58 protein-coding genes are annotated in these 57,314 nt (G+C 60.5%); 10 read left to right on the forward strand and 48 right to left on the reverse strand.

Going from position 1 to position 57,314, the window contains the following annotated elements; translation table 11 throughout:
• The first annotated feature begins 269 nt into the window (after positions 1-269).
• On the forward strand, positions 270-680 hold the full coding sequence (locus tag I2D41_RS09200; RefSeq protein WP_117629499.1) for a hypothetical protein: 411 nt from the start codon (positions 270-272) through the stop codon (positions 678-680).
• A gap of 72 nt (positions 681-752) precedes the next feature.
• On the opposite strand, the gene I2D41_RS09205 is transcribed toward I2D41_RS09200, so the two are convergent.
• The 10 genes from I2D41_RS09205 to ftsE all read right to left on the reverse strand — a co-directional run bounded on the left by I2D41_RS09205 (position 753) and on the right by ftsE (position 11,719).
• Positions 753-1,112 (reverse strand): arsenate reductase family protein, encoded by a 360-nt coding sequence (locus I2D41_RS09205; RefSeq protein WP_195364304.1) that lies wholly within the window; start codon positions 1,110-1,112, stop codon positions 753-755.
• 92 nt (positions 1,113-1,204) lie between these two features.
• Positions 1,205-2,257, reverse strand: coding sequence for a MupG family TIM beta-alpha barrel fold protein (locus tag I2D41_RS10185; protein WP_195364305.1), 1,053 nt, complete (start codon positions 2,255-2,257; stop codon positions 1,205-1,207).
• 116 nt (positions 2,258-2,373) lie between these two features.
• Positions 2,374-3,804 carry a PTS transporter subunit EIIC gene (locus I2D41_RS09215; RefSeq protein WP_117634809.1) on the reverse strand — a complete coding sequence of 477 codons (1,431 nt, stop codon included), beginning with the start codon at positions 3,802-3,804 and terminating at the stop codon, positions 2,374-2,376.
• Positions 3,805-3,861: 57 nt separating this feature from the next.
• Entirely contained in the window at positions 3,862-4,785 is a 924-nt protein-coding gene (murQ, locus tag I2D41_RS09220) for an N-acetylmuramic acid 6-phosphate etherase (protein ID WP_195364306.1), read from the reverse strand.
• A gap of 10 nt (positions 4,786-4,795) precedes the next feature.
• Positions 4,796-5,647 (reverse strand): MurR/RpiR family transcriptional regulator, encoded by an 852-nt coding sequence (locus I2D41_RS09225; protein ID WP_195364307.1) that lies wholly within the window; start codon positions 5,645-5,647, stop codon positions 4,796-4,798.
• A gap of 204 nt (positions 5,648-5,851) precedes the next feature.
• The gene (locus I2D41_RS09230; RefSeq protein ID WP_195364308.1) at positions 5,852-6,433 is read right to left on the reverse strand and encodes a VanZ family protein; all 582 of its coding nucleotides are present in this window, start codon (positions 6,431-6,433) and stop codon (positions 5,852-5,854) included.
• 104 nt (positions 6,434-6,537) lie between these two features.
• Complete coding sequence (locus I2D41_RS09235) at positions 6,538-7,143, reverse strand: recombinase family protein (protein WP_035137411.1); 606 nt, start codon at positions 7,141-7,143, stop codon at positions 6,538-6,540.
• Between the two features lie 177 nt (positions 7,144-7,320).
• A complete protein-coding gene (locus tag I2D41_RS09240) occupies positions 7,321-9,456 on the reverse strand; it encodes a ribonuclease R family protein (RefSeq protein WP_195364309.1) in 2,136 nt (711 codons plus the stop codon).
• A gap of 135 nt (positions 9,457-9,591) precedes the next feature.
• Complete coding sequence (gene ftsX, locus I2D41_RS09245) at positions 9,592-10,512, reverse strand: permease-like cell division protein FtsX (RefSeq protein ID WP_006235311.1); 921 nt, start codon at positions 10,510-10,512, stop codon at positions 9,592-9,594.
• On the reverse strand, positions 10,499-11,719 hold the full coding sequence (gene ftsE, locus I2D41_RS09250; protein ID WP_271741691.1) for a cell division ATP-binding protein FtsE: 1,221 nt from the start codon (positions 11,717-11,719) through the stop codon (positions 10,499-10,501). Before ftsE ends, ftsX begins: the two co-directional genes overlap by 14 nt.
• 748 nt (positions 11,720-12,467) lie before the next feature.
• On the opposite strand from ftsE, the gene I2D41_RS09255 reads away from it, so the two are divergent.
• Positions 12,468-13,004, forward strand: a complete 537-nt coding sequence (locus tag I2D41_RS09255) for a hypothetical protein (protein WP_195364310.1) — start codon at positions 12,468-12,470, stop codon at positions 13,002-13,004.
• Between the two features lie 101 nt (positions 13,005-13,105).
• On the opposite strand, the gene I2D41_RS09260 is transcribed toward I2D41_RS09255, so the two are convergent.
• From I2D41_RS09260 to I2D41_RS09300, 9 genes are all read right to left on the reverse strand, one after another.
• Positions 13,106-14,047, reverse strand: a complete 942-nt coding sequence (locus tag I2D41_RS09260; RefSeq protein WP_006235309.1) for a transketolase family protein — start codon at positions 14,045-14,047, stop codon at positions 13,106-13,108.
• A 1-nt stretch (position 14,048) separates the two neighbouring features.
• Positions 14,049-14,879, reverse strand: coding sequence for a transketolase (locus I2D41_RS09265; protein ID WP_006235308.1), 831 nt, complete (start codon positions 14,877-14,879; stop codon positions 14,049-14,051).
• Between the two features lie 208 nt (positions 14,880-15,087).
• A complete protein-coding gene (locus tag I2D41_RS09270; protein ID WP_035137417.1) occupies positions 15,088-15,978 on the reverse strand; it encodes a YitT family protein in 891 nt (296 codons plus the stop codon).
• A gap of 165 nt (positions 15,979-16,143) precedes the next feature.
• Positions 16,144-17,292, reverse strand: coding sequence for a peptide chain release factor 2 (gene prfB, locus I2D41_RS09275; RefSeq protein ID WP_138113004.1), 1,149 nt, complete (start codon positions 17,290-17,292; stop codon positions 16,144-16,146).
• Positions 17,292-20,099: a preprotein translocase subunit SecA gene (gene secA, locus I2D41_RS09280; protein WP_195364311.1), complete on the reverse strand. Its 2,808-nt coding sequence runs from the start codon at positions 20,097-20,099 to the stop codon at positions 17,292-17,294. The genes prfB and secA overlap by 1 nt, the downstream gene beginning before the upstream one ends.
• Positions 20,100-20,359: 260 nt before the next feature.
• Positions 20,360-20,785: a 50S ribosomal protein L31 gene (gene rpmE, locus I2D41_RS09285; protein ID WP_195364312.1), complete on the reverse strand. Its 426-nt coding sequence runs from the start codon at positions 20,783-20,785 to the stop codon at positions 20,360-20,362.
• 186 nt (positions 20,786-20,971) lie between these two features.
• The gene (locus I2D41_RS09290; RefSeq protein ID WP_195364313.1) at positions 20,972-22,780 is read right to left on the reverse strand and encodes an ABC transporter ATP-binding protein; all 1,809 of its coding nucleotides are present in this window, start codon (positions 22,778-22,780) and stop codon (positions 20,972-20,974) included.
• 153 nt (positions 22,781-22,933) lie between these two features.
• Positions 22,934-23,674, reverse strand: coding sequence for an ABC transporter ATP-binding protein (locus I2D41_RS09295; RefSeq protein WP_195364314.1), 741 nt, complete (start codon positions 23,672-23,674; stop codon positions 22,934-22,936).
• A gap of 5 nt (positions 23,675-23,679) precedes the next feature.
• A complete protein-coding gene (locus I2D41_RS09300) occupies positions 23,680-25,902 on the reverse strand; it encodes a hypothetical protein (RefSeq protein WP_195364315.1) in 2,223 nt (740 codons plus the stop codon).
• A gap of 135 nt (positions 25,903-26,037) precedes the next feature.
• Here I2D41_RS09300 and I2D41_RS09305 point away from each other — a divergent pair, with 135 nt between their 5' ends.
• The 6 genes from I2D41_RS09305 (at position 26,038) to I2D41_RS09330 (ending at position 30,647) form a co-directional block, all read left to right on the forward strand.
• Positions 26,038-26,550, forward strand: a complete 513-nt coding sequence (locus I2D41_RS09305) for a hypothetical protein (RefSeq protein WP_195364316.1) — start codon at positions 26,038-26,040, stop codon at positions 26,548-26,550.
• Positions 26,551-26,559: 9 nt separating this feature from the next.
• A complete protein-coding gene (locus I2D41_RS09310; protein WP_006235292.1) occupies positions 26,560-26,811 on the forward strand; it encodes a helix-turn-helix domain-containing protein in 252 nt (83 codons plus the stop codon).
• An 18-nt stretch (positions 26,812-26,829) separates the two neighbouring features.
• Positions 26,830-27,537 carry a site-specific integrase gene (locus I2D41_RS09315; protein ID WP_267471613.1) on the forward strand — a complete coding sequence of 236 codons (708 nt, stop codon included), beginning with the start codon at positions 26,830-26,832 and terminating at the stop codon, positions 27,535-27,537.
• A gap of 396 nt (positions 27,538-27,933) precedes the next feature.
• Positions 27,934-28,221 carry an ACT domain-containing protein gene (locus tag I2D41_RS09320; protein WP_006235289.1) on the forward strand — a complete coding sequence of 96 codons (288 nt, stop codon included), beginning with the start codon at positions 27,934-27,936 and terminating at the stop codon, positions 28,219-28,221.
• Between the two features lie 77 nt (positions 28,222-28,298).
• A complete protein-coding gene (locus I2D41_RS09325) occupies positions 28,299-29,717 on the forward strand; it encodes a citrate synthase (protein WP_195364318.1) in 1,419 nt (472 codons plus the stop codon).
• 87 nt (positions 29,718-29,804) lie between these two features.
• Entirely contained in the window at positions 29,805-30,647 is an 843-nt protein-coding gene (locus I2D41_RS09330; RefSeq protein WP_195364319.1) for a Cof-type HAD-IIB family hydrolase, read from the forward strand.
• Positions 30,648-30,754: 107 nt separating this feature from the next.
• On the opposite strand, the gene I2D41_RS09335 is transcribed toward I2D41_RS09330, so the two are convergent.
• From I2D41_RS09335 to I2D41_RS09350, 4 genes are all read right to left on the reverse strand, one after another.
• On the reverse strand, positions 30,755-31,549 hold the full coding sequence (locus I2D41_RS09335; RefSeq protein ID WP_006235286.1) for a Cof-type HAD-IIB family hydrolase: 795 nt from the start codon (positions 31,547-31,549) through the stop codon (positions 30,755-30,757).
• Between the two features lie 198 nt (positions 31,550-31,747).
• Positions 31,748-33,568 (reverse strand): adenine deaminase, encoded by a 1,821-nt coding sequence (locus I2D41_RS09340; protein ID WP_195364320.1) that lies wholly within the window; start codon positions 33,566-33,568, stop codon positions 31,748-31,750.
• Positions 33,569-33,837: 269 nt separating this feature from the next.
• A complete protein-coding gene (gene tyrS / locus I2D41_RS09345) occupies positions 33,838-35,049 on the reverse strand; it encodes a tyrosine--tRNA ligase (RefSeq protein ID WP_195364321.1) in 1,212 nt (403 codons plus the stop codon).
• 96 nt (positions 35,050-35,145) lie between these two features.
• Positions 35,146-37,080: a U32 family peptidase gene (locus I2D41_RS09350; protein WP_195364322.1), complete on the reverse strand. Its 1,935-nt coding sequence runs from the start codon at positions 37,078-37,080 to the stop codon at positions 35,146-35,148.
• Positions 37,081-37,278: 198 nt separating this feature from the next.
• On the opposite strand from I2D41_RS09350, the gene I2D41_RS09355 reads away from it, so the two are divergent.
• Positions 37,279-39,477 (forward strand): transglycosylase domain-containing protein, encoded by a 2,199-nt coding sequence (locus I2D41_RS09355; RefSeq protein WP_195364323.1) that lies wholly within the window; start codon positions 37,279-37,281, stop codon positions 39,475-39,477.
• Positions 39,478-39,666: 189 nt separating this feature from the next.
• On the opposite strand, the gene I2D41_RS09360 is transcribed toward I2D41_RS09355, so the two are convergent.
• The 23 genes from I2D41_RS09360 to yqeB all read right to left on the reverse strand — a co-directional run bounded on the left by I2D41_RS09360 (position 39,667) and on the right by yqeB (position 54,262).
• Entirely contained in the window at positions 39,667-40,104 is a 438-nt protein-coding gene (locus tag I2D41_RS09360; protein WP_006235280.1) for an arginine repressor, read from the reverse strand.
• A 132-nt stretch (positions 40,105-40,236) separates the two neighbouring features.
• Positions 40,237-41,235, reverse strand: a complete 999-nt coding sequence (locus I2D41_RS09365; protein ID WP_195364324.1) for a glycosyltransferase family 2 protein — start codon at positions 41,233-41,235, stop codon at positions 40,237-40,239.
• Positions 41,236-41,438: 203 nt separating this feature from the next.
• Positions 41,439-42,263, reverse strand: a complete 825-nt coding sequence (gene truA / locus I2D41_RS09370; RefSeq protein ID WP_195364325.1) for a tRNA pseudouridine(38-40) synthase TruA — start codon at positions 42,261-42,263, stop codon at positions 41,439-41,441.
• Between the two features lie 92 nt (positions 42,264-42,355).
• Complete coding sequence (gene rplQ / locus I2D41_RS09375; protein ID WP_055287451.1) at positions 42,356-42,823, reverse strand: 50S ribosomal protein L17; 468 nt, start codon at positions 42,821-42,823, stop codon at positions 42,356-42,358.
• A gap of 30 nt (positions 42,824-42,853) precedes the next feature.
• Positions 42,854-43,795: a DNA-directed RNA polymerase subunit alpha gene (locus I2D41_RS09380; protein WP_006235276.1), complete on the reverse strand. Its 942-nt coding sequence runs from the start codon at positions 43,793-43,795 to the stop codon at positions 42,854-42,856.
• 32 nt (positions 43,796-43,827) lie between these two features.
• Positions 43,828-44,424, reverse strand: a complete 597-nt coding sequence (gene rpsD, locus I2D41_RS09385; protein WP_006235275.1) for a 30S ribosomal protein S4 — start codon at positions 44,422-44,424, stop codon at positions 43,828-43,830.
• Between the two features lie 19 nt (positions 44,425-44,443).
• Positions 44,444-44,848 (reverse strand): 30S ribosomal protein S11, encoded by a 405-nt coding sequence (gene rpsK, locus I2D41_RS09390; protein ID WP_006235274.1) that lies wholly within the window; start codon positions 44,846-44,848, stop codon positions 44,444-44,446.
• Between the two features lie 14 nt (positions 44,849-44,862).
• Positions 44,863-45,237 (reverse strand): 30S ribosomal protein S13, encoded by a 375-nt coding sequence (gene rpsM / locus I2D41_RS09395; protein WP_022094275.1) that lies wholly within the window; start codon positions 45,235-45,237, stop codon positions 44,863-44,865.
• 14 nt (positions 45,238-45,251) lie between these two features.
• Positions 45,252-45,365, reverse strand: coding sequence for a 50S ribosomal protein L36 (gene rpmJ / locus I2D41_RS09400; protein WP_006363204.1), 114 nt, complete (start codon positions 45,363-45,365; stop codon positions 45,252-45,254).
• Positions 45,366-45,515: 150 nt separating this feature from the next.
• The gene (gene infA, locus I2D41_RS09405) at positions 45,516-45,734 is read right to left on the reverse strand and encodes a translation initiation factor IF-1 (RefSeq protein WP_035137443.1); all 219 of its coding nucleotides are present in this window, start codon (positions 45,732-45,734) and stop codon (positions 45,516-45,518) included.
• Positions 45,735-45,838: 104 nt separating this feature from the next.
• The gene (gene map / locus I2D41_RS09410; RefSeq protein ID WP_195364326.1) at positions 45,839-46,627 is read right to left on the reverse strand and encodes a type I methionyl aminopeptidase; all 789 of its coding nucleotides are present in this window, start codon (positions 46,625-46,627) and stop codon (positions 45,839-45,841) included.
• Complete coding sequence (locus tag I2D41_RS09415; protein ID WP_006235269.1) at positions 46,624-47,250, reverse strand: adenylate kinase; 627 nt, start codon at positions 47,248-47,250, stop codon at positions 46,624-46,626. Before I2D41_RS09415 ends, map begins: the two co-directional genes overlap by 4 nt.
• 18 nt (positions 47,251-47,268) lie before the next feature.
• Positions 47,269-48,555 (reverse strand): preprotein translocase subunit SecY, encoded by a 1,287-nt coding sequence (gene secY / locus I2D41_RS09420; RefSeq protein ID WP_195364327.1) that lies wholly within the window; start codon positions 48,553-48,555, stop codon positions 47,269-47,271.
• Complete coding sequence (rplO, locus tag I2D41_RS09425; RefSeq protein WP_006235267.1) at positions 48,549-48,998, reverse strand: 50S ribosomal protein L15; 450 nt, start codon at positions 48,996-48,998, stop codon at positions 48,549-48,551. Before rplO ends, secY begins: the two co-directional genes overlap by 7 nt.
• Positions 48,999-49,001: 3 nt before the next feature.
• A complete protein-coding gene (gene rpmD / locus I2D41_RS09430; RefSeq protein ID WP_006235266.1) occupies positions 49,002-49,184 on the reverse strand; it encodes a 50S ribosomal protein L30 in 183 nt (60 codons plus the stop codon).
• Positions 49,185-49,186: 2 nt separating this feature from the next.
• Positions 49,187-49,711, reverse strand: a complete 525-nt coding sequence (gene rpsE, locus I2D41_RS09435) for a 30S ribosomal protein S5 (protein WP_195364328.1) — start codon at positions 49,709-49,711, stop codon at positions 49,187-49,189.
• A gap of 14 nt (positions 49,712-49,725) precedes the next feature.
• The gene (rplR, locus tag I2D41_RS09440) at positions 49,726-50,094 is read right to left on the reverse strand and encodes a 50S ribosomal protein L18 (RefSeq protein WP_006235264.1); all 369 of its coding nucleotides are present in this window, start codon (positions 50,092-50,094) and stop codon (positions 49,726-49,728) included.
• 75 nt (positions 50,095-50,169) lie between these two features.
• Positions 50,170-50,706, reverse strand: coding sequence for a 50S ribosomal protein L6 (gene rplF, locus I2D41_RS09445; protein ID WP_006235263.1), 537 nt, complete (start codon positions 50,704-50,706; stop codon positions 50,170-50,172).
• Between the two features lie 33 nt (positions 50,707-50,739).
• Positions 50,740-51,138, reverse strand: coding sequence for a 30S ribosomal protein S8 (gene rpsH / locus I2D41_RS09450; protein ID WP_006235262.1), 399 nt, complete (start codon positions 51,136-51,138; stop codon positions 50,740-50,742).
• Between the two features lie 119 nt (positions 51,139-51,257).
• A complete protein-coding gene (locus tag I2D41_RS09455; RefSeq protein WP_022094280.1) occupies positions 51,258-51,443 on the reverse strand; it encodes a type Z 30S ribosomal protein S14 in 186 nt (61 codons plus the stop codon).
• Positions 51,444-51,522: 79 nt separating this feature from the next.
• On the reverse strand, positions 51,523-52,080 hold the full coding sequence (gene rplE, locus I2D41_RS09460; RefSeq protein WP_006235260.1) for a 50S ribosomal protein L5: 558 nt from the start codon (positions 52,078-52,080) through the stop codon (positions 51,523-51,525).
• Between the two features lie 334 nt (positions 52,081-52,414).
• On the reverse strand, positions 52,415-53,458 hold the full coding sequence (locus I2D41_RS09465; RefSeq protein ID WP_195364329.1) for an XdhC family protein: 1,044 nt from the start codon (positions 53,456-53,458) through the stop codon (positions 52,415-52,417).
• A gap of 9 nt (positions 53,459-53,467) precedes the next feature.
• Positions 53,468-54,262 (reverse strand): selenium-dependent molybdenum cofactor biosynthesis protein YqeB, encoded by a 795-nt coding sequence (gene yqeB / locus I2D41_RS09470; protein WP_195364330.1) that lies wholly within the window; start codon positions 54,260-54,262, stop codon positions 53,468-53,470.
• Between the two features lie 102 nt (positions 54,263-54,364).
• Between yqeB and yqeC the strand changes: the two genes are divergently transcribed.
• On the forward strand, positions 54,365-55,099 hold the full coding sequence (gene yqeC, locus I2D41_RS09475; protein ID WP_195364331.1) for a selenium cofactor biosynthesis protein YqeC: 735 nt from the start codon (positions 54,365-54,367) through the stop codon (positions 55,097-55,099).
• A 109-nt stretch (positions 55,100-55,208) separates the two neighbouring features.
• Here yqeC and hydA read toward each other — a convergent pair whose 3' ends face one another.
• Both hydA and I2D41_RS09485 read right to left on the reverse strand, forming a co-directional pair.
• Positions 55,209-56,576: a dihydropyrimidinase gene (hydA, locus tag I2D41_RS09480; RefSeq protein ID WP_195364332.1), complete on the reverse strand. Its 1,368-nt coding sequence runs from the start codon at positions 56,574-56,576 to the stop codon at positions 55,209-55,211.
• An 8-nt stretch (positions 56,577-56,584) separates the two neighbouring features.
• On the reverse strand, positions 56,585-57,199 hold the full coding sequence (locus I2D41_RS09485) for a nucleotidyltransferase family protein (protein ID WP_195364333.1): 615 nt from the start codon (positions 57,197-57,199) through the stop codon (positions 56,585-56,587).
• Between the last annotated feature and the right edge of the window lie 115 nt (positions 57,200-57,314).

Raw genomic sequence — 57,314 nt, forward strand, 5'->3', positions numbered from 1 at the left:
AACGAGGCGACGGCCAGGTGCCGGGGGCTAGTTCCGCGTTGCGCTAGCTGCGGAACGCGGGGTCCGTTCAAGCTGTTGCGTTGAGATTGAAAATCAACCATTCAGTCAAATACGGCCAACACGTGAAGGACCTGTGAAGTCGACCGCTGCACACGAAGGGCAAAACGCCGCGAGCGGTAGCCGTCAACCGTTGGCAGATTCTACCGCGAAAACGATAGCACCAGGCAACACAATCGAAGTATCAATGATCACGTAGATATCGAGGCGCCATGGACGAAGAGCTTGATTACCTATGGGAGACCCTGGGCCTCGAGATCACTGCTGACCTTTGGCCCGAACGGGACAAAATCCATCCCACTCTGCGCCCCGCCATCACGGTAATGCAGGCAAAATACCGCCGTGCATCCTTTTTGATCATGCGGATGTCATGGCACGCGGGACTCCCCGACCTTAAGCGAATCCAGGCAAGCCTCGTCGAGCTGTCCGGTATGCCGACCGTCATATCCGAGGCGCACCTGGAGCAGCGCCAGCGCGAGCGACTGCAACAGCAGCGGATCCCCTTTATCTGCCCCGGCGTTCAGGCATATCTGCCCTTTATGGACGAGGAGTACTGGAGCGGCAAGCCCAACAAGCACGTAAAGGTCTACGGTCCGCACGAATGGGCACAGCTCAAGGATTGAGCCGAGCGAGCCCGCCGATGGAAAACACGTCCCATCCTGAGCGCTCAAAACGGGTAACGCTTTCCGCAGCCGCTACAGCAATGCCTCGGCCCAAGCCGATTCCTTAAAGCCAGGAATCGCAAAGTCGTCGCCCACCAACAGCGGACGCTTGACCAGCATGCCGTCGGTTGCCAGCAGCTCGTAGCACTCCCGATCCGTCATGCCCGCATCCAGACGCGCCTTCAGGCCCAGCTCTCGATATTTCATGCCCGACGAATTAAAGAAGCGCCGCACCGGCAGCCCCGAACGAGCAATCCAGGTCGCAAGCTCATCAGCCGTGGGATTGTCCAAAACGATATCGCGGTCGATATACTCTACCCCGTGTTCGTCCAGCCATGTCTTGGCCTTCTTACAGGTCGAGCACTTGGGATATTCAACAAACAGTACGGTCATGGGAATCCTCCGAATATAGATCGGCCAACGCAGGCACACGCCATACGAGGCGCCTTCGCATGATGGGCCAATTGTAGCCCACGGGTCACACACTAAACGAACCGTACCCCGAATCCGCGTTTGATGAACGGCAGCAGCTCCATTGCCTCGGGCGTGATATGACCCGCAACGTTCATGCGCTCGTCACCGGGAAGATCGACCCGCGCAATCTCAAGCTCGCCTTCGTAGCGCCCATAGCCGCTATTGCTCACAGCGATCGACCCCATCTTTCGCGACAGGCCGGCACCGGCATCCATCGGCACGGAATCCGGTTTAAGCGTCGTGCGCGACTCCTGAGACCTAAAGATGAGGGTGCTCGAATCGGGCCGGTCGTGATGAATCTGCCCACGTACATAGGCATAACCAGACTCAAGCTCGCATTGCAGGTCCACGTATCCGGCGGAAACTTGAGCAAACTGCGCCCAGCCCGCATCGGAAAGATCGGGGTCGCCGACCAACACAATGTCGCAATCGGCGCCATGTGCGAGCTCAAGCATGTTGAGGGCAACCTTTGACGCGCGACCGCGCTGTGCCTCGACCGTCGGCAGCCCCTCGAATACCGGCCCGCGAACGTTGGCATCACCCGGCACAAAAGCCATGATTTCGAATCCAAGCGCCGCAAGACGAAGATTCACCCGAGCAATGTCCTCCAGAGCTAAACCGGTATAAGGCTTGGGGTAAAAATTGTGGCAGGCAGCAAAACGAGTCACATCGGCACCGGCCTCACGCCACGATGCGATTTCATCAGAACTCACCGTCGATGCATTGACCACAATGCGAAATACACCGGACAGCTCCGCGACCCGCTGGGCGCTAAAGCCATAGTCCAAACGAAGGTATTCCAACCCCAGATCGCGCAGGTCCTCGATGCGCTCAAGCCCGAGCAAATCGCACGTGCGCGGTCCCACATCGGCAATGAGCGCAATGCCGCGGGCGGAAAGCAGCGACAGCACATGACGGATCTTATCGGCATACGCCGCTCCCCCATCCTCGGGAATATGCAGTGAGGTAAACGCATAGCGCGCACCCGCCGCGGCACCGTGCCCAATCGTCCGCTCAATATCCTGCAGAGGGCTGGAAAGATAAATCGAAATACCCGTTTTCACGTTTCAACGCTCCTTTAAAAAAGCCGGCGGAGCAGTTAGCCCCGCCGGCACAACCATAGCATCAAGAAATCTGCCGCGCGCCGCGAGCCCTGAGCAACACGGCTCGCGATATCAAACTATTCGCCAAAGAACTCGTTGATCTTCTGCTCGTCGACGCCAAAGAACCACGTCAGGACAAAGCCGGCGGCATAGGCAAGCAGCATAGCGGCAACGTAGCCGAGCTGCTGGCCAGGAACGACGATCAGCAGGCCAAACAGACCGGAAACGCCCTGAGAAACCGTGCCGATGTGAAGCAGCGCCGCGAGCGCGCCGCCAAATCCGGCACCCAGGCAGGCCGTCACAAACGGACGAACGAGCGGCAGCGTAACGGCATACATCAGAGGCTCGCCCACACCCAGGATGCCAACGGGAATGGATTCTGCGACGTACTTCTTGAGCTTGGCGTTCTTGGTCTTAAAGTACAGCGCCAGACCGGCACCGACCTGACCGCCGCCAGCCATCATAAGGATGGGAAGCAGATAATTGATGCCCTTGGTAGCGCCGTCGGGATCGTTGAGCATAGCGTGGATCGGCGTGAGCGCTTGATGCAGGCCGACGGAAACCAGCGGCAAGAAGCCTGCCGACAGGATATAGCCGCCCAGGACGCCCAGCTTCTCGAAGATAAAGGTCAAAACGCTAAAGATGGCAGTCGTCAGCCATGCGCCGACCGGCTGGATGACGAGCATCAGAGCAAAGGCGCCGATGATGAGCACCAGCAGCGGGGACAAGAACGTGTCGAGTGCGTTGGGCATAACCTTGCGAATCTGACGCTCCATCCAGGCAAAAAATGCGCCAGCGATAAGAGCCGCGATCATACCGCCCGCTGCGGGGTTGTACTGCGCATTGGTGAGCGGCAGCAGGATGGCAGTGGCAGGATCAGCCGCGCCAGGCGCAAGCAGGGGCATGGCACTGTTGGCGATACACATCATGCCGGCGATGCCGCCCAGCGCAGCGGAGCCACCAAACTCACGTGCCGCGTTATAGCCCACCAAGATGGGCAGATAGGCAAACAGGGCCCAGCCCATGGAACGAATGCCCTGGTACCACCACTCGCCCGCAAGCGCACCTGCCGTCGAGACGTTAATGACGTTGCAGATACCGTTGATAAGGCCAGCCGCAATGATGCCGGGAAGCAGGGCGACGAAGACATTGGAAATCTTCTTGAGGAAAGCCTGAACCGGCTTGGACTCGTACTTGGCCTTCTGCGCGGCCTTGTTTGTGGCCGCAGCGTCGACCACGCTCTCGTCAGCAACGCCTTTCGCAAGGCCGGTGAGCTTGGAGAACTCCTCGAGCACCTTATTCACCTTGCCCGGCCCCAGCACGATCTGCATCGTGTCGTCCTCGACCAGACCCATCACGCCGTCGAGTGCCTTAATGCCCTCCGTGTCGACGCTGCCCGTGTCTTTGACGGTCACGCGCAGGCGCGTCATGCACGCCGCGTTTGCCAGCACGTTGTCTTTACCGCCCAAAAGGTCCAGCAGCTTTTGAGCCAGCTCTTTGTTCGTCATAACTCCTCCTTGTATTGGGTATCTCGTCTGGATGTCATATCAGCTCACGCCGCGCACCTATTGGGCATCGGCATTGCTCTTCTCATGGCCACTCACCGCAGCACGGACATGGCCTCGCGCTCGCTCAAGAGCTACCGCAGCCTGCTCGGCATCGCAGTCCAGCAGTACCGAGACAATAGCGGTTTTTACGTGGCCGCCGGCATCTGCAAGCGCCTGAATAGCGCACTCGCGCGTGCAGCCGGTCGCCTCCATCACGATGTTCTGGCCGCGCACCACCAACTTCTCGTTCGTCTGCTGCACATCGACCATCAGGTTTTGGTATACCTTGCCGATCTTGACCATGGCACCGGTCGAAATCATGTTGAGAATGAGCTTTTGAACCGTTCCCGCCTTGAGCCTCGTTGAGCCGGTCAGTACCTCGGGACCGGGCACGGGTTCAATGGCAAGATCTGCGCTCTCCCCGATCTTCGACCCTTGGTTGCAGGCAATTGCGATCGTCTTGCACCCAGTTGCCTTGGCGTACACAAGGCCGCCCACCACATAGGGAGTACGACCGCTTGCCGCCAGGCCAACGACAAGATCCTTGTCCGAGAGTCCACGCCCCCGCAGGTCGCTCGCACCAAGCTCCTCGCTGTCTTCGGCACCTTCGACAGCCTTGATAAACGCCGTCTCGCCTCCGGCAATGAGCCCGACAATCAGATCGGGTGACACGCCAAACGTGGGCGGACACTCCGAAGCATCGAGCACGCCCAAGCGGCCGCTGGTTCCAGCACCCATGTAAAAGACGCGTCCCCCGCACTCGAGCGCCTCAGCAGCCCAGTCGATTGCTGTGGCAACCTGGGGTAACACTTTTGTGACCGATTGGACGGCACGAAGATCCTCATCGTTCATCGTCGTGACGATCTGCAGCGACGTCATCGTGTCGAGATCCATCGTTCGCTGGTTTCGCTGTTCGGTCGTGAACTTCGTTAAATCGAGCATTCTATTCACCTCATCTTTCCTGTTTCACAATGTAATTTTGCTTAATGACATGCGTTGCCCGTTCGTAATCGCTTGCAACGTAAGCAGCGTACAGGGCGTCGACGACCATGAGTTGAGCCATACGCGAAGCCATGGCACCGCTGCGGACCAGCGGCTCACTCGCAGCGACGCCGAGCACGGCATCCGCCATGGTGGCGAGCTTGGACGAGCCATCCACTTTGGTTACGGCCACAACGGGACAGTTATGGCGTTGAGCCTCGGCGGTGCAGTCCAGCACCTCTTGCGTCAAGCCCGAGTAGCTAAAGGCGATTGCAATATCGCCCTCATGCATGTTCTTGGCACACAAGAGTTGGTCGTGCCAGTCGTCGTACAGATGGCACTCTTTGTCAACGCGCATGAGCTTTTGCGCCAGATCGTGCGCGACCAAACGAGAGGCACCGATACCAAACAGATTGACCGCGCGCGCCCGCTTAAGATAGGCCGCGCATCGCTCCAAGACGGTGTAATCGAGCGTTCGCGCCGTCGCTTCGATCGTTCGTACGTTGCTTTTCATCACCTTCCCCACGATTCGCTCGACGCTGTCATCCATGGAGATGTCCTCGAGGGCAACGTCTTTCTTGTCACCCAAGAGCGCAAGCTCGGCAATCAGCTCACGCTGGAACTCCTTATAGCCCGCAAAGCCCAAGCGTTTGCAAAAACGCAAAATGCTCGAGGGCGAGGAGAACGTGGCATCGGCAAGACCGCGGACGGACAGCCCGACCACCTCGTGCGGATGAGCGCTCACATATGCGATGACATTGCGCTCCGCTGGGCTCGCGCTGAGCTCTCGCTCTCGAAGCCGCAAAAGCAATCCGTTTGCCATCTCAAACACCTCCGTTGAGAAGAATTAAAGACCAACGAACCATTCGTACCGTGTTAGAACTTCTTTTGCGGTACATTGTGCCGCATCGTGGCGCACAAAGGGCGAGCGCTCTACCGCTCGCCCCTCAAATCCGACCGCTCGGAAATACGTGCGACACAAAATGATTCAACGAGTCAGCCCTATCAGAAACGGATTTGTTACCGGCTAGCGCCTCGCGTGGGCGCCGATGGGGCGCGTCGCGTGGTGTACCCATGCGGCGACCAGCAATACCAGCAGCATCGCGGTGACATAGCCCGCAGCGTCGAAGCCCAAGTCGATTATGTCGAAATGCCTGCCGGGAACAAAGATCTTATGCACCTGGTCGCCAACGGAGCAGGCAGCGCAAAAGAGAAACACGGGCACGCAACGGGAGCATACGCTCCACGGACGCCTGGAAAAGCAAACCACGACCACCGAGGCGAACAATCCGACGAAGAAAAACTCTACGGTATGGGCAACGCGACGGACGTTTGTGCCCACCCACATGCGAATGGAAGCAAGTCGGCCAGACCGGACATTCGAGGCAGCCGAATCGGTGCCCCCGGTCATTCCGTTCTCCGTCTGGGCTTCACCCGTGGCATCGGCAGCCTGAACGCCCGTAGCCCGGCCCTCCACCACACGCGCGGTGGACTCGCTCAGCAACGACGTCTCCACCGCATTTTGCTCCGTCAGCACCCAGATGCCCGCCAGCGTTGCAGCGAACAGAACAATCGCGGTCCATCCGATTATTTGTTTTACGCGCGCCAAGGGCCAACCTCCTTTTTTGAATATCAGCGAGTGTAGCCCCAAATGGCATCGTCACCGTATCAAAATTTGAATCGCAACAGGAAGCGACAAAGCGACGCAAACCCCTACCCCGCCTCGCGCATCCAGCGATCGAACGTCCCCACGCACACGCCCAGGCACTTTGCTGCCTGGCTGCGGGTAATATCGCCCGCCTCATAGCTATCGCGCACCAGCTCAAACTGAGGAGGGCATGGCTTGCGAGGTCGACCGAAACGGACCCCTCGCGCCCGCGCCGCTGCAATTCCCTCCGCCTGGCGCCGATGGATATTCTCGCGCTCCACCTGCGCCACGTAGCTCAGCAGTTGCAGCACAATATCGGCAATCAGGGTGTTGGTCACATCCGGCGCGCCGCTGGCCCTGACGCGCGTGTCAAGCAATGGCATGTCCAACACCACAATGGCAACCCCGAGCTCCTTGGTAATGCGTCGCCATTCCTCAAGAATCTCGGAGTAATTACGGCCAAGTCGGTCGATAGAAAGCACCACCAGCACGTCCCCGTCTCCCAGGACGTGCAGCAGCTCGCGATACCGCGGGCGGTCGAAGTCCTTGCCGCTCGCATGGTCGGCATAAATATTCGCCGAGCCCACGCCATAGGCGCCCAGCGCATCCAGCTGCCGGTTCAGATTCTGATCGCGCGAGCTCACCCGCGCATAACCGTACACCGTCGCCATCTCATCCCCGCTTTCTTGTAAACCTGCCAAAAAGGGACAGGTTTATTTTGGTAGGTTTTACCTCTCAAATAGCAGGTAAGCGGGCAGCCGAGCAGACGGCAAGGTAGTCACGATCCAAACGCGGAGGGCGGCCCCGAAAGACCGCCCTCCGTTCTCCCGCCACGAGTCGTGATTTGGCTAATGGATTAGCTTAAAGTCCAAGTGCCCGCGCGTGGTATTGACGCGCGAGACCTCGATGACCACGCGCTGCCCCAGCTCATAGCGGGTCCCCGTGTCGGCACCTGTGAGCGTGAGCGCGTCCTCGTCAAACTCGAACCACTCGTTGCCCAGGCTCTTAATTGAAACCAGGCCCTCGACCTGCGTCAGATCCAAGCGTACGAACAGGCCCATGCTGCTGACCCACGAGACCGTTCCGGCATAGCGCTCGCCCAGGCGATCCTCGTAGTACTGGGCAATCTTGATCTTTTGCGTCGCATGGCTGGCGGCATCGGCCGCACGCTCCGCATCGCTGCATGCACGGCAAATCTGCGGCAGAATGCGTGGCAGGGACTCGCGACCCTTACCGATGAGCCGGGGCGTGCGTGCCAAGGCGTCCTTGCCGCCCAGCTGCTCATAGGCCAGCTGCAGCTTGAGCACGCGGTGCACCACCAAATCGGGATAGCGGCGGATAGGACTCGTAAAGTGGCAGTAGCACGGAGCGGCAAGCGCAAAGTGGCCTTCGTTGCGCGGCTTGTACAGTGCGCGCTGCATGCTGCGCAACAGCAGCGTGTTGACAAGCGGCGCGTTGGCCGTGCCAGCCGCGGCGTCGACCGCAGCCTGCAGCTCATCGGGACTTCCCAGGGCAATACCAGCCGCACGGCGGTCGTCGATGATGCCCAGCTGCGCCAGCGCCACGGCGGCGCCGTGCAGGCTATCGGGACTGGGATCATCGTGCACGCGATAGCAAGCCTCAATGTCGCGGTCGGCCAGCCACTCGGCCACGCACTCGTTGGCGAGCAGCATGGCTTCCTCGATAAGCGACGTGGCACACGAACGCTCGCGCGCCACAATCTGCACGGGTACTCCGTCCTCATCCAATAGAGCGCGAATCTCGGCCGTGTCAAAATCGACTGAGCCGCGGACGCGACGAATACGACGGCGAAGTTCGGCGAGTTCGTTGGCGGCGACAAGGAAATTGCCGAGGTCGACGTTGCAGCCGCGGGCGGCCTTCTCGCACGCAAGACCGCGCTCAAGCGCCTCCTCGCGCGAGGCCTCAGCAGCCGCGACATCCTCGGCCGCACCCTCCAGCACCCCATACTCCACCGCGCCGGCACGCACCAGCAGCGCCTCGGCGCCGTCATAGTCCATACGCACACGCGAGCGAATCACGCTGGGGTACGGATCGTAATGCCGCACGCGACCCTGCGCATCGAGCTCAATGTCAACGGTAAACGCCAGACGGTCCTCGTCGGGACGAAGCGAGCACAGGTCGTTCGATAAGCGCTCGGGCAGCATGGGCAGCACTCGATCGGCCAGATACACCGATGTCGTGCGATGGCGCGCCTCAAGATCGATATGCCCGTCCCAAACCACATAGTGCGAGACATCGGCGATGTGGACGCCCAGCTTATAGCCGCCATCGGGCGTGCGCTCCAGCGAAATGGCATCGTCAAAGTCGCGAGCGTCGACCGGGTCGATCGTGATGATAAAGCGGTCGCGCAGATCGCGTCGGAGCGGATCTTTGAGCGCCGCGGTCACATCGAGCGAAAGGCCCTCGGCCTCGGCCAGCGCCGCCTCGGGATAGCTGTCGGTATAGCCATAGCGCGCCATTACGTATTGAACACCCAGATCGGGCGCGTCATCGCCGCCAATGCGGCGCTCGATGGTCACGGTGCCTGATTCAAGGCGCGTCGGATAGGTCAGAATGCGTGCGACCACAGCGTCACCGGGATGAACGCCCAGGCGCTCGGCCGAAGTGTCCTCGGGCAAAATGAAGAAATCGGCCTTGAGACGCGAATCGAGCGGCTCGATCACGCCGAGCGGACCGGCCATCTGGTACGTGCCCACCACACTGATGGCAGCGCGCTCGACGACCCCCTCAATCACGGCACGACGCTCACCATGCGGGCTGTTCTTAATGCTCACGGCGACGGTATCGCCATCCATGATCTCGCGCTTACCGCGGCCCATGACTTTATAGTCGCCGTTCTCGGTTATGACATAGGCGCTGTGCTCATGGAGCTGCACGCGTCCGGTCAGACTCGGGCGGCGCTCGCTGCGCACCGGTCCACGCTTGTTGCGGGCACCGCGCTTATGCTTGTTGTTGCGCCCCATGGCGCCTCCTTACTATCGATGACGAACTCCAAAGAGTCTACCCAAATGATTCGCTTTCCTGCCGTCCCCTAGGGATCAAAAAACGGGCCGCCCCATAAGAGACGACCCGTTGGAAGGGATGAATTCCAGGCATGCCTACACGCGCAGGTAGCGGCGCATGGCTATGGCAGAACCAAAGAGACCGATAATCACGCCGACCAGAATCAGCGCAGCATAGGTCACCAGGTAGTACTGCATCGGCAGGGCAAACGACATCCAGCCGATGCTCTCCTGCAGACGCGGAATCATCAGATTGCGCAGCAGCTCCAGAACGCCGATGGAAAGCAGCGAGCCCAAAATGGCCTGCAGTACGCCCTCGGTGATAAACGGGCCGCGAATGAAGCCGTTGCTGGCGCCGACCAGACGCATAATCGCAATCTCACGACGACGCGCCGTGATAGACAGGCGAATCGTGTTGTTGATGAAGATGAATGCGATAAAGGTCAGAAGGCCAACGAGCACCACGGCGGCGATGCGGATGTAGTTGGTCACCTGGAACAGGCGGCTCACTTCCTCCTGGCCGTACAGCACGCTCGCGTTGACGTCGCCGTCATCCGCGATCTTCTGGAAATCGGCATCCTTCTTGAGCTTCTCTGCCGTGCTCTCGACCTTGGACGGATCGTCCATCTCAATTGCAAACGAAGCCGGCAGCGGATTCTGGCCATCGAGCGCGCTCATGGTGGCGTCGGCGTTGCCCGACATCTTGCTCGTATACTCGGCCAGCGCGTCGTCCTTGTCCTTATAGGTCACGGACTTGACGTTATTCCACGTCTTAAGCTCGGCCTCAAAAGCCTGAACATCGGCCTGATCGGCGTCATCACTAATGAACGCGTTGATGACAACCTGATCCTCGACGGTGCCGATCACGGAGTTCAGCATCGCGGAGCCCATGATGAACAGGCCGATGATAAACAGCGAAAGGAAGATCGTGATGACGGCGCCGAGCGAGGTAGTCCAGTTACGGAAGAAGTGGCTGATTGCCTCTTTGAAGGAGTAGCCCACGTTAGTTGGTGCCATAGTTGCCGTAACCTCCCCTCTCCTGGTCGCGGATAACGTGGCCGCCCTCGAGGGCGATCACGCGACGGTGCATGCTATCGACCATCTCGCGGTCGTGCGTGGCGACGATCACGGTGGTGCCGGTGCGGTTAATACGCTCGAGCAGCTTCATGATGCCCAGCGAGATCGCCGGGTCGAGGTTGCCCGTCGGCTCGTCGCAAATCAGCAGCGGCGGACGGTTGACCATAGCGCGGGCGACGGCAACACGCTGCTGCTCGCCACCGGAAAGCTGGTCGGGCAGGGAGTCCATCTGATCGGCCAGACCGACCAGACGCAGCACCTCGGGCACCTGGCTGCGAATGACGCCCTTGGGCTTGCCGATGCACTGCAGGGCAAATGCCACGTTTTCGTAGGCGGTCTTTTGCGGCAGAAGCTTAAAGTCCTGGAACACGGCGCCAATCTGGCGGCGCAGGAACGGAACCTTACGGTTCTTAATCTTCATGAGGTCCTGACCGGCAACCAGGATGCGGCCGCTCGTCGGCTTGACGTCGCGGTTGAGCGTCGACAGCAGCGTGGTCTTACCCGAGCCGGAGTGACCGACCAGGAAGACGAACTCGCCCGGATAAATCTCGATGTTGATGTCGTCGAGTGCAGGCTTGTTGGGCTGTGCCGGATAGATCTTGGTGACATGCTCCATAAGGATAACGGGCTCGACACCGGCCTGCTTGGCCATCTTCTTGCGGCTGGCCTGCGGATCGATGGGCGCAAACACCGACGTAAAATCGGGGTTGTTGAGCGCGTTATCGAGGCTTGCGACCTCGGCGGCCTGATCGCTCTCGACCACCGGGGCAGCAGGCTGCGTGGGGTCGGGAATTGCGGCAAAGAGACCAGACTGCGCAGGCTGAGGAGCCGGCGTCGCAGGGGCCAAGGGGTCGGGAATGCCGGCCATGGTAGGCTGCGGCGTGGCGGCGCCAGCCTGAGGCTGCTCCACGCGAGCGGTCACGGCCTGAACGGGCTCAAAACCCGCCGCGCCGGAAAGCGCGACATCGCTGGTGGGATTGTAGGCAAAGGGATCGGATGCCGGCTGTGCCTGATCTGCCGGCTGAGCGGGGGCCTGAGCAACAGGCTGGCCCTCTGAATCCGGAGTGGCGAAACGACTGCCCTGGACGCCTGCCTGCGTCTTGGGGGCATCATCGCCCGCACCGGAGGTACGGAAGTGGTTACCCACTGGTGCTCCTTATCGTCGTGCGTTTAAACTACATGAGCGCTTTGTATTTTAGCAGCATTAGCTTTGCTGCACATAAGAAGCATGGCGTGCTTCTATTCCCACCGGTCGGGCACAGGGTTACCTCCCAAATCGTCCTCGGACATGTCGGGAGCCCCGCCACGCGCTTCGCGCTGCGGGGCTCCCTCCGTCCTGCGGAAAGATTTGGGAGGTAACCCTGTGCCCGGCCTGCGGCTACTATGGGGCCGGCGCATCCATCTTAAGGTGCTGCGCATACAAAGTTGGGAGGGTCTGAATTGCACTTTTCTGTTCTGGGCCCTTTTCCCTAATGGGGCCTTGCTTGACAGGGCTTCTTCATAAGTTGCGGTGAAATACGGACTGTTTTACCAGTTAAAAGGCCTAATCAGTCCCTATTTCACCGCAACTTAAAATTAGGCGCATTGTTGCGCAACTTAGATTGGATTGATCGACTTACAGTGGCCTCGTTGGGATCTTCTTTGGTTGCGAGGCTGGTATGGTTTGTCCTTGTTGTGGCGCTGAGTTACGTGGTGGTGTGAGATACTGCACGACTTGTGGGGTTGCCGTTCATGGCTTATCGACTGTCCCGGCGTTCTGGGTACAGTCTCGGAAGCACGTCGTGGTCGTTCTTGTTTGTATGTTGACGATTGCTCTTGCCGGCGGCAGCTGGCTGGGGTTTCAACTGTATCGGACAATGTCTTGCTTTATATCGGCTCATTCGGAGCATGCTATTGTGCTCGATATCTCGGCCGCGGGTTGGGATACCGATAACGGGGCCTCGCGTGTCCCGATACACATCACGGGCAAAACCGTCGATGGGATAACGGTCGACGAGGTTGATTATGTAGCCTCCAACGGTTCCGGCATCAGCCTCATACAAGGCGTGTACACGCTCGAGGCGGCAGGCTCCCCTATCGCCGTCGACGGCACGATCTATCAAATTCCATGCACGAGCGCCACACTAACCCTCGACGATGTCTTCGCCACGGGCGAAACGATCGATCTGGCCGAACTCGCCGAGCAAGACTCAATACTCACCTTCCGCCCCATCGATGCCGGCGATATGACCAACGACGAGATCTACAACGCCGCATTGCTCGCCATGGCATACAAAGGCAACGACGCGCCCAATGTGGCGGCCCTGTGCCAAGCAGCAATCAATCGTCGCGCCGCAGCCAGCACAAGCGGGGACGCCTTCAAAAGTTGCGGTGAAATAGGGAGTGTTTTACAAGTTAAAAGGGCTAATCAGTCCCTATTTCACCGCAACTGAAACAGGGGCGCCCTCTTGGAGAGCGCCCCTGCCGGGTTTCTATAGTACTGGCGAAGCAGTTTAATAGTTCTGACGAAGCAGCCCCTGAGATCCGTCTTGCCTTATGCCAAGAACTCCTTGGTGGTCGCCACGATGTTGGCGGCGTCCAGGCCGTACTTGTGCAGGAGTTCGGCACCCGGGCCGGACTCGCCGAAGGTGTCGTTGACGCCGATCTTCTTGAGCGGCGTCGGGCACTGCTCGCACAGGACGTCGGCAACGGCGCTGCCCAGGCCACCGATCACGGAGTGCTCCTCGACGGTCACGACGTGGCCGGTCTTGGTGGCGCTCTTGACGATCAGGTCGGCATCGATGGGCTTGATGGTGTGCATGTTGATGACCTCAGCGTCGATACCCTCAGCAGCGAGCTGCTCGGCGGCCTCGAGAGCCTCGCCGACCATCAGGCCGCAGGCGATGATGGTCACATCGGCGCCCTCGCGCATGACAATGCCCTTACCCAACTCGAACTTGTAGGTCTCGGGGTCGTTGATAACCGGCGAGGCCAAACGGGCGAAGCGCATGTACACGGGGCCGTCGCACTCGTAGGCGGCGCGCGTCACGGCGCGGGCCTCGACGTCGTCGGCAGGAACGATCACAGTCATGCCGGGGATGACGCGCATGAGGGCGATATCCTCGCAGCACTGGTGCGTGGCGCCATCCTCGCCCACCGAGATACCGGCGTGCGTGGCACCGATCTTAACGTTGAGGTGCGGGTAGCCGATGGAGTTACGGACCTGCTCAAAAGCGCGGCCGGCGGCGAACATGGCAAAGGTGCTCGCAAAGGCAACGCGACCGGTGGTTGCGATACCGGCGGCAACACCCATCAGGTTGCTCTCGGCAATGCCCACATCGAAGAAACGATCGGGGCAGGCGGCCTTGAACTTGCCGGTCTGCGTGGCGGCGGCCAGGTCGGCGTCGAGGACCACAAAGTCATCGTGCTCGTTGGCGAGCTCGACGAGGGCCTCGCCGTAGCTTACGCGCGTGGCGATTTTTTTGACGTCTGCCATCCTAGAGCTCCTCTCCGGCGGCCGTGAGCTCTGCCATGGCCTGCTCAAACTGTTCATCGTTGGGGGCCTTGCCGTGCCAACCAACCTGGTTCTCCATAAAGGAAACGCCCTTGCCCTTCATGGTCTCGGCGATGATGGCGGTCGGCTGACCCTTGGTGGCGCGGGCCTCGGCAAAGGCGGCGCGGATCTGATCGAAATCGTTGCCGTCGGCAAGCTCCACCACGTGGAACTTAAAGGCGCGGAACTTGTCGGCGAGCGGCATGGGGTCGTTGACCTCCTCGACGGGGCCGTCGATCTGCAGGCCGTTGTGGTCGACGATCACGCAGAGGTTATCAAGCTGCTGGTTGCCGGCAAACATGGCTGCCTCCCAGACCTGGCCCTCCTCGCTCTCGCCATCACCCAGCAGGGCGTACGTGCGGTAAGTATCGCCCCAGTGCTTGGCGGCAACCGCCATGCCCACGGCGGCGGAGATGCCCTGGCCGAGCGAGCCGGTGGACATATCGACGCCCGGGGTGTCGTTCATGTTGGGATGACCTTGCAGGTGGCTGCCGATATGGCGCAGCGTCTCGAGATCCTCCTTGGGGAAGAACCCACGCTCGGCGAGCACGGCGTACAGGCCCGGAGCGCAATGGCCCTTGGAGAGCACAAAACGGTCGCGATCGGCCTTGCGGGGATCGGCCGGGTCGACGTTCATTTCCTCAAAGTACAGATAGGTCATGATGTCGGCAGCGCCGAGCGAACCGCCCGGATGGCCGGACTTGGCAGCGTGCACGCCGGTGACGATGCCCTTCCTTACCTCGTTGGCAACCTTTTTGAGCTCTTCGTCGCTCATTGTGCCTTCCTTTCATCCTCATTAGACAAAATGCGCACGGCACGGAAAGGTAATCCCAACACAGCCGCAATGCACGTACGTCATTCATTATGCTGGAAACTGATGGCTTTACCAGAGTTTTTATCATTATTTGAACAATTTAGCAGGCAGAACCGCTGATGAAACGGTTTATCAATGTGAACGTCTTTTGGATGGAACGCGATCGACCCTACGCGCTAATGTCCTTGAATCCCTCGCCGAAGGCTTCCGTAACGTCGGCAACCGTCACAATGGCATGAGGATCGCGCTCGCGCACGATCGTCTTGAGGGTATTGAGCTCTCGACGGCTCACGATGACCATAATCACTGGCTTCTCGGCACCCGAATACATGCCAGTCGCCTTAAACTTGGTACAACCACGACCCAGGCCATACATGATATCGGCAGCGATATCAGGGAACTTGTCCGAGATGATGAGTACCATACGGCGTTTGTTGCCACCATCGACCACGGCATCGATCACGTAGCCGCTAATGACCATCGAAAGGCCTGCATACAGTGCGTTTTCGATTGAAAAGACCGGAGCCGATAGCGCGCATACGGCAACATCGATCGCCATGACGGTCGAGCCCACCGGCAGCGAGGTGTTACGCGAGATGATTTGGCCAATCGTGTCCGAGCCGCCGGTGTTGGCGCCGGCGCGCAACACCATGCCGTAACCGATGCCCGTAATAATGCCGCCCCACATGGCAGGGAGCATCAGGTCCGCATCCGCCAGAGGTGCTACAAACGGGGCGAACAGATCGGTAAAGAAGCCCAGCAGCACAAAGCCCGTCGCGGTCTGCACCACGTAGAACATGCCGCCCTCGCGCATAACGACCAACAACAGCAAGGCGTTCATCACGATCGTCTGAATACCAACGGGAAGCGATAGGCCGCGCGATGCACCGACCGCCTGGATAATGGTGGCAAGGCCCGTAACGCCACCGGCGGCAAGACCGTTGGGAATCAAAAACAAGTCGGTCGCGATGGCGGCCAAGGCACACCCCAACATGATCTGGGGCAGGTCGTGAAAGAAGTTCATCGAAAGAATGCGCTTGATGTCCAGACGATATGCCATGCTGCCTCCCTCAAAAAAGCGCACCCAAACGGATGCGCTTTGAACTTCTTCTTGTATTCGATTCTACCGATTCGCCGGACAAAAACCACCCCTGCGCAGGGTTTATTCTGGATACAAACCCGTCCAACCGTTGGGCTTAGCATCGGCTTGAAACTGCCCGATGTTTTAGACCTCCGAGCCTTCTGCATCGGCGTTGCCGGTGGCCCAGCGATGGTAGCCAATAACAAACGGGTCCAGGTCGCCATCGTCAAGAACGGCCTCGACATTGCTGGTCTCCACGCCCGTGCGTAGGTCCTTGACCATCTGGTACGGGTAGAGCACGTAGCTGCGAATCTGGTTGCCAAAACCAATCGTGGTCTTGGGTCCGCGGATCTCATCCAGGGCCTCGGCGCGCTTCTCGAGCTCAATCTCGTACAGGCGAGCCTTGAGGATCTGCATGCACGCGGCCTTGTTCTGAATCTGGCTGCGCTCGTTTTGGCAGGTAACCACAATGCCGCTGGGGAAATGCGTCACGCGCACGGCGGAGTCGGTGGTGTTGACGCCCTGACCGCCCGGGCCACTCGCGTGGTACACGTCCACGCGGATGTCATCAGGACTGATCTCGATGTCGATATCATCGGGTAGCACGGGGATGACCTCGACGCCGGCAAACGTGGTCTGGCGGCGCTTCTTGTCGTCGGTGGGGCTAATGCGCACCAAGCGGTGGACGCCGGCCTCGGCGCGCAGCATGCCGAATGCGTCCTTGCCCTCGACGGTAAAGGTAGCGCGGTCGATGCCGATGACCTCGGCCGCGGGACAGTCGTTGATGGTGACCTTCCAGCCGCGACGCTGGCAGTACTTCATGTACATCTTAAAGAGCATGAAGGTCCAGTCCTGGGCCTCCAGACCACCCTGTCCGGGCTTGATGGTCACAATGGCATCGCCGTGATCGAACTCACCGGTAAACCAGCTCGAAAGCTCAAGCTCGTCGATGGCACGGGCAAGGCGCTCTGCCGTAGCGGCAGCTTCCTCGCGCAATGCAGCGGCGTCGGGGTCATCCCCCATCTCCTCGGCAAGCTCCAGCGCGGCGCGGGCATCGGAAAGCTCGCCGCGCGCGGTGTCCACGGCAGCGATATCTTCCTTGGTGCGCGCGATCTCCTCCATGGTGGCACGGGCAGCGTCGGCATCATCCCAAAAGCCGGGGGCCACGCTTTTAGCCTCGAGCTCAGTCACGCGCGTGCGCTTTTCGTCCAAATGGAGATACGACTCGACCTCGCCGAGCCGGTCCGCAAACGCGTCCAGCTCGGCGGGCGTTACCTCTAAAGCCTCAGCCATTAACGATTCCTGCCGTGGCAGTACTTAAACTTCTTGCCGCTACCGCAGGGGCACGGGTCGTTGCGGCCCACGTTGACGTACGGATCGTCGCTCTCGGACTTGCGATAGGTGGTCACCTTGCCACCGTTGTTGACGGCAGCCGGTCCGCCTTGGACAGCCGTGCGGGCCTGCACCTGCGCCTGCTTGCGCAGCACCGAGTCGCCGTTGTCGCCATCGACCTCGGCGGGACCGGAGAAGCGCGCACCCTCGAGCGCGGGCTCCTCCTTGTGCTCCACGGCACGCGGGGCAGCCTTGATCTCGATGCGCAGAACCGTGCGCAGGTAATCCTCGTACATGGTGTCGACGAGCATCTGGAACGCGCCGTAGGCCTCGGTCTTGTACTCGACCAGCGGGTCGCGCTGGCCAAAGCCGCGCAGGCCGATGCCGGTCTTGAGGTAGTCCATCTCCTGCAGGTAGTTCATCCAGCGGGTATCGATGACGCGCAGCATAACCTGGGTGTTGAGCTCGCGCATCAGGTCCTCGCCCAAGCGCTCGGCCTTCATGTTGTAGCACTTCTCTACGTAAGCCAGGACATCGGCAGCCAGGGCCTCATAATCCTCGTCGGGGAACTTCGGCGTATCGATGTGGCCGGTGAGCTCCACAACCCACTTGCGCAGGCCCTCCAGGTCGCGCTCACCATCGTGACTGTCCTTGGTGCAGAACTCCTGCACGCAGCGGTACACGGTATCGTGCATGACCTCGGTGATGTGGTCGGTCAGATCCTTGCCGTCCAGAATCTTATTGCGCTCGGCGTAGATGACCTGGCGCTGCTTGTTCATGACGTCGTCGTACTCAAGGACGCTCTTACGCATGGAGAAGTTGATGCTCTCGACCTTGTGCTGGGCGCTCTCGACGGCCTTGGAGATGATCTTGTGCTGGATGGGCATGTCGTCGCCCATGTCGGCCGTAACCATCATCTTGGAGACGCGGTCCATCTTGTCGCCACCGAACAGGCGCATGAGGTCGTCCTCGAGCGACAGGTAGAACTGGGTCTCGCCCGGATCGCCCTGACGGCCGGAACGGCCACGCAGCTGGTTGTCGATGCGGCGGGACTCATGGCGCTCGGTGCCGATAACGGTCAGGCCGCCGGCGGCAAGCACGCGCTCGCGCTCGGCCTTGCAGGTCTCCTTGGCCTCGGCGTTAAACTGCTCGAGCTGCTCGGGCGTCACGTCCTCCATGGTCAGGCCCTCGTACTCAAGGCGCTCGCGCACCAGCTCGTCGGGGTTGCCGCCCAGCAGGATGTCGGTACCACGACCGGCCATGTTGGTGGCGATGGTCACGGCGCCGTAGCGTCCGGCCTGGGCAACGATGTGGGCCTCGCGTTCATGGTGCTTGGCGTTGAGGACCTCGTGTGCGATGCCGCGCTTGGTAAGGGCGGCGGACAGCTTCTCGGAGCTCTCGATGGAGACGGTGCCCACCAGGACCGGTTGGCCCTTGGCGTGACGCTGCTCGACATCGTCGGCGACGGCGTTGTACTTGGCCTGAATGGTGCGGTACACCAGGTCCTCGTGGTCCACGCGCTGCACGGGCTTGTTGGAGGGGATGACCTCGACGGGCAGCTTGTAGATCTCGCGGAACTCGGCATCCTCGGTAAGTGCCGTACCGGTCATGCCGGAGAGCTTGTCATACAGACGGAAGTAGTTCTGCAGGGTGATGGTGGCCAGCGTCTGATTCTCCTCGCGCACGAACACGCCCTCTTTGGCCTCGATGGCCTGGTGCAGGCCCTCGGAGTAACGGCGGCCTTCCATAATGCGGCCGGTGAACTCGTCGACGATCTTGACCTCGCCGTTGGTGACCACGTACTGCTTGTCGCGGTGGAACATGTACTGGGCCTTCAGCGCCTGCTGCAGGTGGTTGACAAGCTGGCCGGAGAGATCGGCATAGATGTCATCGATACCCAGGCGGCGCTCGATCTTCTTAAGGCCGCGCTCGGTGGCGGCAATGGTGTGCTTGGCCTCGTCCATGACATAGTCGCCCGTGGGCTCGACGTCCTCGGTGGCGGTGAGCATGTCGTGCGACACGTCCTCGCCGCGCTCAAGGCCACGCACGGCACGCGCGAAGTCCTTGTAGGTACTGGCGGACTTGGTGCCAGCGCCCGAGATGATCAGCGGGGTGCGGGCCTCATCGATCAGGATGGAGTCAACCTCGTCGACGATGGCGTAGTTGTGACCGCGCTGCACGCGCTGCTCGGGACGGGTAACCATGTTGTCGCGCAGGTAATCAAAGCCGAACTCGGAGTTGGTGCCGTAGGTGACGTCGGCCTGGTAGGCCGGGCGCTTGAGCTCGAGCGGCATGTTGTTCTGGAGCAGACCGACGGTCATGCCCAGGTACTTATAGATGCGGCCCATCCACTCGGAGTCGCGCTTTGCCAGATAGTCGTTGACGGTCACGACGTGCACGCCCTTGCCGGCGATGGCGTTGAGATAGCCGGCCAGCGTTGAGACGAGGGTCTTGCCTTCGCCGGTCTTCATCTCGGCGATGTGACCCTCGTGCAGCGCCATGGCGCCGATGAGCTGCACATCGAAGTGACGCATGCCCATGGTGCGCTTGGAAGCCTCGCGCACGGTGGCAAAAGCCTCGGGGAGCATGTCGTCGAGCGACTCGCCGTTGGCATAGCGCTCACGGAACTTGTCGGTCTGGCCGCGGAGCTCCTCCTCGGTCATCTTCTCAAACTGGGGCTCAAGACCGTTGATCTGGTCAACGATCTTGTAGTAGCGCTTGAGGTCCTTATCGGATCCAAAGGACAGCAGCTTTGACATGAATCCCATATGGTTTTCCTTTTTTGGCCATCGCCCGCGCCATGCGGTTTTGGGCGAGTTAAACACAGTTGAGTTTACTTTAGCCAAACGGCGTACAACCTATACGGACGACAGCCCAAACCACGTAATAACTACGACCGACCTGCCAAAAAGGGACTGGTTTATTTTGGCAGGTTGTTGGCTTGTATCAAAAAAAAGAAAAGGGCCGCGCACCCAAATGGATGCACGGCCCTCATGCCATGAATGCGAGTGATTCCGCGGCGAGCTATTTACTCAGCAGCCTCGATGGTCTCGGCCTCGGCAGCGGCCTCCTCGACGGGAGCCTCTGCGGGAGCCTCAGCAGCCTGCTTGGCAGCCTCCTCGGCGAACTTAGCGGCACGCTTAGCCTTCTCGGCAGCCTTAGCCTCAGCGGCGGCCTTGCGAGCGGCCTCGGCCTCAGCAGCCTTGGCAGCCTTGGCAGCCTTGGCCTCCTCGGCCTTCTTGAGCTGGGCGGCAGCGGCGCCACCGAACTTGTCGGCGAAGCGCTGGACGCGTCCACCGGTGTCGACGAACTTCTGCTGGCCGGTGTAGAACGGGTGGCACTCGTTGCAAAGCTCAACCTTCATCTCGGACACGGTAGCGTGCGTCTTGAAGGTGTTGCCGCAGGAGCACGTCACCGTGCACTCGACATACTGGGGATGGATACCCTGCTTCATGGTAGGACTCCTTATTGGTCAGGCGCTGGTTACCGATCAGCGCATAAGGCGTCTTGGTTTCCGACCAAGACAACAAACTCGGCTATGGTACCACGGCGCCGCGTGTCCCACAAAAGGTTCACGGTCTTTTCGGCACGACATGAGCTGGACCTTAAATATCAACTTCATCCGAACACTCCCCCACATTCATCTCTCGTATGTATCGAGGTATTCCTGCTTGAGCGTCTGCGAGGACGACTCGGTCTTTTCCACGAGTGCGCCGGCATCGATGAAGTAGAACGAGTCGGTGAGGTCTGCCAGGTCGTCGAGCAGATGGCTTGAAATGAGCACGCTTCGTCCCCGCGCCACCTCGCTGCGCATCGCGTCGCAGGAGGTTTTCCGCTTTCCCGGATCGAGGCCGTTCAGCGGTTCATCGAGGATGAGGTACGGGCAACCGGTCGCTATCGCCATGGCAAGCTTTACCTGCTGCTTCATCCCTGTCGAGAGTTTACGGGTCGGCTTGTCGAGATATGGGGAGATTCCGAGGGAGCTGCAGAGCGAGTCGATGTCGGCGGCCGATTTCCACGCCTCCCTAACGAAAGCAAGGTGCTCGATGGCCGATATCGTGGGGTAGAGATCCGCGCCGCCCGAAGAGCTCAGGTAGACGAGTCCTGCAAATTCGGCTGATCGACGTTGGCAGATTCCGTCTGCCAACAGGCTTCCCGAGCGGATGCGGGTGGGAAATTGGCCCGACAGCGCTTCCAGGAGGGTGGTTTTCCCCGAGCCGTTGGGAGCAACGAGGCCCGCCGCCGTTCCCGGGCTCAGGAAAAGCGACCCGATTGAAAGTATCGTCGTGCTCCCGTATCCCACGCTCGCGTCCAGAAGCTCGAGCCCATGGTGCTTTTTAGCGGGTCCAGCCTGTTTGGGCGAACGTGCCGCAACGGCGCCGACCGCAAAAAGGACCGCGACGTATGCCAGGGCCACGGCAAGCATCGATGCACCGCTTGAACCGGAGCCAATGAATTCTGTCGGGAAGCATCCTACGTAACCCGTTGCCTCGATAGGCGAGAACACGGCCAGCGGCAGGAGATTGAGCGCGGCACTATGCTCCAGCGCCGAATCGGACAGTAACGGGAATACCGGGGCCGCGACAAGCAGCGCGGAGGTAAGGGGGCCTGCGAAGACGCGCCTCGTTGCGGTCGATAGGACGACGGAGCAAACGGATATCAAGGTTCCGCCCGCAAGCAGCGCGAGAAGCAGGTCCGTGAAGACGTTTCCCGCGGTCGTGGTGGCAAGCGCGCCGTCATGGAAGAAGGCGATCGGGTACCCAATTTGCCCGAAGCCGTTTAGGACCAAGGCGTAAATGCCCCCGGGTGCGAGGCCGGCGAGGAGCATCGCGGTCCCCGCGACGATTATCGAAAACACGTTCTGGATAAGGCGCCGGAATTTGGGCACGGGCGCCTTCGCCGCCAGGGTCGCAGGCCTTGTGGCCCCGAGCAGGAGTATCGACGAGAGAAGGAAGGGAATGAAGGGAAGGAAAGACGGCACCATGGCAATGGCGTAAGGCAGGAAGGAAAGGAATGGCAGATCGCTTGCGGAGGCTGGAATGTGCGTGATGCCGGAACTGCTCAGAGCACGGCAATATGCGAGCGCCGCGTCATTGGTCTCTCGGTCTCCCACGATGGATCCGGATTGGAAGCCTTCGTCCATGAGCGCGTAGTAGCTCTCGGCAGAATCGAGAAAGGCGGCGTCGGTTTGAGCGGCAAGGGCGGCGTTCGCGTATCTTGCAAGCTCCGCGTCGACTTGCTGCTCTGGCGATAGGTCTATGCCGTTGGCTTGGGGTGCGCGCGTATTGAATGCGTCGACAAAGCCCTGCATGCCCTGCTTCATAAAGAAGGGGCCGTAGATGGGTGAATTGAACGCAATGGGGATGGAGAAGGCTGCGGCAAGAACGAGCGTAGAGATCCATACGGCCCTGTCTCTTAGGATTAGTTTGAGAAGAAGTCGACAGTACATTTAGAAGCACCTACATTTCTCAAAGCATCGTTAGATTAGTAATGACAGACCGAATGAAGATGCGTGCGACGGGGGCGAGGCGAATGGCTGAGCGGTATCGATACGCGGGTTCAACGGTATCACATTGGCCACATAGATTTTTAACTTGCATTTCTACCCGCCCTTTTCGTAGAGTCGCCGATACGTGCTTAGCGCACTCTCGGCGCGTCCGGCAGGCTTTGCGAAATGGGATCCAGGAGACTTCGGCGCAGCATCATCTTGCGGAATGCTTCTAATGAGCCTCCCATCCTTCAAAAACAGAATCTCATCGCACAGCCTATCGACCGAATCCAAGATGTGGGATGACATGATGATGCACGTACCAGAATCGGCCAGCTTCCTGAGAATCTCGGAATGCAAGTCCACCCTGCTGGGGTCGAGCGCGTTCATGGGCTCATCTAATAGAAGGTACCGCGCACCCGTCGCATACGCAATCGCCAGGGTAAGCTGCTGCTTCATGCCCTGGCTCAGAGTGCGGATCCTCATCTTCGCGAACTCGCCTATCTGCGTTTGTTCCACTATCTCTTCGATATCGCGAGCATGCGGCCACATATCGCAAACCATCTTGAGGTGATCTTCCGCACGCAATCCGGGATACAGCAGCGTCCCCTCACCAGGTGCATAGAAGATCATAGAACGGACCTCTCTCGCACCCGTACCCTGCACCTCATCCAGAACGATGCTCCCGTCCACGCGAGGACCCGGCAAACCTGCCATCGCACGCAGCAACGTCGTCTTTCCATGCCCGTTCGGAGCGACGAGACCGTAGACCGTACCCGGGGCAAACTCAGCGTTCACCGAATCTACGAGCACCTTCTTTCCATAAGAGATCGTCAGCGTTTGAAGGTCAATCATCGAGATCATCCCCTTTCGATCTTTGGAACACTCAGGCGCACCATCAACGGAGATACGGCGCCCAAGACCACCAGCAGAGCGCCCGATGCGCCGACGACCTCTCCAAAAGGCATCGCGTTCGTCCCTCGCCCAAGGAACCCAATCGTCCCCACCTGGGAAGCGGGATCAAACGAGGCAAATGGAGCCAGCAGCGCGACGCCCATGCCCACGCTTTCAACATGAGCGCTCAACGAACCCAACACCAAGAGAACCGCGCAAACCATTCCGGTGACAACGGGGTTGCGGCTAATCGCTGCTGTCAACGCAGCGACGACGGAAATCACGCCGTATGCCATGACCAGCAACGGAATACTGCACAACACCGCCTCCCCCACCATGGACGTTGTCGAAGCTCCCGCCCGAATGAGAGCGACGGGATACTCCGATCCACCCGCACCGTTCTTAATCACGGACACAACGACAGCGGGAACCATCGACACCAAAAGCAGCACCAAGCCAAGCAGGAGAGCCAGCGCAACAGCCGTCAGAAAACGCACATGCGCTGTTGCGGGGATCTGGAGAACCAGAAGGGAACGACACTGCAGGTGGGTACACGCGAGCGATGTGACAACCACGGGCAACAGCAAAAATAAGGAGGGAAGCGCTGCCTGGAGATACGAAAGGAGGATTAATGGGGGCATCTTCGTACTTAACTCGTAAACCTTGGGGTCCGGCAAGCTCGCGATCGACTCAAGCAGAAGGGCGCGCGCCTCCGCACGAGAAGGAGTCTCCGGCTCGATTCCGATCGATTGCAGGAGAGTCGCATCTGCCGCGCCCAGCTCACCTCGAGCGCGCTCGTACGTCGCAAGGCTTCGAAACCCCTCCGCAGGCATAGGCGCGTACACGAAACCCGAAAGAGCATCCCGCATGTCTTCCAGGGCCGCTTTGCCCTCGACGTCCATATTCGCAGCGTTCTGCTCTAGATACCGATCTATTGAACGGAGCTCCCCATCCCTATACCGAACAGCGGAAACGTTATCAGCGTCAGGAAACATCTCGACCAGAGCCGGGGCCAGCATCGTCGTCGACATTGCAATCGCGCATACGGCGAGGGTAGGAGAACGCAGGAGCAGTTTCCCCATCGTTCTTACGTATGCAACGGCGGAGGCACAAGCGCTCGAACGAGTTGCCGTTCTCGATGCAGTGAAGGAACCTCTCTCAAGACAAATCGGGGATATCGGGCACGCGCAGCCGCTCTTTCCAGCAACGCAAAGCAGGCTAATTGCCAGCACCTCGATCCCGATTGCGCATACGAGGGCAATCGCGCCACGCTCGAAGCAAAGTCCAGGCAGATTCACTATCTGCGTTGTCGGGTACGGGCTATAGGCGCCGACGGTCAACTCAGTGTTCGCATACGTAAGGGGATTCAACAGGGCGAACTCACGTAAAGCGATGGATCTTCCGTAATACCCGGGAACCATCGTCACCCCCATCAGGGCACATACGAACACGATTCCAAGCGTAGGGTTATTGGCAATCTTCACGGCAAGGTGAACGACAAGCGAGATGAACGCTGCCACCAAGAATTGCAAGATGGCCGTCTGCGCGAACACCAGCCAAGCCGGTTTGATAACCGGAGTCGCATATTGAATGTAGCCTATCGGATAGAACGGCGAGCCCGGGCCATTCTTCACAAGCGCGGCGATTATCCCTGGAAGATTGATGGCGAGGACGGCAAGCATTGCAAAAACACTCGCCCATACGCTCGATGCAACAAGTCTACCCAGCTCGCCCATCGGTGCCTGGATGATGAGCTTTTCACGTTTGTTAAGACGCGCGGCAAGGAACGAGACGGCAACGGCCGTTGCGACCCATAGCAAGTACTCCTTCGATCCGTCATAATAGGTGTACTCTCCATCCGATATCTGCAGAAACGGAAGTAGGGGAGAGAGCGGTGCCAAGATAAGACGTCCCGCGGCAAGAGGGTACAGAAGCGCGGGCATGCTTGATGAAGAGGTATAGACACCGTCCTCCCCCGCATTCACAAGCGCATCCGCATAGGATGCTGACAATTCCTGCTCAACACGGGTTATTCCCGACTCGAGGTATTCGACCCGTCCGTCGATGCCAGCCACGCTCCTGAAGACGGGCAGAGCACAAAGAACCATCAACACAACAACGACAACACAGAGCGACCTGGAGGAGAGAAGCGACCTAAAGATCGCCTTCGAGATTTTGAGCATATTCATCGCCAACCTTAACCTCATCCAGTCGGAACAGAGGGGCCGAACAAAATGCTCGGCCCTTATTACTTGCCGGCAAAGTCAATTTAACATAAACTGTTAAAAAGTAACCTGAGTTTTTTAAATTCTTCGGAGGTTGTTATGAGTTCTGACAATCGCACTCCCCGGCTTCATTCCTTCCGTATCGCGTGTGCGATAGCCTCTACAGCCCTTTGCGTCACCGCCATCGCACAAGTGGCGTTCTCCTTAAAGCCAGCAATCGAAGTGCTCAACAACCCTGTAATTGCAGACTCCCCCGCATATCCAGCCCTTGCGATCTCGACATTGGTCCCTGCCGTCATCGGTATCGCTACGACCATCCTCAGCGCCGTTCTCGTGTGGACGATCAAGAGCGGAGACCCCTTCAAGAAAGGGTCTGCGACATGCTTGAAGGTGCTCGGCATTCTCTTCGTTGTTCAAGCTGCCACCAGCCTCTACGCCGGCTCACTCAAAACCTCCGTTTCGATGTTTGGCGGCGAGGGGGCCGTCGGCGCCCAAGAGATCGCTTCATCATTCGATTGGACCTCTCTGGTTCTCGGCATCGTCCTGTTCATGCTTTCCCAGCTCTTCTTGTACGCCCGAGAGCTGTACCTCGACTCCGACGAGATTGCGTAAGGAAACGCCATGCCCGTAATTGTTCGCCTCGACAAGATCATGGCCGAGCGAAAGATTTCCTCGAACGAACTTGCCGAAAGGATTGGAACCACGCCCGTGAACCTGTCCCGTATTAAAAAAGGGCATATTCGCGGCATTCGCTTCAACACACTCGAGCAGCTATGCCTCGCCCTTCGTTGCCAACCCGGAGACCTTCTCGAAGTCATGAGCGAAGAGGATGCCCGAAAGGAGTTCGGACTCGATTGGTCCGCCGAGGATTAGAGGGCGGTCGTACTCGCCCTGCACACGGGGATGCGAATCGGCGAGGTCTGCGGCCTTCGGTGGTGCGATGTGGATTTCGAGACGGGCCTGATCTCGATCAGACACTCGGTGGCGTACGCGAAGGGGATGGGCTCGTTCATCAAGGACGCCAAGACCCATGACGCCAGGGGTATCCCCATCGACCCGGTCGGCCTACTCCCCTTCCTGAAGGAGACCCACGAGATCGACTGCGGAAAGCTGCGCTTGCGCGGCCTTACCGGGGCGGTCGAGATCGGGGACTGCTACATCCTGTCGGAGCCGGGCGCGACCTTCGCGACGACAAGCTATATCCGCAGGGCGTTCAAGACGTTCTCGGAGACCAACGGCCTCATGGGCACCAACGACGAGCTGATCACGTTCCACGGCCTTCGCCACACGTTCGCAACGCAGTGGATCCGCCAAGGCGGCGATATCAAGGCGCTCCAATCGATCCTCGGCCACAAGGACGCCATGGCGACGCTCAACGTCTACGCCGACATCGAGCCCATCTCCAAACTCCATAACATGCTGCGCGCCACGCCGTGCCTTTGGCGCGGGCACCTCGGGCCGAGGGTCGATCCGGGTCCCATGTTCCAACAGAGGATCCAGGAGTCCATCGAGACGCTCCAGGCGTTCGGCTACGGCATCACCGAGCCGGACGACCGAAATATCGTCATACGCGACGTGAAGACGAACAGTTGGCTCTAGCTCACCGAGTACGCGGCAGTGCTGGGCCCATCCCAACTGAGGTCACGGTGGTCCGATAGGGGCGCCGCCCGCGGCATGCGCCGCGGAGCGGTATCCCCTACCGAAGGGCGGGGATGCCCTCCGCTTCCAGTTCGGAATCAGCCGTCGGAGGCGTTCGGCTGACTGCGGGAACGGCCTGTCCGCTCAATGTGTTCGGCTGAGATCGGAAATCAACCCAACACGAGCCGGACACGCGCCAGACGGCTCTTCCCCGTACGGCCTTCCCCCTTACGCTCATGTTGCAGGCATGTAACGCCGCAGCGAGCGCACCTTTTTTGCGCCAGACAGGTACAATGATGAACACTGTACCGTAGCGGAGCGCCCCGCGCGCGCCGCAATCACGCGAAAGGGTTTCCCATGGCCGAGATCTCGTCCTCCCGTATCGTCATCACCGTCCTTGGCAAGAACCGCCCCGGCATCGTCGCCGGCGTCACCCGTGTCCTAGGCGAGGCCAACGTCGACATCCGCGACATCACGCAGTCCATTATCGAGGACATCTTCACCATGACCATGCTGGCCGATACCGCCGAGTCCAAGCTCGACTTCGCCGAGCTGCAGAAGGCGCTGGCCGAGGCCGGCGAGCTTTCGGGCGTCAACGTGTCCATCCAGCGCGAGGACGTCTTCAACTTTATGTACCGCCTGTAGCGAGCAAGCCGCTGGGGATAGCCTGACGCGCGCATGCCCATGCAAGTCACCCCGATGCGGCCCGGAGAGGAGCGCGCATGGCCTACGACGCCAAGAAAATCTATTACCGCTTCGATGACCACTTGAGCCGCCTGGTTCTGGATTACGAAGCAAGCCGCCAGATTTCACCTGAGAGCGAAAACCTCTACCACGGCCTGCCGACCGACCCTTATGACGAGGGCCTGTTTGTCGAGCACAATGTCAAGCGCGGCCTGCGCAATGCCGACGGCTCGGGCGTGGTCGCGGGCCTCACTCGCATCTCGGATGTGCACGGCTACAACAAGGTCGACGGAAAGGTCGTGCCCGATCAGGGCAAGCTCACGCTTCGCGGCTACAGCATCGAGGATCTGGTCAACAATGCCCAGGCCGAGAATCGCTACGGCTACGAGGAAGTCGCCTATCTGCTTATCACGGGTTCGCTGCCCAACAAGGAAGAGCTCGACGGCTTTTGCGAGCGCCTGGGCGCCTTTAGACATCTGAGCGACGAATACGTCAAAGAGTTCCCTATGACCACGGTGTCGTCGAGCATCATGAACGTGCTCCAGCGCGCCGTGCTGCTGCTCTACGCCTTCGACGCCGAGCCCGACGCCATTACACCCGAGCACGAAATCGACGTCGCCATCTCCATGCTCGCCCGTCTCCCCCCCATCGCCGCCTTCGCGCATATGGCCTCGGTCGCCAAGCGCCGCGGCTCCGAGGTTCATGTACCGCACCCCACACCCGGCCTCTCCACCGCCGAGACTATCCTGCAGGTGTTGCGCGGCGGCATGGCATTCACCCGCGACGAAGCCATGCTGCTCGACGTGATGCTCATGCTGCATGCCGAGCACGGCGGCGGCAACAACTCCACGTTTGCCTGCCGCGTGCTGTCCTCCTCGGCCACCGACCCGTATTCCGCCTACGCCGCGGCTATCGGCTCGCTCAAGGGCCCGCGCCACGGCGGCGCCAACGCCAAGGTCGTGTCCATGCACGAGGACATCCGTGCGCACGTCTCCAATTGGGAGGACGAGGACGAGGTCGCGGCCTACCTGGGCAAGATCCTCGACAAGCAGGCTTTCGACGGCACGGGCCTCATCTACGGTATGGGCCACGCCGTCTATACGCTCAGCGACCCGCGCGCCGAGGTGTGCCGCCGTTACGCGCGCACGCTTGCCGCCAAGAAGGACTTGGGCGAGGAGTTCGCACTCATCGAGCGCATCGAGCGCCTGGCCCCGCAAGTGATGCGCGATCACGGCATGACCAAGCCCATCTGTGCCAACATCGACCTGTACACGGGCTTTATCTACAAGATGCTCGGCGTGCCCGAGACGCTCTTTACGCCGCTGTTCGCCGTCGCCCGCATGGCCGGCTGGTCCGCGCACCGCATGGAAGAGCTCTTCTGCGCGCACCGCATCATCCGTCCCGCGTATCGCCCGGTTATCGAGCCGCTGGAGTACAAGCCGCTCGCCGATCGTTAGGACGCAGACCGTTATAGAACCCGAGCGTGGCCAGGGCATCACCGCCCTCGGCCACGCTTTTTATGCCAGTAGAAAGGATTGCAGCGAATGATTGTGTTTTCCGATATGGATGGAACGCTGCTGACGAGTGATAAGCAGATGAGCGACGCCACCTGGGCAATGCTCGACGAACTCGCTCGACGTGGGATTGAGTTTGTGCCCTGCACGGGGCGTCCTCTGTCGGGCATCTTTGAGCCCATCCTCGCCCACCCCGCCGTACACTACGCGGTCTGCGCCAACGGTGCCAGCGTCTGGCAGCTCGACGACGTTGTGCCCACCGATGCCTCGCGTGCCACGCGCATTTTGAGCCGACCGCTCGACCGCGCCATCGCCCACCGCGTCCATAGCATTGCAGCCGGCCTCGATGTGACCTTCGATATCTTCGCGGACGGGCAGTGCTTCCTCCCCCGCTCGCTCTACGCGCGCCTGGACGAATTCTGCGGCGGCGACCCCCACATCGCGGCTTCGCTTAAGCGCACACGAACACCGATCGACATGGATATCGACAGCAAGATCGACGAGGTCGAGACACTCGAACGCATCGCCATGTACTGGCACAACCCGGCCGATCGCGACGCCATCGCGGCGGCGCTCGACACGCTCGAAGGCATTGAGGTCACGCGTTCTTACACCATGAATATCGAGGTCATGGGTAAGGGCGCCACCAAGGGAACGGCCCTCACGTGGCTATGTGAGCATCTGGGCGAGCGTTTCGCCGGCGCCTGGGCGTTCGGCGACAACATCAACGACATCCCCATGCTGCAGGCGGCGGGCCACGGCATGGCCATGATCAACGCCGAGCCCGAGGACCGCGACGCCGCCGACGCCATCACCGAGTTCGACAACGACCACGACGGCGTCGCCCGCACCATCATGGCCGCCCTCGCCTAGTCATTGGGGCGTTCTTGAATGACTAGTCGTTGGGGACAGTCTTCGCGAAAAAGCTGCAAGGACTGTCCCCCATTGCCGACAGAAAAGGAACGTCCCCATCTGCCGGATTAGGAGAGACTCTCCAGCACGCGACGGAGCTCCTGCTGGACGGCGTGGTCGCGATTACAACCCACCACGCGATCGGCCACCGCCTTGAGCGCGGGGCGCGCGTTTTCCATCGCGCAGCCCGTACCGACAAAGCGAATGATCTCGTAGTCGTTCATCGAGTCGCCAAACGCCATGACCTCGTCGCGTCCAATGCCGTAATGCTCCGCGAGCTGCGCGATACCCGAGGCCTTCGACACACCAGGCTGCATGGCATCGATCCACGCGTTGCCCGAAGGCGCAAAAGTAAAGAGCTGACCAAGTTCGCGCTGTAGCACGTACGCACTGTCCATAACCGCACTGTCGTCGCAAAAGATACTCGCTTTGATGATATTTACGCTGGGGTCGGGCAGCTCCCAAATGCGCTCGGCATTGGGAAGGTCCTTATCGACCTCACGCACGAACTTGCACTCGTCATCGAGCAGGAAGGACTTGGTTCGGTCAAAGAGCGCAAGATGCAGATTGGGAAACGTCCTGACGGCTTGGGCGAGCCTTCGAATCGCCAGGTGGGAATACACCTCACGGTCTACCATCTTACCGTCGGCGTAGACCTGGGCGCCGTTAGCGGCGACAAAGTCCATCTTGTCGCGAACGGGCGCAAAGAACTCGCACAGGCGATCGTAGCGACGACCTGACGATGCGGCGAAATGCACGCCATGCTCGTGTAGCGCCAGAATCAGTTCGTAGGTCTCGGGAGGCACCTGGCCGTTTTCGTCAAGCAGTGTGCCGTCCATATCGGATGCAATCAGTTTAAACATAGAAAAGCTCCCTTCGGGCTTGTTGGAATCGAACGTGTATCCGATTCCAACGTACCCAGAGGAAGCTCAGATAAGACTCCGCGGGCGTAAACGTTACAAGGACCTGGCAAATAGTTCACACATGCCAGAGGCCTCACGGTCGCGGCGTCAGGCGACACGCCACCCCGACGGCCAGTCGTTTAAAAACGTCCCCGATGACTAGTCGGCGTAGGTGAAGGTCGTGACGTCGAACATGCCCTCGGGGCGGATGCGGAGCGTCGGGATGACCGGCAGGGGCAGGAAGATGATGCCCATGATGGGGTCGAGCGGCGGCTCAATGCCCATGGCGCGCGCCTTGACCATAAAGTCGTCGTGCTGCGCGGCAACGTCCTCGGCCGTGCCCTCGCTCATCAGGCCACCGAGCGCCAGCGGAATGCGCGCCACGACCTCGCCGTTGCGCACCAGCACGTGGCCGCCCTGGCCCACGGCCTCAACGGCAGCCATCATATCCGCCGCATTGTCGCCCACCACGCACACGTTGTGCGAGTCGTGGCCGATCGTGGAGGCAATGGCACCACCGGTGATGGTGAAACCGCGCACCCAGCCGCGACCGATATGCTTGCCGACCAGGCCCAGGCCAGCGGGGCCGTCGCCATCGGCGCCCTCGGCCTGCAGCGACACGCCGCGGCCATGGCGCTCGATCAGCATAATGCGGCGCAAGTCCTCGGCGCTCTCGGGGCGGGCCATACCCGTGATAGCCATACCCGGGATGACATCGATAACGGCCTCGCCCGGCTTAAAGGCATAGTCAAACACGTCGAGCGAAAGCTTCGGCAGCTTAACGGAGGCGCGCAGCTCATCGGCAAGGGCCGCAACCTCGGCCATCTCGGGTGCAATCTCGCCCACAAAGGTGCCATCCTGCGCCACCAGAGCACCGGCGGCATATACGCGATGCGGAGCCGTGGCAAACGTCAGGTCGTTGAGTACCAGCAGGTCGGCACGCTTGCCCGGGGCGATGGCGCCACGCAGTTCGTGCGGGTCGCGGCAACCGTGGTCCAGGCCAAACGCCTCGGCCGTAGAAAGGGACGCCATAGAGATGGCAACCACGGGGTCAATACCGGCCTCGATGGCCACGCGGCAGGCATTGTCGATCATGCCGGCCGAAAGCGCATCGGAGGGAGCGCGGTCGTCGGTCGCAAAACAGCAGCGGCGGGCGCGGGCGGGGTTCTCCAACAGCATCGGCGACAAGTTGGCAAGGTCGTGGCTACACGTACCCTCGCGCAGCATCACATACATGCCGCGGGACAGCTTATCGAGCGCCTCCTCGGGGATCGTCGACTCGTGGTCGGCGATAATGCCCGCCGCGGCATAGGCGTTGAGGTCCTTGCCGGCGACAAGTGGCGCATGGCCGTCGACTTGCTTGGACGGCGTCTGGTTAGCAGCGTCGATACGAGCGCAGGTCTCGGGATCGGCCATAAAGACGCCCGGCAGGTTCATCATCTCGCCGAGGCCAAAAACGTCGCCCGGATGCTCGGCAAAAAACGCCTGCATGTCGGCGGCCGAAATGACGGCGCCGGCCTGCTCGTCGGGCAGCGCGGGCACGCACGAGGGCATCATGTACTTGATGGAGATGGGTGCGCGGCGACCGTCCTCGATCATAAAGCGCAGACCGTCCAGACCGGAAACATTGGCGATCTCGTGGCTGTCGGCAATGGCTGTGGTGGTGCCGCGTGTCGCCGCCATGCGCGCATACTCGGCAGGGCGGATGTTCGAAGACTCGATATGCAGGTGCCCGTCGATAAAACCAGGGGCGATGTAGCGACCCTGGCAGTCGATGACCTCGGTCGCCTCGTAGGTGCCGGCGGGATCGTCGCGACCGTCGTAGAGCACGCCGACAATCACGCCGTCCTTGACGGCAACACTGCCGGGCGCCACGCGCTGACCGTACACGTCGACAATCTGCGCATTGGTAAACAGCGTGTCGACAGGCACGCGGCCCTCGGCGGCCTCGATCACGGACCTCATGACCTCAACGGACATACATACTCCTTTAACCGTAGAAAAAAGCTGCGGAGCGGACGAGCCTTCACCGCAGCAAGCCAATAGCCATTGTATGCCCAAAAGAAGGCCCCGCTAACACCCCTTTCGCTTAACGGCACCGCCAACCTGCCCCCGCAGCCCCTATCCTTTGGCAAGGAGTGTCCCAGAGTGCCGGCACAATAGGAACGTCCCCAGGTGCCAACCAAAATAGGGCCGCAGCTGGGAAAACCAGTTGCGGCCCTATTTCGCATGTTGGGTTGACGTAATCGCTAGACCAGTTTAAAGCCCTTGCGTTTGCCTACGGAGAGGGTGTCGCCCAGCTTGAGGGCGCTGGGATCGATGTTATAGCTCTTGGGAGCCACGGCCTTGCCGTTGATCTTGACGCCGCCGCCGTCGATATCACGACGAGCCTGGCCGGCGCTCGCCGAAAGACCCAGGTCCTTGAGCAGGCCAGCGAGGTAGATCTGGCCCTCGTCGTTAACAGTCAGCTCAACGTGCTTCTCGGGGAAGTCGGCGAGCTGGCCCTCCTTGAACACGCGGTCGAACTCGGCCTGAGCCTCGTCGCCGGCACCGGCGCCGTGGTAGGTGTCGCACAGGTCGCGGCCCAGAGCGCGCTTGAGCTCGTAGGGGTCGGCAGAACCATCGGCCAGGGCAGCGTCGATCTTGTCGACCTCGGCCGGGGTGAGCGAGCTGGCCAGACGATAGTACTTGCCGATCATCTCGTCGGGGATGGACATGGTCTTGCCGAACATGTCCTTGGGCGCGTCGGTCAGGCCGATGTAGTTACCGTAGGACTTGGACATCTTACGAACGCCATCGGTGCCCTCGAGCAGCGGCATGGTGAGCGCGATCTGGGGCTCCATGCCCATCTTCTCCATGAGCTCACGGCCGGCGAGCAGGTTGAAGAGCTGATCGGTGCCGCCCATCTCCACGTCGGCCTTGATCTGCACGGAGTCGAAAGCCTGCATCACGGGATACAGGAACTCATGCAGGGCGATCGGCGTCTGAGACTGGTAGCGCTTGGTAAAGTCATCGCGCTCAAGAATGCGGGCGACGGTGAACTTGGAGCACACCTGCAGCAGACCGGCCAGATCCATCGAAAGGATCCAGTCGCCGTTGTGCACGATGGTGGTCTTCTCGGGATCCAGGATCTTCATGGCCTGGCTCACATAGGTCTCGGCATTGGCCTCGATCTGCTCCTGCGAAAGCTGCGGACGGGTGGAATTCTTGCCCGAAGGGTCGCCGATCAGCGCGGTGCCGTTGCCGATGATGAGGGTGACGTTGTGGCCCAGGTCCTGGAACTGACGCATCTTGCGCAGGGGCACGGCATGGCCAAGGTGCAGATCGGGGCTGGTGGGATCGACGCCGAGCTTGATGTTGAGGGGCTCGCCCTTCTCAAGCTTCTTGCGAAGGTCGGCCTCGGGGACGATCTTCGCAGCGCCCGAGGTGATGATATGCATTTGCTCGTCGACAGACAGCATTGGGTATCCTCCTTTTGCTATAGCACCCTCACCGGATACGGCGGTGCTGGAAGTCCATAAACTCTCATATGATAACAAACTGACGCGACGCGGCACCTACGATAGGAAAATCCTCGTCCTGCCGCATGCGTCGACAGCGACCGGCAGACGCGTGCCGTCGCGCTCGACTAGGTAGCGCATCTGCCGACGGCGTTGGCAGTCACGACAATGGACCTGCCCCGTTGCATCGGTGGCACAGGTACCCTCGGCGGTCAGCAGGCAGTGCTCGCACACCATAAGCTCAGGGCGGTCGGCATCGACGGGGCCCAAGACGCCGGGGCGATCGGCGAGGCTGGCAACGAGCTCAGCGTCGTTGGTGACAAGCTCGGCAGGCAAGTACACCCGCCGTGCGCCAAGCCCGCGCAGCCAAGCAAGCGTGGCACGATTCGCGCAGAACACCGGCGCTGCCACGTCAAACATCACGCCCAGCTCACGAGCCATCGCCACCTGCCCCAGGTTGCGACAGACCACGCGCCCGGCACGCCGCATTAGCGACCGGGTCCGCTCGGCATCGCCCACGCGGCAGACCTCGTCGAGCACCACGGTCGCATCGGACAGATCGAGCTCGTCATGCGGGTCGGTATCCATCAGCTGCCAGGCAAAAGCCACGCGAGCGGGAACCCCCTGCTCCGGCGACTCCATCAGCTCCCCCGTCGATGCATCGTCATCCACCGTGCCGCCTTCAAACGGCAGAACCTCAACAGTGCGCTCAACAGGTACAGCAGTGTCCGCCTCGGCCCGCATGCGCTCCAACGCCGTCGCCGTCTGCTCCAGCACACCGGCACTGCGAATCAGATAGACCTCGCAGCCCGTGTCCACCTTGCGCTTGCAGTGCACGACAACGCACTCCCCCGCCGCGGCGTCCCCCGGACAGGGCACCTGAGGCCAGCGCTTGGGCACATCGGGACGCGCGTCGCCACCCGGATAGAACCGAATCTCGAGCGTGTCACCCGCCGCCACGGCGGCATCGAGCTCGACGGTCACCTCTTCGTAGCCCACCGCCACCAAGCGGCCCACGCGGACACCTTGGTTAATTGCGCGCTCAAAGCTCATGAGCTCGGCACCCGATCTCCCCCGCAGATACGCATCGGTGAACCCACGGTTGAACGACCTACCCAGCTCACGCTCAAGCTCCGCCACGATATCGGGCTCCCACGCGCCGTCGCGCACCATATCGAGCGCCCGGCGCCACACCTGCACTACGTTGAACACATAGTCGGGATTCTTCATGCGCCCCTCGATCTTGAGCGACGCCACGCCGGCGGCAACGAGCTCGGGCAGGTGTGCAATGCCCAGATAGTCACGTGGGCACAGCAGGCGGTCGCCCTCAACGGAAACAACGCTCTCCCCCGCCTCGTCCACCAAGTCATATGCCAGACGGCAGGGCTGTGTGCAGTCACCGCGCATCGCCGAGCGAGCGCGCCGCAGTGCCGAGAACTCACAGGCGCCCGAGTAACCGATGCAAATGGCACCTTGGCAGAAAACCTCAATCGGCACGCCCGTGGCGCACAGCGCGGCAATCTCGTCGACCGTCAGCTCGCGTGCCGTCGTCACGCGCTCGACTCCCAACTCGTCGGCAGCCAGTCGCACGGCGCCCTCGCTATGGACGCCCGCCTGCGTGGACAGGTGAATCTCGACCCCGGGAATCGCCGCGCGCAACGCGCAAGCCAGCCCGGCATCCGCCACGATCAAGGCATCGGCACCCAACGCATACGCGTGCGCTCCCAGCGCCACCGCGTCTGCCAACTCGTCGTCGAACACAAAAACATTGAGCGTCACGTACACGCGCACGCCATGGGCATGCGCCACGGCGCAGCCGCGCGCAAACTCGTCATCCGTAAAGCCATGCGCGCTCACGCGCGCGTTGAAACCGCCCAGGCCCGCATAGATGGCATCGGCGCCCGCCGCAACAGCCGCGAGCATCTGGTCGAGTCCGCCCGCCGGCGCCAGCAGTTCGGGCAGCGCCGCCCCAGCGGCCCCCGACCCGTTCATACATTGTCCGCTCGGCCCCATCGCCCGAATCGCCATCGGCAAACTCCTTACCAAGGTATGCATTCACTCTGAAAAATGCCGTCTTCCAGCATACACGAGGCCTCGCGCGCCCCGTTTGGTTTATCGTGTAATAACTTATGTCCATCCTGCCCCGACGGCACATCCACCGTCCGGCACGACATACCTGGAGGTCAATATATGGGTCCTCGCCAACGACAGGGACACAGCCGTTCAAAGACGCACGCCCTGCCCATAATCCTGCTCTCGTTTTTGGGCTTTCTGCTGATTGCGGGCGTGGCGTTTGGCATCGGCATGGTCGGCAACGTCAACCGCTGGCTGTCCGATCTGCCCGACTACACCGACGCCAACGCGTATCTGGTGAGCGAGCCCACCGAGATCGTCGACTGCAACGGCAACAAGATCGCGAGCTTCTACACGCAAAACCGCAAGTCCATCACCAAGGACGAGGTCTCCCCCTACGTGCTGCAGGGCACCGTTGACGTCGAGGACGAGCGCTTCTACGAGCACGGCGGTATCGACCTGTGGGGTATCGCGCGTGCTGCGGTGGCAACCCTCGGCGGCGGGCACGAAGGCGCCTCGACTATCACCCAGCAGCTGGTGCGCAACACCATCCTGCAGGAGGAGCAGTTCGACTCGACCATCGAGCGTAAGGTACGCGAGGCCTACATCGCCATCAAGATGGAGGATATGTACTCCAAAGACGAGATCCTCATGATGTACCTCAACACCATCTATTACGGCCACGGCGCCTACGGCATCGAGGCCGCAGCCGAGACCTATCTGTCCAAGAGCGCCGCCGACCTCACCCTCAGCGAGGCCGCGCTGCTCATCGGCCTTCCCAACTCGCCTTCGCAGTACGACCCCACGGTCAATCCCGATCTGGCACTGTCTCGCCGCAACAAGGTCCTCGACAACATGTTGCGCCTGGGCCACATTACGCAGGAGGAGCACGATGCCGCACAGGCCGAGCCCATCACCCTCAACGTGACCGAGATTTCGGGCAGCGGCGTCGACGTATACTCGCAGCCCTACTTTGTCGCCTATGTTAAGCAGCTGCTGGAGCAGGAGTTCTCGACCGACGTGCTCTTTAAGGGCGGTCTGACCGTCAAGACCACCATCGACCCCACGATGCAGCAGGTGGCAGAGAATGCCGTCCGCCAGCAGCTCGACACGCTCTCACTCGACGGCCTGGATATGGGCATGGTCGTCGTCGACCCCAAGACCGGCTACATCAAGTGCATGGTGGGCGGCTACGACTACAACGCCGACGAGAACCACGTAAACCATGCCACGGCCAAGCGTCCCGTCGGCTCCACCTTTAAGGCCTTTACGCTGGCAACCGCCATCCAAAACGGCATGAACCCCAACGTCACCCTCAACTGCAATTCGCCGCTCAAGGCTAAGGGCACCACGACCGAGGTCCAAAACTACGCCAACCAGAGCTATGGCAACATCACGCTTAAGCAGGCAACGGCATACTCCTCCAACACCGGCTACATCCAGGTGGCCGAGGCCGTCGGCAACAGCAAGATCATCTCACTCGTCAAAAAGCTCGGCATCGATCCCGCCAAGGACAACATCGAGGACGTTCCCGTCATGACGCTCGGCACCGGCTCGATCTCGCCGCTCGAGATGGCCGCCGCCTACGCGACGTTTGCCAACGGCGGCTACTATCGCCAGCCGATCGCCATCACCGAGATTGACTCTCGTACCGGTTCGGTGCTGTACCAGCACACGGACAATCCCTCACAGGTGCTTACCGAGGGCGAGGCCGCCGCGGTCACCGATGTTCTGTCCGGCGTCATGCAGGGCGGCGGTACGGGTGCTGCTGGCGCCCTGAGCGTCAACCAGCCCTATGCCGGCAAAACGGGCACCACCGACAACACCACCAACCTGTGGTTCTGCGGCTATACCCCGCAGCTGGCGTGCGCCCTGTGGACCGGCTATTCCGCGGGCGAGATCCCCATCCAAAAATACGGCACGGACCTGCTGGGCGACAGCACCAACCTGCCTGTCTTTAAGCGGTTTATGAACACCGTTCTGACCGGTACCGAACGCGAGGAGTTTGCGACCGGAACGGCGCCCACCTACAAGAACAACAGCGTCTGGAAGTTCTACGGCACCAACAACACCAAGAAGACGGAGAACGACGACAAGGACGAGAACGAGGACGAAGAGGAAACCACCACAACGACCACCACGACGACCACGACCACCGAGACCACGGGCGGCGACACCACCGGCGGCACCGGAACGACCGGTGGCTCGACGGGCGGCTCCACTGGTGGTTCGACCGGCGGCGATGGCGGCACGCCTACGCCCACGCCTACGCCCACTCCCGACCCCTCGCCCACGCCTGACGATACTGTTGGCTAGAAATTCATCCGGCCATTAGCAACAAGGCCCCCGAGCAGCTTATTAAACTGCTCGGGGGCCTTTTAGTTTAAAGCGACCTGGTGAACGGTCTTTATACCGGCAAACAATATAGGGGGTACCGACCAACGTCGATACCCCCTTACAAGCCACCATGTCACGCACACAGTGCCGAGCGCACGACCCGCACGCCTACTTGCGAGAATTGCTCAGCTTATTGATCAGCGCCTCGAGACGCTCGCCGTCCTCGGCCGTCTGGGCAATAACCAAAATCGTATCGTTGCCGGCAAGCGAGCCAAGCACATCGGGCAGCTCTGCCGCATCAACGGCGGCGGCGATGCCGGAAGCCGTGCCAGGCTGAGCCTTGATCATAACCAGATTATCGGTGCGCAGAACGCCCGTTACGAGCTCGGAAACCATACGCTGCAGGTGCAGGTCCTCTGCCAGAACATAGATGCCCTCAGGGAGCTTACGCAGCCCCATATCGGCAATATCGCGAGAGACAGTCGCCTGCGTGCAATCAAAGCCCATAGCGCGGAGCTCATCGACCAGCACGCGCTGCGTGCGGACGTCCTTATTGCGCACAATATCTCTAATGGCATCCTGGCGCCCATTGCGTTTTTTAGCCATACAAACCCTCTCTCCAAAAGATGGCGGAGACAATCAATCAGTGATTGAATAGTTTAACGCTATTTGAAGGCTTTTGTGTATAAGAACTCATTTCGAAACAATTCTATGCAAAATTGTTTCGAGATGAGCCGTTTAGGCGGTTTTTGCGCCCGTCCGGTTAAGAAAAGCTGCCAGATGCGTACACATCACGCAGCGCGCGGGCTTGGCGCTGGCGATCGGCCCAAACAACAGACCGAGTCCCCGATGGTTATCCTTGAGCGCGGCGACCATCTGACGGGTTCGAGGCGCCTCGAGCATATCACGCATGCGGGCGGAACGCTCGATTGACGACACCCCATGCGGGCTCAGACACAAATTCTCGATGCAGGCGACCAGTCCGGCAAAGTAGAACTTTTGGCTTGCCAGCTTGAGCCGACCACCGCTATCTGCTTCCGAGAGTGAGTCCGCAAGCTCGTCGAGCGCTCGAGTGTCATCGGATATCCTGGCATACATGGTGGGATCAAAGGCATCTGTAAGCTTAGGTGCCACCGCGTGGAAACAAGCGTCGCCGCAGCCGGACACGAATCGTGCCTGCGAGAGCGCATAAGCCATAAACTCAACCGTACGGTACGCCTTGCCGCGCGACAGGCATGCCTCAAACAGCGAGCGGCTGTACATCACGCCAGAGGTCTGAACGACAAGGCCGCCTAAAATCAACTGGGGCAGCCCGGTCACCATCGAGGATTTGCTATCAATGGAAATATGAGCAGCATCCAAGACGCGCGAATGGCGCTCTCGATGTGCATCATAGCGGTCGAGCGACACCGTGGGGAGCACTATGTCTGCCGTAGTATCGCACGCGATATCGACCATCTTGGAAAGGGACTGCGGAGCAAACCACTCATCGGCGTTCATAGCGATGATTTGAGAGCCACGCGAGACAGCAAAACCGGCACGAAGACAAGCACCGCACTTCGCGTCCTCGACGTCAATCAAATCAATATGGATGTCCCTGTCGGCAGCAACTTGAAGCGAATGGCGCACACCGGGCGCAGCATCGCGGCAGACAACGATAATCTGCAAATCGTAGAGGTCTTGGTTCTGGATACTCTCGAGCGCACGCATCGCATAGCTGGGCGAACCTTCTACCACAAGGATCACCGAAAGTCGCGGATGCGAGCCACGTCGAACCAAGTTATCCGTCCTCTCGACAGCAATGAATCAAATCGTGGTTCATGGTACACCCCGGCAATAAAAGCAATGAGACACCGGTTGTATTGCACGCCAAGAACAGATGTTGCACACGCGCACCCCACAGATGACGGGTGTCGACGCACGACGCGTCGAGCCCCCCCCTAGTCGAGCACGACAAGCTCTACGGGATCGTAATCCACGCCCATAAACGTAAGGCCGCAGGCAGGAGCCGTGGGGCCCGCAGCGGTACGGTCGCAAGCATCGATGACCTCGCGCATCCACTCGGGTTTACGGCGATGCATGCCAATCTCGACAAGCGTGCCCACGATCGTGCGGACCATCGAATGCAGAAACGCATTGCCCTCGATGGTAAACGTCAGGATGTCCTCGCCAAACGCAACCTCATGGCCAAACTCGGCACGCATCACGCAGCGATGCGTGGGCTTGCCAACGGCCGAGGCAACCTTGCAAAAGCTCTTAAAGTCCTGCTCACCCAAAAGCGCGGGACAGGCCGCAGACATGGCCTCGACGTCCAAGGGATAGCGATGCCACCACACGGCACCCCGTGAGAGCACGGGACGCGCGTCGCGATCGGCAATACGGTACGTATATGTACGTGAACGCGCATCAAAGCGTGCAGAAAAGCCTTTACGGGCCTTGTAGACCTCGTTTATGGCGATATCTTTGGGTAGCAGGGCATCCATAGCCCGCAGCCACCTACGGCGCGTACAAGCGAGCTCAGCGTCCGTTACGGGCACGCTGATGTACTGAGCCACGGCATGTACGCCGGCATCGGTACGCCCCGCGCACGTCAGGACAATCGGACGGCGCAGGAGCGTCTCGATAGCGCGGCGCAGCTCGCCCGCAACCGTCGTCTGACCGGGCTGCTCGGCAAAGCCGCTGTAGGACGAGCCATCGTAGGCCACGCGGAAAACGAGCGTGGCATCGAGCTCGGGAATCGAATTGAAATCAGACGGCGCGGTCATGGACGCTCCCAACAAACAGGCAATGGCATTTCGACAAAAAAAGAGGGGTACGCGAACGTACCCCTCGAATATAGCCTATGCAGACGGATTGTCTACTCAGCGGTCTCCTCAGCAGGAGCCTCCTCGGCAGCCTCGACCTTCTTGGGAGCAGCGGCCTTCTTGGGGGCCGGAGCAGCCTTCTTGGCCTTAGGCGTGCAAGGCTCGGTGACGAGCTCCATGATAACGATGGGAGCGTTGTCGCCCTTGCGGTTACCGAGCTTCATGATGCGGGTGTAACCGCCGTTGCGGTCCTGCCACATGCCCTGAGCAGCCTTGTCGAAGATCTCGGCAACGAGCTGCTTATCGCCGAGCTTGGCGATAGCCAGACGACGAGAGTGCAGGTCGCCCTTCTTGGCCCAGGTGATGATCGGATCGACGACCGAACGCAGCGCCTTAGCGCGGGTCTCGGTGGTCTTGATGCGGTCGTTCTCGAAGAGGGCCTTAGCAAGGCTCTTCTTCATGGCCTTGGTGTGGCTCGCATCGGTGCCGAGCTTCAGGCCCTTCTTAACGTTATGACGCATGGTCTAGTTTCTCCTCAAATATGCGAAGCATTAAGCCTTCAGGCTCAGGCCCATGGACTCAAGCTTGTCCTTCACTTCCTCGATCGACTTAACACCGAAGTTACGGATGTTGAGCAGATCGTTCTCCGAGAACTCAACGAGCTGACGGACCGAGTGAATGCTGGCGCGCTTAAGGCAGTTGTAGGAACGGACGGAAAGGTCCAGATCCTCGATCTGCTTGTCCAGCTCGGCGTTGTCGTTGGTGACCTCGGGAGCGAAGATCGAAGCCTCCTCCTCGACCTCGGGGGTCTCGGCAAGGTTCATAAAGGCGGCCATATGCTGGTTGATGATATTGGCAGCCTGGACCACGGCGTCGCGCGGGGCGATGGAGCCGTTGGTCTCGATCTCGAGGACAAGGCGGTCGTAGTCGGTGTGCTGACCGACACGGCAAGCCTCAACGAGCTTGGCGCAACGGGAAACCGGCGAGTACAGCGAGTCGACGTGGATCACACCGATGGGATCGTTGTCGCGCTTGTTGGCCTCGCCAGAAACATAGCCGCGGCCATAGCCGATGCGCATGCTCATGGTGAGATGGCCACCCTCGGTGAGCGTAGCGATGTGCTGCTCGGGGTTGACCAGCTCAAACTCGGACGGAATAAAGAAGTCCGCACCGGTGACCTCGCAGGGGCCGTCAACCGAGATGGTGGCGGTCGCCTCGTCGGTCGTGCCGAGAGCCCTGAAGACAAGACCCTTGACATTCAGGACGATGTCGGTGACATCCTCGACCATGTTAGGGATGGTCATGAACTCGTGCTGCGCGCCATCGATCTGAATAGCCTCGACGGCGGCACCCTCGAGCGAGGACAGAAGAACGCGACGAAGGGAGTTACCCAGCGTATCGCCGTAGCCACGCTCGAGCGGCTCGACGGAGACACGAGCAGACGTCTCGTTGATCTCTTCGACCTGAACCTGAGGCCTAATGAATTCTGACATGTATTACCTCCAGCCTCAGCAGCCCGGATGGACTACTTAGAGTAGAGCTCGACGATGAGCTGCTCGTTGATATCACCGCTAATCTGCTCACGCGTCGGCAGAGCGAGCACGTTACCAGACAGCTTCTCGATATCGACCTCGAGCCAGCCAGGGACCTCAAAGCGCTCGGAGGAAATCAGGGCCTCCTTGATGGGGAGGAGGTCACGGAACTTCTCGCCGACAGCGACGACGTCGCCGGCCTTGACGCGGTAAGACGGGATGTCCACGCGCTTGCCGTTCACGGTGAAGTGACCGTGACGGACGGACTGACGAGCCTCTTTGCGGGTGCGGGCAAAGCCAAGACGGAAGACGACGTTGTCGAGGCGAGACTCAAGGATGATCATGAGGTTCTCACCGGTGACGCCGTTCATCTTACGGGCCTTGTTGAAGTAGCCGTGGAACTGCTTCTCCAGAACGCCATAGATGAACTTGACCTTCTGCTTCTCGCGCAGCTGCATGCCGTACTCAGATTCCTTGCGACGGCGCTTGGGCTGACGGATAGATTCCTTCTTGCTGCTGTAACCGAGCTCAGCGGGATCGATCCCGAGCTGACGGCAGCGCTTAAGAACAGGAGTCCTGTCGATTGCCATATTGATACGATCCTTTCAGTTACACGCGGCGACGCTTCTTGGGGCGGCAGCCGTTGTGCGGAATGGGGGTCTTGTCCTGGATGCTCGAGACCTCGAGGCCAGCAGCCTGGAGGGAGCGGATGGCGGTCTCACGACCGGAGCCGGGGCCTTTGACGAAGACGGAAACCTTCTTCATACCGTGCTCCATGGCCTGCTTGGCAGCAGCCTCGGCAGCCATCTGGGCAGCGAACGGCGTGGACTTACGGGAGCCCTTGAAGCCCACCTGGCCAGCCGACTTCCAGGAAATGACGTTGCCCTGGGGATCGGTGATCGAAACGATCGTGTTGTTGAACGTAGAACGAATGTGAGCCTGGCCCACGGAAATGTTCTTACGGTCCGCGCGCTTCAGACGGGCAGCGCGAACGTTCTTCTTAGCAGTAGCCATCTATCTAGCGCTCCTTATTTCTTCTTCTTAGCACCGATCTGACGCTTCGGGCCCTTGCGGGTACGAGCGTTAGTGTGGGTGCGCTGGCCGCGGACCGGGAGGCCCTTGCGGTGACGAAGGCCGCGGTTGCAGCCGATGTCCATAAGGCGCTTGACGTTCTGGTTGCGCTCACGGCGGAGGTCGCCCTCAACCATGATCTGGTTCTTGTCGATATAATCGCGGATGGCGTTAACCTCATCCTCGGTGAGGTCCTTAACGCGCGTATCCACGTTAACGTTGCACTCGACGCAAATCTTCGTCGCAGTGGTGCGGCCGATGCCGTAAATGTAGGTCAGACCGATCTCAACGCGCTTCTCACGCGGGAGGTCGACACCATTAATACGGGCCAACGTAGTCTCCTCTCTTAACCCTGACGCTGCTTATGACGGGGGTTCTCGCAAATGACGAGGACCTTGCCATGGCGCCTAATGATTTTGCACTTATCGCACATCTTCTTGACCGAAGGACGTACCTTCATCGTTCTTCCTTTCGGTAGCGCTCAAACTACTTCCCTACTATCTACTCGCCCAGCCGCAGGCGTTTAAAACTATGGCTGGTCTTCACACACAATCCGACCGTAGGTTGAGCTAAGCCTGCAGTCGGAAATGGAGTGCGTGTATGCGTGCCGCTATTTGTAGCGATAGGTGATGCGGCCGCGGGTCAGGTCGTACGGGGAAAGCTCCACGACAACCCTGTCACCGGGGAGAATACGGATGTAATTCATTCGGATCTTGCCAGAAATGTTGCACAGAACCGAATGACCGTTCTCGAGCTCGACCTTAAACATGGCGTTGGGCAACGGTTCCTTTACCGTACCCTCGAGCTCAATTGCGTCTTCCTTCTTCACAAGCAATCATCTTTCTCTAGAAAACGACAGCGATTGAGTATTCTACAACACGTATGCACGCATCGTAATAACTTCGTAATGGCTCCACAACTAAGTGGAACTTGTTACATTTCTCCGCCTTGGAGCGAACACCAAGCACCTTGCGCATCCGTGGTGAGAATCACCGGGCCGTCATTGGTAATGGCGACGGTGTTCTCGTAGTGCGCGGCGGGCAGGTGGTCGTTGGTCGTGACGATCCAACCGTCGGAACCCGTGCTCACATGGTTGGAACCCATCGTAACCATCGGCTCAATGGCAATGACCATGCCGGCCTGGAGGCGAACGCCCCTCCCCTTCTTTCCATAGTTAGGAACGTTGGGGTCCTCGTGCATCACGAGGCCAATGCCATGGCCCACATAATCACGAAGCACGCCGTAACCGTGAGACTCGGCGAGGGACTGAACGGCATAACCGACGTCCCCGATATGGTTACCGGGAACAGCCTGCTCGATGGCAGCCTTAAGGCAATCGCGCGTGACCTCGCACAAAGCCTTGGCTTCGGGCGTGGGGGTGCCGACGAAAAACGTCCAAGCGTTATCGCCGACCCAACCGTCAACGACAGCTCCCGTATCAATGGAGATGATATCGCCATCGCGCAGGATCATGTCGGGGTTGGGAATACCGTGAACCACGGCATCGTTGATCGATGCGCAGATGGTTCCCGGGAACCCGCCGTAGCCCTTAAAGGCCGGGGTGCCGCCATGCATGCGGATAATCTGCTCCGCGAGCTGATCGAGCTCAAAAGTCGAAACGCCGGGGCGCACCATGGCTCCAACGTGGCGGAGCGCCATCTTAGATAGCGCTCCTGCCTTCTTCATCTGCTCGATTTGCGTTGCAGACTTAATCTTGATCATAGACCGAGAGCCTCTTTGACATCCCCGTACACGGTCTCGCGAGCCTGGTCACCGTTGACCGACTTGAGCAGACCCTGGCCACGATAGTAGTCAACGAGCGGGCTCGTGGACTTCTCGTAGACGTCGAGACGGTTCTTGATGGTCTCGGGCTTGTCGTCGTCGCGCTGATACATCTCGCCACCGCACTTGGGGCAGGTGGCATCGGCAGCGGTGCCGGTGTAACCGCAGGCGCGGCAGGTGCGACGCGAAGACAGACGATCGATAATGACCTCGGGGGCCACATCGACCAGAAGGGCGCAATCGATCTCGCGACCCATGGCGGAGAGCTCGGAATCGAGCGTCACAGCCTGGGCGGTGTTGCGCGGGAAGCCGTCGAGGATGAAGCCCTGCTGGGCGTCATCGGCGGCAAGGCGCTCCTTGACAAGGTCGATCACGAGCTGGTCGGGAACGAGCTCGCCAGCGTCCATGTACTTCTTAGCCTGAATACCAAGCTCGGTGCCACCCTTGACGGCAGCACGCAGCAGGTCGCCCGTGGAAATATGGGCGACGCCAAACTCGGCGACGAGCTCCTGTGCGACGGTGCCCTTACCGGCACCCGGAGCTCCGAGCAATACGAGGTTCATGAGCAATCCTCCTCTAGCCTATTTAAAGAATCCATCGTAATCATACATCTTGATCTGGCCTTCGAGCTTATCGACCGTGTCGAGCACGACGCCGACCATGATGAGGATGGACGTGCCGCCAAATGCCTGGATCAGATGGTTACCCGTGAAGGAGAAGATGATCGAAGGCACGATGGCGATGAGCGCCAAAAAGACAGCGCTGGGAAGCGTGATCTTGTTGAGCGCGTTCTTGATGTAGGCCGCGGTAGCCCTACCCGGACGGACGCCCGGAATAAAGCCGCCCTGCTTCTTAAGGTTATCGGCCGTGTCATCGGGGTTGAACACCATGGAGGTGTAGAAGTACGCGAAGAACACGATGAGGACAACGTTAAGCACCCAGTTGAGCCAACCGGTCGAAAGCGCGGAGGCAACTGCCTGAATCCAGCCGATGCCGGGGAAGAACACGGCAATCTGAGCCGGGAAGTACAGCAGCGCCGAAGCGAAGATAATCGGCACGACACCCGCGGTGTTGACCTTGATGGGCAGGTAGGTGGTCTGGCCACCCATCATGCGACGGCCCACGACGCGCTTAGCGTAGGAGACCGGGATGCGGCGCTGGCCGCGCTCAAGGAAAACAATCAGCGGGATAACCAGCAGGATGATGGCGCAGATGATCACCACGGTGATGATGCCACCGGCATTGCCCTCGGTGCTGGAGAAGATAGCCTGCGGCAGACCGGCCATGATGTTCGCGAAGATGATCAGCGACATGCCATTGCCGATACCGCGCTGGGTGATGAGCTCACCAATCCACATGATCAGCATGGCGCCCGCGGTGAGCGTACCGACGATCATGAGGTCGAAGATGATCTCGGGAGCGCCGGCGCCATTGAAGCTGATGCCGAAGCTCTTAAAGAGGAAGAGGTAACCCACGGAGTTGAGGATTGCCAGAGCCAGGGTGAGGTAACGCGAATACTGCGTAATCTTGGTCTGACCGACCTCGCCCTCGCGGGCAAGCTCATGCAGGGAAGGCACGACGGCCTGGAGCATCTGGAGGATAATCGAGCTGGTGATGTAAGGCATGATGCCCAGCGAAAACACCGACACATAGCTCAACGCGCCGCCAGAGAAAAGATTCAGGAGGGCCATAGCACCTGCGGCGACCGAATTGTTATCGGTCGAGAAAAGGCCCAGCATCCCCTGGAAGGGAATGCCGGGCACAGGAACGTGCGCACCAATGCGGTACACGACGAGCATAGCTATGGTAAAAAGAATCTTTTCGCGCAATTCTTTGATGCGGAAAGCATTCTTAAGACCATTTAGCACGGCAGCTCGACCTTTCCGCCGGCGGCCTCGATCTTGGCCTGCGCAGAAGCGCTGACCTTGTCGACCTTGACCGTGAACTTCTTGGTGAGCTCACCATTGCCGAGCACCTTGACGGGCTCGAACTCGCTCTTGGTGATGCGAGCGGCCTTAAGAGCGGCACCGTCGATCACAGCGCCGTCCTCGAACTTGCGCTCGAGACGCTCAACGTTAACAGCGGTGTACTCGATACGACGGGGGTTACGGAAGCCCGGAAGCTTGGGCAGGCGCATAGCCAGCGGAGTCTGGCCACCCTCGAAGCCGGCACCCTTGGTGCCGCCAGAGCGGGAACCCTGGCCCTTCTGGCCGCGGCCAGAAGTGGTGCCGTGACCCGAAGAATTGCCACGGCCGACGCGCTTGCGGTTCTTGGTGGAACCGGGCGCGGGAGTAAGATCGTGAAGCTGCATTTGCTACTCCTCTACAATCTCGACAAGGTGCTTGACCTTGAAGATCATGCCGCGGACGGACTCGTTGTCAGCAATCTCGCGAACCTCGCGGATCCTGTGGAGACCGAGGGCACGGACAGTACGGACCTGGTCCTGCTTGCAACCGTTGGTGCTGCGGACCTGCTTGATCTTGATGGTGTCAGCCATGCTTAGTTCTCCTTACCGACGAACATCTCGGAGACCGTCAGGCCACGGCGAGCCGCGACGTCCTCAGGGCTGGAGAGCTCCTTGAGGCCCTCGACGGCAGCCTTGATGATGTTGAGGCCGTTGTCGGTACCGAGGGACTTGGACAGGACGTTCTTGATGCCAGCAAGCTCGAAGAGGGGACGCACAGCGCCGCCGGCGATAACGCCGGTACCCTCGACAGCGGGCTTGATGATGATGCGGCCGGCACCAAAGTGGCCGAGAACCTCGTGCGGGATGGTGCCCTGATCGGTCACCGGCACGTGGAACATGTTCTTCTTGGCATCGAGAGACGCCTTGGAGATGGCCAGGGGCACCTCAGCGGACTTGCCCATGCCAACGCCGACGTTGCCCTTGCCGTCGCCAACGACGACGAGAGCGACGAGGCTCATGCGACGACCACCCTTGACGGTCTTCGACACGCGGTTGATGTAAACGACGCGCTCCTCGAACTCGGAGGCCTCGCGCTGCTGCTTCTGATTACGAGCCATGTGCTACATACCTCCTAGAACTCGAGACCGGCGGCACGAGCACCGTCGGCGAGGGCCTTGACGCGGCCATGGTAGATACGGCCACCGCGATCGAAGGCGACCTTGGTGATGCCGGCCTCGATGGCGCGCTTGCCAACGAGCTGACCGACCTTCTCCGCAGCCTCCTTGTTCGAGGTGTGGGTGCCCTTAAACTCGGCCTCGAGGGTCGAGGCAGAGACGAGCGTCAGGCTGGAGCCCTTGCTGTCGTCGATGATCTGGGCATAGATGTTGGCGTTAGTACGGGTCACGCGAAGACGCGGACGCTCGGAGGTACCCGAGACCTTGCCGCGAACACGACGCTGACGACGCTTGAGGCCTTCCAGCTTCGCCTTATGCTTGTTCATACGTAAACTCCTAAAAAGGTTGATCTTGCCAGCACCTGACGGGGTGCTGGTCTTATGCGAGTGAGTCGGTTACGACTACTTGGCGGCCTTACCCAGCTTGCGGCGGATGTGCTCGCCAACGTAGTGGATACCCTTGCCCTTGTAAGGCTCGGGAGGACGATGGCCGCGGATCTCAGCGGCGATCTGACCGACCTGCTGCTTGTTGATACCCTTGACGTTCACGTGGGTGTTGTCGGGAACCTCGAAGGTGATGCCCTCGGGAGCCTCGACGATCACGGGGTGCGAGAAGCCCAGGGAGAACTCGAGGTTCTTGCCCTTCTGCTGCACGCGGTAACCGACGCCGGCGAGCTCGAGCTTCTTCTCGAAGCCCTCGGAAACGCCAACAACCATGTTGTGGATGAGGGCACGGGTGAGGCCGTGGCGGGCACGGGTCTCACGCTCGTCGTCGGGACGGGAAACGGTGAGGACGTTGTCCTCGACGTTGATAGCGAGCTTCTCAAAGACATCGAGCTCGAGCTGGCCCTTGGGGCCCTTGACGACAACGTTGTTGCCGTTGACTGCCACTTCGACTCCGGCGGGAATCTGGACAGGCTTATTACCGATACGAGACACGGTGATCTCCTTTCCTTCTACCTACCGAGCGAATTACCAGACGTAAGCGATGATCTCGCCGCCGACGTTGTGCTTGCGAGCATCGCGGTCGGTCATGACGCCATGGCTGGTGGAAATAATGGCGGTACCAAGGCCACCGCGGACGCGGGGCATGTCGGCAACGCCGGTGTACTTACGCAGGCCCGGCTTGGAAATGCGGCGGATGCCGTTGATGACCTTAGCCTTCTTGGGACCATACTTAAGCGTGATGTGCAGAGTCTTCTGGGGAACGGTGTCCTCGACATCGTAGCCCTCGATGTAGCCCTCCTCGTGCAGAACACGAGCGATCTCGACGAGCTTCTTGCTGCTCGGCATGGAGACCGTGGCCTTGTTCACAGAGTTAGCGTTACGGATGCGCGTAAGCATATCTGCGATCGGGTCTGTAAGGTTCATACAGATTCTCCTTCGTTCTTGATGAACACGTGCTCTTGGTTCTTCGCCGCCCTTAACGGCAAAGCCTAACTAGCGCGTTTTCCCTGTTCCAAACGGATGCTTGAAACGCTGGTAGTGACTTACCAGCTGGCCTTCTTAACGCCGGGAAGCTCGCCCTTGAGTGCAAGCTCACGGAAGCAGACACGGCACAGGCCGAACTTGCGGTACACAGAGTGCGGACGGCCGCAGCGCTGGCAGCGCGTGTACTCACGAGTAGAGAACTTCTGCTTGCGATTGCACTTGACGATCATCGATGTCTTAGCCACTTATATCCTCCTCACATAGAGTATTGTTCGCCCCAAGCGCCGTCCCCTTGTGGAAACGGCGCTTTTAGGGCAGGTGAACCTATTTCTTGAACGGGAAACCGAAGGCGTCCAGAAGGGCCTTGGCCTCCTCATCGGTGTTGGCGGTGGTCACGAAGGTGATGTCCATACCACGCTGGTGATCGACGGAGTCGAAGTCGATCTCGGGGAAGATGAGCTGCTCGGTGACGCCCATGGAGAAGTTACCACGGCCGTCGAAGCTCTTGGCGGAGATGCCGCGGAAGTCGCGGATACGGGGGATCGCGACGGAGGTCAGACGATCGAAGAACTCCCACATACGGTCGCCACGCAGGGTAACCTTGCAGCCGATCGGCATACCAGCGCGCAGGCGGAAGGTAGCGATGGACTTGCGGGCACGGGTGATCATCGGCTGCTGGCCGGTGATGGCGCGCAGGTCGCGCACAGCACCGTCGATGGCCTTGGAATCGGTAGCGGCCTCGCCGACACCCATGTTCACAACGATCTTCTCAAACTTGGGGATCATCATGACGTTCTCGTACTGGAACTTGTCCTGAAGCTGCTGCTTGACCTCGTTGTTGTACTTGGTCTTCAGACGCGGCACATACTTCTCTTCTGCCATTGTTCACTCCTTCTTGGGGTTTTAAGCACGGGGCGTGGCCACAGCGGGTTGTCCTCGTGCCTCCTGACTGCATCCGCGCCGCTCATGGCATTTTGCGGTTTGGACTCGACGCAGCAGGAGCCGACAAAACAATCGGTACTATACGCGCATTGGGTGTGTATTTCCAGAAAAACCTCGTCTGCCTGCACAACTCCACAACTCCCCCGCACAAATGGGTCCGCATGCGACGGAGGAAAACGGATCTCTTGGCAGTTGCGGTGAAATAGTTCCTGGCTGACCGCCCGTCAGGCTTATCTAGGAACTATTTCACCGCAACTCATATATGGGGATGCGACTAGCGCTTGCGGGGGACGAGTTTGGTACGGCGCAGGTGGATCATCTCGGCGGCGATGGAGATGGCGATCTCCTCGGGGTCCTCGGCCTGAATGGCAACGCCGATCGGCAGGTGCAGCTCGTCGATCTGGTCCTGCGTAAAGCCCTCCTGCTCCAGGCGGGCGCGCACAAAGGCCGTCTTACGGCGCGAGCCCAAGCAGCCCAGATAGGCGGGTTTGGCGCGCATGGCCTGAATCACCACGTCGATATCAGACTTGTGACCCGCCGTGGCGACGACCACCAGGTCGCGCGGGCCGATGGGGCACTGCTTGCTCAGGTTCTTGTAATCGACCAGGCGACGATCGTAGACACCGGGCACCCATTCGGGGGTCAGCGTGCCGGGGCGGTCGTCGCAAGCCACGACGGCAAAGCCCGCCGCCGTGAGCACCCGCGCCGTCGCGGCGCCCACGTGTCCGCAGCCAAAGATGTAGGTCAGGCCCTCGGGGCAGAGCGTCTCGATGTGCGCCGGGGGAATCTCGGAGGCGGCGTTGGTGTAGGTGACCTTACTCCCCTCCTCCACCAGCGAAAGCCCGGGGCAGCCCGCAATGGTGCGGCGCGATTCCTCGCCATGGTACTCGGCCACATCGCCCTCGAGCGCGCTCGCGATAAACGGCTCAAAGTCGATGACGAAGTCGCCGATGCGCCGATAGGCCAAGACGTCGGCAATTTCCTGGAACAACGGTGCCTGGGTTGCATCCAGATGCAGGTAGCACAGGCAGATGGCCCCGCCGCAGATCATGCCGGTATCGGAGTTCTCGCCGCCCATGGTGTAGCGGACCAGACGCGACTGTCCCGCGCTCAGGAGCTCGCGCGCCTCATCCAGCGCAAAGAGCTCAATCTTGCCGCCGCCGATAGTGCCCGCCTGGCTACCATCGGCAAAGACGGCCATCCAGGCGCCCACGCCGCGCGGCGACGACCCTGCCGTGCCGGCAACTACCACCAACTCGCACGTCTTACCAGCCTTCAGAGCGCCAAGCGCAGCATTCACCACATCGAGCTTTTCCATTGCAATTTCCTATCCCTGGAATACACCGGTGAGCATGGCGAGCGCCTCGAGCACGCCGCCGCCGACCGACGTCGCCTTGTCCGAAATGTAGTTGATATAGCTGGCATCGCCGCGCGGATCGACATCGGCGCATTTAAAGCCCTCAGTCACCTGCACGCCGTTCGCCAAAAGCCCGCGCAGACAACCATCAATCTGCGTGCGCATAGGCGTATCGCCCGCGTAGCCAATCACGTCTCCGGCGCTCACGATGTCGCCGATTGCACGGTCGGACCGAAACACGCCGGCGGCGGGGCTGTGGATAACGCGCTCCTTGCCATAGCCGGCGATAATGCCCGGCACGCCCGTGTTGGGCTGGGGCGAACCTTGGGTAATGACACGGCCGAGAAAATGCCCGCGCATGGTCTCGACCACGGCGTCGCAATCGACCGGCGCGGTAAAGCCCGGCCCCACGGCGATGACGGCAGGCGCCATGTCGCGCGTGGTGCCCAGGTTGCGCTTGGCCAAAATCGCGTCGACCACAGCTGCGGGCTTAAGCTCATCGAGCATCTTGGCCTGGGGGTCCACCACAACGGCGACGTCTCCAGCCTCGGTAATCGCAAGCGCCTCAGCCGGCGTCTGTGCCAAGCGAGCGCGAATGCCTTCGACCTCGACCTCGCCCAGGCGAATGGCCTCGCAAAAACTGATTGTGCGGCGGATGCACGTGGGAACCGCAATATCGGCCATAACGACCGACACGCCGGCGCGCACCAAGCGAGCGGCGACGCCCGTGGCGATATCGCCGGCACCGCGAACATAAACGAGCATTCCCGGGGCACCTCCCTGTGCTACGGTTTGAGCAGAGCAAAAGCGGTTCGACCGCTACTCTGATGATTATTTATTATCACAGTTTTATACGGCGGTGAACAGATGGAAACGGTTAGCGGCAATCTTGCCTCGACGCTCAGGATCGAGCCGGGCATTACCGCGATTATCGGCAGCGGCGGCAAGTCGACGTTGCTGAAGACGCTGGGTCTCGAGCTTATGCGCGCTGGCGGCCGCGTGCTCCTCTGTACCACCACGCACATGTTTCCCGTTGCCGGCGTGCCATGGGACGGGTCGAACCGTCGCCTGGACGCCGCGCCTTGGAAGCCGGGCGCCTCGCATGTCCCCGGTTGCACCTGCGAGGCCTGCGCGGGCTTTGCGCGCGGAAGTATCTGCCAGACAGGTGTCTTGGACCCCCAGACAGGCAAGTTCTCCTCCCCTGCCGAGCCGCTCGACCAGCTGGCGCAGCGCTTTGACTACGTCCTGGCCGAGGCGGACGGCAGCAAGCGGCTCCCGCTCAAGACGCACGCCGCCTGGGAGCCGGTGATTCCCTCTGGCACGGCCAACATCGTCTGGATCGTCGGCGCCTCGGGGTTCGGCAAGCCCATCAACGAAGCCGTCCACCGCCCCGAGCTCTTTTGCGAGCGTTGCGGCTGCGAGCTCACTGACATCGCCACGCCCGAGCGCGTCGCCATGGTGCTCAATGCCGAGATGCGGATGCTGAACCTCAACAATGCCCGCATCATGCTCAACCAAGTCGACACGCTCAGCGACCCCACGATGGCCGACCGCTTCGAGGCAGCTCTCGACCACCCCGTCGTCGCCAGCAGCCTCAAGTAGCCGGCCCCATCTCCTCAGTTGCGGTGAAATACGGACTGTTTGGCCGCCCGACGGCCGCAAACAGTCCGTATTTCACCGCAACTGAGGAGGGGACACGGCATCTTTGCTGCTAGCGGGGCACGTAGCGACCGGGCTGGGCTCCGGTGGGCTCGCCGTCGCGCGCGGCCAGCACGCCATTCACAAACACAGCCTTGGCGCGGCCATGTGCCTCAAAACCCTCGAGCGGCGTGTAGTCCACAGCCTGATGCTGCGTCGCCGCGCGAATGGTCCAGCGCGCCTTGGGATCCCACACGCACACGTCGGCATCGGCACCCTCGGCAAGACAGCCCTTGCGCGGATACATGCCAAAGACGCGCGCCGGGTTCTCGCTCATCAGGCGGCAGAGGTCCTCGGGGCCCAGCTGTCCCTCAAAGCTCGTAGCGATCGCGACGGGACGATGCTCCACACCGGGTCCGCCGTTGGGAATCGCGCGGAAGTCGTCGCGCCCGCGGTCCTTTTGCCCGTGCAGGTTAAAGCTGCAGTGGTCGGTCGCGATCGTATCGACCTCGCCGGCCACAAGCGCCTCGCGCAGTGCCGCACGGTCGCCCGCATGGCGCAGCGGCGGGCTCATCACATATTTGGCGCCCGCAAAGCCGTCCTCGCCCTGCTCCAGATAGCAGGTGTCGTCGAGCATCAGATACTGGGGGCATGTCTCGACATAGATGTTCTTCTGCCCGCGCGCTTTGGCAGCGCGAATGGCCTCGAGCCCCAGCTTGGTCGAAAGGTGCACTACGTTGACCGGAGCGTCCCCGGCCAAGTGCGCCAGATACAGCAGGCGGCTCACGGCCTCGGCCTCACACACGTCCGGACGGCTGAGCGCATGCCCCTCGGGCCCATGAATCCCCCGCTCGTACACGCGCTTCTGCAGCTCATTCACCAGCGTACCGTTCTCGCAATGCACGCACAGTATGCCGCCAATACGCTTGAGCTCCTCGAGCACCTCGAGCGTCTCGGCATCGTCCAAGCGCAAGTGGTCGTAGGCAAAGTAGGTCTTAAACGACGAAACGCCCGCCTCGCGCATAGCCGCGAGATCGGCGCGGTTGCGCTCATTCCACTCGGCGAGTGCCATATGAAAAGCGTAGTTTGCCGTGCAGGTGCCGTCGGCGCGGTGGTGCCACTCGGCAAGGGCATCGGGCATGGTCACGCCGCGGTCGGCCGTGGCGTAGTCCACGATGGTCGTCGTACCGCCGCAGGCGGCCGCACGCGTGCCGGTTTCAAAGCTATCGGCTGTCCAATCCATGCCAGTCCAGCACTGCATGTGCGTGTGGCCGTCGATAAAGCCCGGGAACACCCAACAGCCCGCGGCATCCTCGACGGTATCGCCCTCGCCCGGCTCAATCGCCGCGGCAATCCGCACAATCTTGTCGCCCTCCATGGCAAGATCGGCGCGGCGAAGCCCCTGGGGCGTCACGAGCGCGCCGTTTTTGATGATGATCATGTTGCTCCTTATTGATTAATACAGTTGGCCACGCGATCAAAATACGAGCAGGCCGCGATATGCTCCGTTATGCGTCGCTGTCCCTCTGCGGTATCGACATCCCACAGCTCGTAGGCACGCGCCTCGACCAGCACCACGTCGGTACGGTCCTTGAGAATCGAGCCCCCGCCGTCCTTGCCCTCAAGACGTATGAGTGCATCGAACAGTTCCGCCGGAAAGAGCACCGGGCTCGAAGGCTCACCGTTGCACGCAAGACGCACCGGATGTTTGCGGCCACGCTCGTCAAATGCACGAACCATAGCCTCAAAAGAACCCGAACTCACGAGCGGCTGGTCGCCCGGCAAAAAGAGGCAACCTTTCCAGTTGCGTTCGACTCCCCATGAAAGGCCCGCACGGACGCTTTCGCTGCGCAGCTCGCCATCGTGCAGCACGCACGGGCAATGCTTGTCCTCGCAAATCTGAGCGACCTCGGGCCAACGCGTCGAAACCACGACGTCAAAGCCCCGGGGAACCGAATCGATGGTCCGGGCAATCAGCGGCTCGCCATAGATATCGGCAAGCATCTTGTTAGAGCCAAACCGCTTGCCCTCGCCCGAAGCCATAATGACGCATCCAAGTTTCATGGTGATACCTCCCCTGAAACCATCGTACCCATAACTCGCGCCGCGGGCATCCACATCGAAAGCGCTTATCCCGCACGCCCACGATACAAAAAGGGGGGCACCCCGCCGTTTGGCA

Origin of the sequence: Collinsella aerofaciens (assembly GCF_015552075.1) — a bacterium.
Classification (GTDB): domain Bacteria; phylum Actinomycetota; class Coriobacteriia; order Coriobacteriales; family Coriobacteriaceae; genus Collinsella; species Collinsella aerofaciens_Y.

Coding starts and splice junctions, on each gene's coding strand:
- I2D41_RS09380 (WP_006235276.1), bottom strand. CDS start 43,795: ATGTCAGAATTCATTAGGCCTCAGGTTCAGGTCGAAGAGATCAACGAG.
- I2D41_RS09270 (WP_035137417.1), bottom strand. CDS start 15,978: ATGGCATATCGTCTGGACATCAAGCGCATTCTTTCGATGAACTTCTTT.
- I2D41_RS09330 (WP_195364319.1), top strand. CDS start 29,805: ATGATTGTGTTTTCCGATATGGATGGAACGCTGCTGACGAGTGATAAG.
- I2D41_RS09415 (WP_006235269.1), bottom strand. CDS start 47,250: ATGAACCTCGTATTGCTCGGAGCTCCGGGTGCCGGTAAGGGCACCGTC.
- I2D41_RS09335 (WP_006235286.1), bottom strand. CDS start 31,549: ATGTTTAAACTGATTGCATCCGATATGGACGGCACACTGCTTGACGAA.
- I2D41_RS09355 (WP_195364323.1), top strand. CDS start 37,279: ATGGGTCCTCGCCAACGACAGGGACACAGCCGTTCAAAGACGCACGCC.
- I2D41_RS09325 (WP_195364318.1), top strand. CDS start 28,299: ATGGCCTACGACGCCAAGAAAATCTATTACCGCTTCGATGACCACTTG.
- I2D41_RS09485 (WP_195364333.1), bottom strand. CDS start 57,199: ATGAAACTTGGATGCGTCATTATGGCTTCGGGCGAGGGCAAGCGGTTT.
- I2D41_RS09200 (WP_117629499.1), top strand. CDS start 270: ATGGACGAAGAGCTTGATTACCTATGGGAGACCCTGGGCCTCGAGATC.
- I2D41_RS09305 (WP_195364316.1), top strand. CDS start 26,038: ATGAGTTCTGACAATCGCACTCCCCGGCTTCATTCCTTCCGTATCGCG.
- yqeB (WP_195364330.1), bottom strand. CDS start 54,262: ATGCTCGTTTATGTTCGCGGTGCCGGCGATATCGCCACGGGCGTCGCC.
- rpmE (WP_195364312.1), bottom strand. CDS start 20,785: ATGAAGCAGGGTATCCATCCCCAGTATGTCGAGTGCACGGTGACGTGC.
- I2D41_RS09350 (WP_195364322.1), bottom strand. CDS start 37,080: ATGAACGGGTCGGGGGCCGCTGGGGCGGCGCTGCCCGAACTGCTGGCG.
- I2D41_RS09265 (WP_006235308.1), bottom strand. CDS start 14,879: ATGAGCGACGAAGAGCTCAAAAAGGTTGCCAACGAGGTAAGGAAGGGC.
- rplO (WP_006235267.1), bottom strand. CDS start 48,998: ATGCAGCTTCACGATCTTACTCCCGCGCCCGGTTCCACCAAGAACCGC.
- I2D41_RS09320 (WP_006235289.1), top strand. CDS start 27,934: ATGGCCGAGATCTCGTCCTCCCGTATCGTCATCACCGTCCTTGGCAAG.
- I2D41_RS09465 (WP_195364329.1), bottom strand. CDS start 53,458: ATGGAAAAGCTCGATGTGGTGAATGCTGCGCTTGGCGCTCTGAAGGCT.
- I2D41_RS09300 (WP_195364315.1), bottom strand. CDS start 25,902: ATGAATATGCTCAAAATCTCGAAGGCGATCTTTAGGTCGCTTCTCTCC.
- rpmD (WP_006235266.1), bottom strand. CDS start 49,184: ATGGCTGACACCATCAAGATCAAGCAGGTCCGCAGCACCAACGGTTGC.
- truA (WP_195364325.1), bottom strand. CDS start 42,263: ATGACCGCGCCGTCTGATTTCAATTCGATTCCCGAGCTCGATGCCACG.
- map (WP_195364326.1), bottom strand. CDS start 46,627: ATGATCAAGATTAAGTCTGCAACGCAAATCGAGCAGATGAAGAAGGCA.
- rpsD (WP_006235275.1), bottom strand. CDS start 44,424: ATGGCAATCGACAGGACTCCTGTTCTTAAGCGCTGCCGTCAGCTCGGG.
- yqeC (WP_195364331.1), top strand. CDS start 54,365: ATGGAAACGGTTAGCGGCAATCTTGCCTCGACGCTCAGGATCGAGCCG.
- I2D41_RS09360 (WP_006235280.1), bottom strand. CDS start 40,104: ATGGCTAAAAAACGCAATGGGCGCCAGGATGCCATTAGAGATATTGTG.
- rpmJ (WP_006363204.1), bottom strand. CDS start 45,365: ATGAAGGTACGTCCTTCGGTCAAGAAGATGTGCGATAAGTGCAAAATC.
- rplR (WP_006235264.1), bottom strand. CDS start 50,094: ATGAACAAGCATAAGGCGAAGCTGGAAGGCCTCAAGCGTCGTCAGCGT.
- I2D41_RS09295 (WP_195364314.1), bottom strand. CDS start 23,674: ATGATTGACCTTCAAACGCTGACGATCTCTTATGGAAAGAAGGTGCTC.
- tyrS (WP_195364321.1), bottom strand. CDS start 35,049: ATGCTGTCTGTCGACGAGCAAATGCATATCATCACCTCGGGCGCTGCG.
- rplQ (WP_055287451.1), bottom strand. CDS start 42,823: ATGCGTCATAACGTTAAGAAGGGCCTGAAGCTCGGCACCGATGCGAGC.
- rplE (WP_006235260.1), bottom strand. CDS start 52,080: ATGGCAGAAGAGAAGTATGTGCCGCGTCTGAAGACCAAGTACAACAAC.
- ftsX (WP_006235311.1), bottom strand. CDS start 10,512: ATGGCACCAACTAACGTGGGCTACTCCTTCAAAGAGGCAATCAGCCAC.
- I2D41_RS09240 (WP_195364309.1), bottom strand. CDS start 9,456: ATGGGGCGCAACAACAAGCATAAGCGCGGTGCCCGCAACAAGCGTGGA.
- I2D41_RS09235 (WP_035137411.1), bottom strand. CDS start 7,143: ATGGCGACGGTGTACGGTTATGCGCGGGTGAGCTCGCGCGATCAGAAT.
- I2D41_RS09310 (WP_006235292.1), top strand. CDS start 26,560: ATGCCCGTAATTGTTCGCCTCGACAAGATCATGGCCGAGCGAAAGATT.
- prfB (WP_138113004.1), bottom strand. CDS start 17,292: ATGGCTGAGGCTTTAGAGGTAACGCCCGCCGAGCTGGACGCGTTTGCG.
- I2D41_RS09225 (WP_195364307.1), bottom strand. CDS start 5,647: ATGGCAAACGGATTGCTTTTGCGGCTTCGAGAGCGAGAGCTCAGCGCG.
- I2D41_RS09215 (WP_117634809.1), bottom strand. CDS start 3,804: ATGACGAACAAAGAGCTGGCTCAAAAGCTGCTGGACCTTTTGGGCGGT.
- I2D41_RS09260 (WP_006235309.1), bottom strand. CDS start 14,047: ATGGCAGACGTCAAAAAAATCGCCACGCGCGTAAGCTACGGCGAGGCC.
- murQ (WP_195364306.1), bottom strand. CDS start 4,785: ATGCTCGATTTAACGAAGTTCACGACCGAACAGCGAAACCAGCGAACG.
- I2D41_RS09340 (WP_195364320.1), bottom strand. CDS start 33,568: ATGTCCGTTGAGGTCATGAGGTCCGTGATCGAGGCCGCCGAGGGCCGC.
- I2D41_RS09205 (WP_195364304.1), bottom strand. CDS start 1,112: ATGACCGTACTGTTTGTTGAATATCCCAAGTGCTCGACCTGTAAGAAG.
- rpsE (WP_195364328.1), bottom strand. CDS start 49,711: ATGGCTCGTAATCAGAAGCAGCAGCGCGAGGCCTCCGAGTTCGAGGAG.
- I2D41_RS09290 (WP_195364313.1), bottom strand. CDS start 22,780: ATGTACTGTCGACTTCTTCTCAAACTAATCCTAAGAGACAGGGCCGTA.
- hydA (WP_195364332.1), bottom strand. CDS start 56,576: ATGATCATCATCAAAAACGGCGCGCTCGTGACGCCCCAGGGGCTTCGC.
- rpsH (WP_006235262.1), bottom strand. CDS start 51,138: ATGAACCTTACAGACCCGATCGCAGATATGCTTACGCGCATCCGTAAC.
- secA (WP_195364311.1), bottom strand. CDS start 20,099: ATGGGATTCATGTCAAAGCTGCTGTCCTTTGGATCCGATAAGGACCTC.
- rpsK (WP_006235274.1), bottom strand. CDS start 44,848: ATGGCTACTGCTAAGAAGAACGTTCGCGCTGCCCGTCTGAAGCGCGCG.